53 protein-coding genes and 1 pseudogene (1 of these 54 only partly in view) are annotated in these 55935 nt (G+C 66.3%); 27 read left to right on the top strand and 27 right to left on the bottom strand.

Annotated features, from left to right (window positions below):
- Positions 1-245 precede the first annotated feature (245 nt).
- From efeU to WFH44_RS15650, 6 genes are all read left to right on the top strand, one after another.
- Positions 246-1094 (top strand): iron uptake transporter permease EfeU, encoded by an 849-nt coding sequence (gene efeU, locus WFH44_RS15670; RefSeq protein ID WP_336714847.1) that lies wholly within the window; start codon positions 246-248, stop codon positions 1092-1094.
- Positions 1091-2275 carry an iron uptake system protein EfeO gene (efeO, locus tag WFH44_RS15665; RefSeq protein WP_336714846.1) on the top strand — a complete coding sequence of 395 codons (1185 nt, stop codon included), beginning with the start codon at positions 1091-1093 and terminating at the stop codon, positions 2273-2275. The genes efeU and efeO overlap by 4 nt, the downstream gene beginning before the upstream one ends.
- 26 nt (positions 2276-2301) lie before the next feature.
- Entirely contained in the window at positions 2302-3597 is a 1296-nt protein-coding gene (gene efeB / locus WFH44_RS15660; protein WP_336714845.1) for an iron uptake transporter deferrochelatase/peroxidase subunit, read from the top strand.
- 264 nt (positions 3598-3861) lie between these two features.
- Positions 3862-4395 carry a hypothetical protein gene (locus WFH44_RS15655; RefSeq protein WP_336714844.1) on the top strand — a complete coding sequence of 178 codons (534 nt, stop codon included), beginning with the start codon at positions 3862-3864 and terminating at the stop codon, positions 4393-4395.
- Between the two features lie 99 nt (positions 4396-4494).
- Entirely contained in the window at positions 4495-4881 is a 387-nt protein-coding gene (locus WFH44_RS21445; protein WP_442892922.1) for an ATP-binding protein, read from the top strand.
- A gap of 573 nt (positions 4882-5454) precedes the next feature.
- Entirely contained in the window at positions 5455-6102 is a 648-nt protein-coding gene (locus WFH44_RS15650) for a TMEM175 family protein (protein WP_336714843.1), read from the top strand.
- Positions 6103-6501: 399 nt separating this feature from the next.
- Here the strand turns inward: WFH44_RS15650 and WFH44_RS15645 are convergent, their stop codons facing one another.
- The 3 genes from WFH44_RS15645 to WFH44_RS15635 form a co-directional block, all read right to left on the bottom strand.
- Positions 6502-6825, bottom strand: a complete 324-nt coding sequence (locus WFH44_RS15645) for a hypothetical protein (protein WP_336714842.1) — start codon at positions 6823-6825, stop codon at positions 6502-6504.
- Positions 6826-6841: 16 nt separating this feature from the next.
- On the bottom strand, positions 6842-7537 hold the full coding sequence (locus WFH44_RS15640; protein ID WP_336714841.1) for a GAF and ANTAR domain-containing protein: 696 nt from the start codon (positions 7535-7537) through the stop codon (positions 6842-6844).
- Positions 7538-7698: 161 nt separating this feature from the next.
- On the bottom strand, positions 7699-8979 hold the full coding sequence (locus WFH44_RS15635) for a glutamate--cysteine ligase (protein WP_336714840.1): 1281 nt from the start codon (positions 8977-8979) through the stop codon (positions 7699-7701).
- A gap of 335 nt (positions 8980-9314) precedes the next feature.
- Between WFH44_RS15635 and WFH44_RS15630 the strand changes: the two genes are divergently transcribed.
- Together WFH44_RS15630 and WFH44_RS15625 are read left to right on the top strand one after the other, a co-directional pair.
- Positions 9315-9551: a DUF2188 domain-containing protein gene (locus tag WFH44_RS15630; protein ID WP_336714839.1), complete on the top strand. Its 237-nt coding sequence runs from the start codon at positions 9315-9317 to the stop codon at positions 9549-9551.
- 11 nt (positions 9552-9562) lie between these two features.
- A pseudogene (locus tag WFH44_RS15625) lies at positions 9563-10009 on the top strand (ABC transporter ATP-binding protein); the annotation flags it as partial.
- Between the two features lie 103 nt (positions 10010-10112).
- Here WFH44_RS15625 and WFH44_RS15620 read toward each other — a convergent pair.
- Positions 10113-11675, bottom strand: coding sequence for an amino acid permease (locus WFH44_RS15620; RefSeq protein ID WP_336714838.1), 1563 nt, complete (start codon positions 11673-11675; stop codon positions 10113-10115).
- Between the two features lie 603 nt (positions 11676-12278).
- Here WFH44_RS15620 and WFH44_RS15615 point away from each other — a divergent pair.
- The 3 genes from WFH44_RS15615 to WFH44_RS15605 are packed head-to-tail and all read left to right on the top strand — an operon-like array spanning position 12279 to position 15533.
- On the top strand, positions 12279-13655 hold the full coding sequence (locus tag WFH44_RS15615) for a DUF6421 family protein (RefSeq protein WP_336714860.1): 1377 nt from the start codon (positions 12279-12281) through the stop codon (positions 13653-13655).
- Entirely contained in the window at positions 13652-14389 is a 738-nt protein-coding gene (locus WFH44_RS15610) for an SDR family oxidoreductase (RefSeq protein ID WP_336714837.1), read from the top strand. Before WFH44_RS15615 ends, WFH44_RS15610 begins: the two co-directional genes overlap by 4 nt.
- Before the next feature lie 43 nt (positions 14390-14432).
- Positions 14433-15533 carry a threonine aldolase family protein gene (locus WFH44_RS15605; RefSeq protein ID WP_336714836.1) on the top strand — a complete coding sequence of 367 codons (1101 nt, stop codon included), beginning with the start codon at positions 14433-14435 and terminating at the stop codon, positions 15531-15533.
- 1126 nt (positions 15534-16659) lie between these two features.
- Here WFH44_RS15605 and WFH44_RS15600 read toward each other — a convergent pair.
- Complete coding sequence (locus tag WFH44_RS15600; protein ID WP_336714835.1) at positions 16660-16980, bottom strand: GYD domain-containing protein; 321 nt, start codon at positions 16978-16980, stop codon at positions 16660-16662.
- 343 nt (positions 16981-17323) lie between these two features.
- Between WFH44_RS15600 and WFH44_RS15595 the strand changes: the two genes are divergently transcribed.
- Complete coding sequence (locus WFH44_RS15595) at positions 17324-18565, top strand: NAD(P)/FAD-dependent oxidoreductase (RefSeq protein WP_336714834.1); 1242 nt, start codon at positions 17324-17326, stop codon at positions 18563-18565.
- Between the two features lie 77 nt (positions 18566-18642).
- On the opposite strand, the gene WFH44_RS15590 is transcribed toward WFH44_RS15595, so the two are convergent.
- The 5 genes from WFH44_RS15590 to uraD all read right to left on the bottom strand — a co-directional run bounded on the left by WFH44_RS15590 (position 18643) and on the right by uraD (position 23596).
- Positions 18643-19998: an 8-oxoguanine deaminase gene (locus WFH44_RS15590; RefSeq protein WP_336714833.1), complete on the bottom strand. Its 1356-nt coding sequence runs from the start codon at positions 19996-19998 to the stop codon at positions 18643-18645.
- Positions 19999-20181: 183 nt separating this feature from the next.
- On the bottom strand, positions 20182-21786 hold the full coding sequence (locus tag WFH44_RS15585; RefSeq protein ID WP_336714832.1) for a nucleobase:cation symporter-2 family protein: 1605 nt from the start codon (positions 21784-21786) through the stop codon (positions 20182-20184).
- Positions 21787-21852: 66 nt separating this feature from the next.
- Positions 21853-22761 (bottom strand): factor-independent urate hydroxylase, encoded by a 909-nt coding sequence (gene pucL, locus WFH44_RS15580; RefSeq protein WP_336714831.1) that lies wholly within the window; start codon positions 22759-22761, stop codon positions 21853-21855.
- 2 nt (positions 22762-22763) lie between these two features.
- On the bottom strand, positions 22764-23105 hold the full coding sequence (uraH, locus tag WFH44_RS15575) for a hydroxyisourate hydrolase (protein ID WP_336714830.1): 342 nt from the start codon (positions 23103-23105) through the stop codon (positions 22764-22766).
- Positions 23102-23596 carry a 2-oxo-4-hydroxy-4-carboxy-5-ureidoimidazoline decarboxylase gene (gene uraD / locus WFH44_RS15570; protein ID WP_336714829.1) on the bottom strand — a complete coding sequence of 165 codons (495 nt, stop codon included), beginning with the start codon at positions 23594-23596 and terminating at the stop codon, positions 23102-23104. The genes uraH and uraD overlap by 4 nt, the downstream gene beginning before the upstream one ends.
- Before the next feature lie 270 nt (positions 23597-23866).
- On the opposite strand from uraD, the gene WFH44_RS15565 reads away from it, so the two are divergent.
- Positions 23867-24037, top strand: a complete 171-nt coding sequence (locus WFH44_RS15565; RefSeq protein WP_336714828.1) for a hypothetical protein — start codon at positions 23867-23869, stop codon at positions 24035-24037.
- A 101-nt stretch (positions 24038-24138) separates the two neighbouring features.
- On the opposite strand, the gene aceE is transcribed toward WFH44_RS15565, so the two are convergent.
- Complete coding sequence (gene aceE / locus WFH44_RS15560) at positions 24139-26877, bottom strand: pyruvate dehydrogenase (acetyl-transferring), homodimeric type (RefSeq protein WP_336714827.1); 2739 nt, start codon at positions 26875-26877, stop codon at positions 24139-24141.
- Between the two features lie 167 nt (positions 26878-27044).
- Here aceE and WFH44_RS15555 point away from each other — a divergent pair, with 167 nt between their 5' ends.
- Both WFH44_RS15555 and pyk read left to right on the top strand, forming a co-directional pair.
- Entirely contained in the window at positions 27045-27812 is a 768-nt protein-coding gene (locus WFH44_RS15555; RefSeq protein ID WP_336714826.1) for an SDR family oxidoreductase, read from the top strand.
- Between the two features lie 9 nt (positions 27813-27821).
- Entirely contained in the window at positions 27822-29240 is a 1419-nt protein-coding gene (pyk, locus tag WFH44_RS15550; RefSeq protein WP_336714825.1) for a pyruvate kinase, read from the top strand.
- An 18-nt stretch (positions 29241-29258) separates the two neighbouring features.
- Here pyk and WFH44_RS15545 read toward each other — a convergent pair whose 3' ends face one another.
- The 3 genes from WFH44_RS15545 to WFH44_RS15535 form a co-directional block, all read right to left on the bottom strand.
- Positions 29259-29531 carry a hypothetical protein gene (locus WFH44_RS15545; RefSeq protein ID WP_336714824.1) on the bottom strand — a complete coding sequence of 91 codons (273 nt, stop codon included), beginning with the start codon at positions 29529-29531 and terminating at the stop codon, positions 29259-29261.
- Between the two features lie 98 nt (positions 29532-29629).
- Complete coding sequence (locus WFH44_RS15540; protein WP_264794649.1) at positions 29630-29773, bottom strand: hypothetical protein; 144 nt, start codon at positions 29771-29773, stop codon at positions 29630-29632.
- Between the two features lie 90 nt (positions 29774-29863).
- Positions 29864-30988: a YkvI family membrane protein gene (locus tag WFH44_RS15535; RefSeq protein WP_336714823.1), complete on the bottom strand. Its 1125-nt coding sequence runs from the start codon at positions 30986-30988 to the stop codon at positions 29864-29866.
- Positions 30989-31242: 254 nt separating this feature from the next.
- Here WFH44_RS15535 and WFH44_RS15530 point away from each other — a divergent pair, with 254 nt between their 5' ends.
- Positions 31243-32037: a FadR/GntR family transcriptional regulator gene (locus tag WFH44_RS15530; RefSeq protein WP_336714822.1), complete on the top strand. Its 795-nt coding sequence runs from the start codon at positions 31243-31245 to the stop codon at positions 32035-32037.
- On the top strand, positions 32034-32738 hold the full coding sequence (locus WFH44_RS15525; protein WP_336714821.1) for a cache domain-containing protein: 705 nt from the start codon (positions 32034-32036) through the stop codon (positions 32736-32738). Before WFH44_RS15530 ends, WFH44_RS15525 begins: the two co-directional genes overlap by 4 nt.
- Before the next feature lie 111 nt (positions 32739-32849).
- Here the strand turns inward: WFH44_RS15525 and WFH44_RS15520 are convergent, their stop codons facing one another.
- Together WFH44_RS15520 and WFH44_RS15515 are read right to left on the bottom strand one after the other, a co-directional pair.
- The gene (locus WFH44_RS15520; RefSeq protein ID WP_336714820.1) at positions 32850-34511 is read right to left on the bottom strand and encodes an amino acid permease; all 1662 of its coding nucleotides are present in this window, start codon (positions 34509-34511) and stop codon (positions 32850-32852) included.
- A gap of 58 nt (positions 34512-34569) precedes the next feature.
- Positions 34570-35337, bottom strand: coding sequence for an SDR family NAD(P)-dependent oxidoreductase (locus WFH44_RS15515; protein WP_336714819.1), 768 nt, complete (start codon positions 35335-35337; stop codon positions 34570-34572).
- Positions 35338-35591: 254 nt separating this feature from the next.
- Between WFH44_RS15515 and WFH44_RS15510 the strand changes: the two genes are divergently transcribed.
- Together WFH44_RS15510 and WFH44_RS15505 are read left to right on the top strand one after the other, a co-directional pair.
- Complete coding sequence (locus tag WFH44_RS15510; protein WP_264794651.1) at positions 35592-35852, top strand: GlsB/YeaQ/YmgE family stress response membrane protein; 261 nt, start codon at positions 35592-35594, stop codon at positions 35850-35852.
- Positions 35853-36090: 238 nt separating this feature from the next.
- Positions 36091-37701 (top strand): AMP-binding protein, encoded by a 1611-nt coding sequence (locus WFH44_RS15505; protein ID WP_336714818.1) that lies wholly within the window; start codon positions 36091-36093, stop codon positions 37699-37701.
- Between the two features lie 13 nt (positions 37702-37714).
- Here WFH44_RS15505 and WFH44_RS15500 read toward each other — a convergent pair whose 3' ends face one another.
- Positions 37715-38314 (bottom strand): NADPH-dependent FMN reductase, encoded by a 600-nt coding sequence (locus WFH44_RS15500; protein WP_336714817.1) that lies wholly within the window; start codon positions 38312-38314, stop codon positions 37715-37717.
- Positions 38315-38422: 108 nt separating this feature from the next.
- Positions 38423-39646, bottom strand: coding sequence for an ROK family protein (locus WFH44_RS15495; protein WP_336714816.1), 1224 nt, complete (start codon positions 39644-39646; stop codon positions 38423-38425).
- 83 nt (positions 39647-39729) lie between these two features.
- On the opposite strand from WFH44_RS15495, the gene gap reads away from it, so the two are divergent.
- Positions 39730-40740 (top strand): type I glyceraldehyde-3-phosphate dehydrogenase, encoded by a 1011-nt coding sequence (gene gap, locus WFH44_RS15490; RefSeq protein WP_336714815.1) that lies wholly within the window; start codon positions 39730-39732, stop codon positions 40738-40740.
- 69 nt (positions 40741-40809) lie between these two features.
- Here the strand turns inward: gap and WFH44_RS15485 are convergent, their stop codons facing one another.
- The gene (locus WFH44_RS15485; RefSeq protein WP_336714814.1) at positions 40810-42066 is read right to left on the bottom strand and encodes an MFS transporter; all 1257 of its coding nucleotides are present in this window, start codon (positions 42064-42066) and stop codon (positions 40810-40812) included.
- Positions 42067-42180: 114 nt separating this feature from the next.
- Here WFH44_RS15485 and WFH44_RS15480 point away from each other — a divergent pair, with 114 nt between their 5' ends.
- The 3 genes from WFH44_RS15480 to WFH44_RS15470 all read left to right on the top strand — a co-directional run bounded on the left by WFH44_RS15480 (position 42181) and on the right by WFH44_RS15470 (position 43894).
- Complete coding sequence (locus tag WFH44_RS15480; protein WP_336714813.1) at positions 42181-43275, top strand: WD40/YVTN/BNR-like repeat-containing protein; 1095 nt, start codon at positions 42181-42183, stop codon at positions 43273-43275.
- 7 nt (positions 43276-43282) lie between these two features.
- Positions 43283-43585 carry a MoaD/ThiS family protein gene (locus WFH44_RS15475; RefSeq protein WP_336714812.1) on the top strand — a complete coding sequence of 101 codons (303 nt, stop codon included), beginning with the start codon at positions 43283-43285 and terminating at the stop codon, positions 43583-43585.
- A 72-nt stretch (positions 43586-43657) separates the two neighbouring features.
- Complete coding sequence (locus tag WFH44_RS15470; protein WP_336714811.1) at positions 43658-43894, top strand: hypothetical protein; 237 nt, start codon at positions 43658-43660, stop codon at positions 43892-43894.
- 94 nt (positions 43895-43988) lie between these two features.
- Here the strand turns inward: WFH44_RS15470 and WFH44_RS15465 are convergent, their stop codons facing one another.
- Positions 43989-44972: an ABC transporter substrate-binding protein gene (locus tag WFH44_RS15465; RefSeq protein ID WP_336714810.1), complete on the bottom strand. Its 984-nt coding sequence runs from the start codon at positions 44970-44972 to the stop codon at positions 43989-43991.
- 205 nt (positions 44973-45177) lie between these two features.
- On the opposite strand from WFH44_RS15465, the gene WFH44_RS15460 reads away from it, so the two are divergent.
- Entirely contained in the window at positions 45178-46008 is an 831-nt protein-coding gene (locus WFH44_RS15460) for an IclR family transcriptional regulator (protein ID WP_336714809.1), read from the top strand.
- 6 nt (positions 46009-46014) lie between these two features.
- On the opposite strand, the gene WFH44_RS15455 is transcribed toward WFH44_RS15460, so the two are convergent.
- The 4 genes from WFH44_RS15455 to WFH44_RS15440 form a co-directional block, all read right to left on the bottom strand.
- Positions 46015-46605: a DUF308 domain-containing protein gene (locus WFH44_RS15455; RefSeq protein ID WP_336714808.1), complete on the bottom strand. Its 591-nt coding sequence runs from the start codon at positions 46603-46605 to the stop codon at positions 46015-46017.
- Between the two features lie 105 nt (positions 46606-46710).
- Entirely contained in the window at positions 46711-48429 is a 1719-nt protein-coding gene (locus tag WFH44_RS15450; protein WP_336714807.1) for a long-chain-fatty-acid--CoA ligase, read from the bottom strand.
- Positions 48430-48511: 82 nt separating this feature from the next.
- Positions 48512-48916 carry a hypothetical protein gene (locus WFH44_RS15445; protein ID WP_336714806.1) on the bottom strand — a complete coding sequence of 135 codons (405 nt, stop codon included), beginning with the start codon at positions 48914-48916 and terminating at the stop codon, positions 48512-48514.
- Between the two features lie 184 nt (positions 48917-49100).
- Positions 49101-49781: a transglycosylase family protein gene (locus WFH44_RS15440; RefSeq protein ID WP_442892921.1), complete on the bottom strand. Its 681-nt coding sequence runs from the start codon at positions 49779-49781 to the stop codon at positions 49101-49103.
- 857 nt (positions 49782-50638) lie between these two features.
- Here WFH44_RS15440 and nboR point away from each other — a divergent pair.
- Positions 50639-51310, top strand: coding sequence for a nicotine blue oxidoreductase (gene nboR, locus WFH44_RS15435; RefSeq protein WP_336714805.1), 672 nt, complete (start codon positions 50639-50641; stop codon positions 51308-51310).
- Positions 51311-51329: 19 nt separating this feature from the next.
- On the opposite strand, the gene zapE is transcribed toward nboR, so the two are convergent.
- Together zapE and WFH44_RS15425 are read right to left on the bottom strand one after the other, a co-directional pair.
- Positions 51330-52382, bottom strand: a complete 1053-nt coding sequence (gene zapE / locus WFH44_RS15430; RefSeq protein ID WP_336714804.1) for a cell division protein ZapE — start codon at positions 52380-52382, stop codon at positions 51330-51332.
- 113 nt (positions 52383-52495) lie between these two features.
- Complete coding sequence (locus WFH44_RS15425; RefSeq protein WP_336714803.1) at positions 52496-54124, bottom strand: MFS transporter; 1629 nt, start codon at positions 54122-54124, stop codon at positions 52496-52498.
- 257 nt (positions 54125-54381) lie between these two features.
- Between WFH44_RS15425 and WFH44_RS15420 the strand changes: the two genes are divergently transcribed.
- Positions 54382-54990 (top strand): TetR/AcrR family transcriptional regulator, encoded by a 609-nt coding sequence (locus WFH44_RS15420; protein WP_336714802.1) that lies wholly within the window; start codon positions 54382-54384, stop codon positions 54988-54990.
- A gap of 97 nt (positions 54991-55087) precedes the next feature.
- Positions 55088-55840, top strand: coding sequence for an ABC transporter permease (locus WFH44_RS15415; RefSeq protein ID WP_336714801.1), 753 nt, complete (start codon positions 55088-55090; stop codon positions 55838-55840).
- A gap of 79 nt (positions 55841-55919) precedes the next feature.
- On the opposite strand, the gene WFH44_RS15410 is transcribed toward WFH44_RS15415, so the two are convergent.
- Positions 55920-55935, bottom strand: partial view of a protein adenylyltransferase SelO gene (locus tag WFH44_RS15410; RefSeq protein WP_336714800.1) — the 3' end only. Its footprint extends 1448 nt past the window's final position; 16 of the gene's 1464 nt are visible here — the last part of the coding sequence; its start codon lies off the right edge, out of view — the gene reads right to left on this strand; it ends in the stop codon at positions 55920-55922.

The following is a 55935-nucleotide window of genomic DNA, read 5'->3' as shown; positions in this document are numbered from 1 at the left end:
TCACTTACCTCTAGATGCCGCGATCACACCACCTGCTGCCCGCGATTAAATCAAATTCCTATAGTGCGCGACCCGGGCGGAGTGTAAAGTCGTCACGGGGAGTTAGGTAAGGAATACCTAACAGTGGGATCCAATCTTGAAGGAATGTACCGTGGCAGCAAAAACCCGCCAGGCACGATGGACCGGTGCGCCGACATCCCTAGACGGCAGAAACCAGCCTGCCCGCAAACGCTGAGCCTGAGCGCATGCTTGCCAATTACCTCATCGGACTGCGTGAAGGGCTCGAGGCCGCGCTGATCGTGGTCATCCTGATCACCTGTCTGGTCAAGGCCGGCCGGAGGGACCTGCTGAGCCGCATCTGGGCCGGGGTCGGTGCGGCCGTGCTGCTGTCGCTCGGCCTGGGAGCCGTCCTCACTTTCGGCGCCTATGGCCTCACCTTCGAGGCGCAGGAAGCGATCGGCGGTGCACTGTCCATTGTCGCGGTCGGCCTGGTGACGTGGATGGTTTTCTGGATGGCGCGCGCCGCGCGGGGACTGAAGGCGCACCTGCAGAACCAGGTCGAGGTGAACATCGCCGGGCACCGGGGCTGGGGCGTGGCCGTCGTTGCCTTCCTGGCCACCGGGCGGGAAGGGCTGGAAACCGCATTGTTCATCTGGTCGGCAGTGCGGGCCACCGGGCAGACGACACTGCCCGTACTGGGGGCTGCGCTGGGGCTGGGCACCGCGGTCGTCCTTGGCTGGCTGATCTATCGCGGCCTGCTGCATATCAATCTGCACCTTTTCTTCACCTGGACCGGTGCTCTGCTGATCATCATCGCCGCCGGCGTCCTGGCCTACGGGGTGCATGATCTGCAGGAGGCCGGCATTCTGCCCGGGCTGCACAACCTGCTGTTCGACGTCACCCCGGTCGTTCCCCCGGACAGCTGGCACGGGGTCCTGTTGAAGGGCGTCTTCAACTTCTCCCCGGCCACCACGTGGCTGGAAGCGGCCGTCTGGTTCCTGTACGTCACAGTGACCATGACCCTCTTCCTCCGACGCACCCTTCGCCCCTCTCCCCGCGCCGCAGCGCCGGCACCGACCCAAGGACAGGCATGACACCGACCCACTCCCCCGGGCTCGCGGCCGGCGCCGCCGTGATGCTCCTGGCAGCGACCGCATGCACGCCCAACAACCCCTCGGGAACGGCCGCGGGGCCACTCACGGTCAGCAGCACCGACGCCGAGTGCGCGGTCTCCGCGGCTACCGCGCCGAGCGGGCCGCTGACCTTCCGCGTCACCAACGCCGGCAGCAGGGTCACCGAGTTCTACCTGCTGGCCGACGACGGGCTGCGCATAGTTTCCGAAGTCGAGAACATCGGTCCCGGCATCACCAGAGATTTGGTGCTCAACGCCCGGCCCGGCTCCTACTTCACCGTGTGCAAGCCCGGAATGGTGGGCGACGGGGTCGGCCGCGCCCCGTTCGCCGTAACCGAGTCCGGAGCCTCCGTCGCGGCGCCCGGCGACGAACAGGAGCAGATCGACCAGGCCATCGTGAACTACAAGGCCTACGTCAAGGACCAGGTCGACCAGCTCCTGACCGGGACACAGGAATTCGCCGACGCCTACGCGGCCGGCCGGAACGATGAGGCCCGCCGGCTCTACCCCGTGGTGCGCATGCACTTCGAACGGGTGGAACCGGTCGCGGAATCCTTCGGAGACCTCGACCCGAAACTGGACGCCCGGGAAGCCGACCTCGCCGAAGGGGACACCTGGACCGGCTGGCACAAAGCCGAAAAGGACCTCTGGCCGCCGGCGGACTACGACGCCCTGACCCCGGACGAACAGCAGGAACTCGCCGACCAACTGGTCGCCGACACGACCACACTGCACGAAAGCATCCCGCCCCTGGATCTGACGCTGGACCAGCTCACCAACGGTGCCATCACGCTGATGGACGAAGTGGCCAGCGGCAAGGTCACCGGAGAAGAGGAATTCTGGTCCCACACCGATCTGTGGGACTTCCGCGCCAACGTCGACGGTGCCAAGGTGCTGTACGACGGTGTCCGCGACCTGCTCGAGTCCCGGGACCCGGACCTCGTGGCCACCCTCGACGCAAAGTTCCAGGACCTGCTGGCCGAACTCGACCTGCACCGCATCAGCCGCGACAACGCCCCGCAGCGCGAGATCAGGTACAGGTTCTATGACGAGCTCGGCGCGCAGGAGATCCGGACGCTCTCCGACAAGGTGAACGCCCTCGGCGAACCGCTCTCCCGGATCACCTCAACCCTGCTGTCATAACCGTCCGGAATGTTCTTGGGATTGCCATGGAAAGCCCCGACGCCCCGACCGCCAGGCACACCGTGTCGCGCCGCGGCCTGCTGTCCCTTGCCGCGGGCGCCGCTGCCGCAGGCGGGGCTATCGCCATTGGCGTCGAGCGCACCATAACCGGCTCAGACGCGCGGCCGGGCGGTGAAAACCAGCCGGAAATCCATCCGTTCCATGGAGAGCATCAGGCGGGAATTACGACGCCGGTCCAGGACCGGCTGCATTTCGCGGCCTTCGACGTCGCCGACATATCGCGGGCGGAACTGGCGTCCCTGCTGCAGGACTGGACGACGGCAGCGGCGCAAATGTCGCAGGGCCGCAGCGCCGGTGAATACCCGCCTGACGCCGGTCCGTATGAGGCCCCTCCCGAGGACACCGGGGAGGCCATGGACCTGCCTCCGGGCGCCTTGACGATCACCTTCGGCTTCGGCCCGACGCTCTTCGACAAGGACGGGACCGACCGGTTCGCACTGGCCGCGCGCAGGCCGCGGGCACTGGAGGAACTGCCGGCCTTTCCCGGGGACATGCTCCATAGTGCCATCAGCGGCGGCGACCTCTGCATCCAGGCCTGCGCCGATGACCCTCAGGTTGCCGTCCACGCCGTGCGGAACCTGTCCCGGATCGCGTTCGGCCGGGCAGCGCTGCGCTGGTCTCAGCTGGGCTTCGGCCGGACATCATCGACCAGCACCGCACAAGTGACCGCACGGAACCTGCTTGGCTTCAAGGACGGAACAGCCAATATCAAGGCCGAAGACGCGGCAGGAGTGCGGGACCATGTCTGGGTCCCGCCCGGCGGCGACCAGGAATGGATGACCGGCGGAACCTACCTCGTCACCCGCAAAATCAGGATGACGATCGAAACCTGGGACCGGACCCGCCTCTCCGAACAGGAACGCGTCATCGGACGCACCAAGGGCACCGGCGCCCCGCTCTCCGGCGGCACCGAATTCAGCACCCCGGACTTCGAAGCGACCGGCCATCCCAATCAGCCGCTCATCCCGGCCGCCGCGCACATCAAGCTGGCCCACCCAGCCAACAACAGCGGCCACAAAATGCTCCGCCGCGGCTACAACTTTGTCGACGGCAACGACGACATCGGCCGACTGAACGCCGGACTGTTCTTCATCTGCTTCCAGCAGCACCCGGGCACCTTCATCCAGGTCCAGTCATCCCTGGCGAAGGAGGATCTCCTCAACGAATACATCCGACACATCGGCTCCGCGCTGTTCGCCGTCCCGCCCGGCACCCGGGAAGGGCAGTTCATCGGCGAAGCGCTCTTCACCCAAGACGGCTAACGGGATCAATGTCTCGCTCCGCGCGCTGCCGGCCCGCGGGACCGGGCCTCCGGTCGGTCCTCCTGCCATCGCCCGGCAACATCCCGGCAACGCTCCACCCGTAGAACGGATTTAGACATGCCTGGTTCATCTGGAGGCAACCACCCATCGCTAGTGTCCTGCCAGGATGTCAAGATCCTGCCTGCGGCCCGGCCATGCCCGCGGGCGTGCCGGGCCGCACGCATCCGTATGCAGCACGGTCGCAACGAGCGCAGAAAGGGCGTCATGAACGGTCCCGCAGACGAATGTCAGGAGCTGAGGAGGCGCCTGGCGCTACTCGATCCGTTGTTCCGCGACCTCGGCGCCTGGATCATCGCAGCGTACGCGAAAGCAGGGATCCTTGACGCGATGCCGAACGAATCCTTCCCGGTAGCCGACGCGGTCTTCTCCCGAAAAACGCGCGGCATCCTCCGCCGACGTACCTGGACCTATTCACCCCGCGGTCCCGTATACGTCAGCACTACCCGCACCGGAAGACTCATCCTTTACGGCCAGAACCCGGCTTCCTCCATCACCGAAGCCGTGCACGAACAGGCCGTCTTGGCCCGCCCCGGGGAATTTCCGAGGGCCCAGGGCCGCCAAAGACCGCGCGACCGTCCCGATGAACCCGTGTTTCTGATGGACCCGGCGACCTCCGACCTCTACATCCGGGTCACGGACCCGGCGGCACACCCGTTTCCTCAACAGGTCCGTCCATTCGGAAGCTACGCGCGCGAACGCGCCGGCCTCTTCATCAAAGCCTTCAATGAGGCCCGCTAACCGCTCCTTCCGGCCGAGCGCGGAAACAGGAAACACTCCGGCCCGGACGATTGACGGTCCAGAGGTAACTGCCATGACCGTCACTTCGCGTGTGCACGACTGCACCATCACAAACTGCTCTTTAAAGACCACGCCATCCGTGCCGAAGCCAGCGGCCTGGAAATCATCCGTGAGATTCCCGAGACAGTTGAAGCCGTCATCGATCCCGGACGCATCAGCCAGGTCATCGACAACCTGATTTCGAACGCCATCAAGTACACGCCGCACGGAGGAAGCATCACCGTACGGGCGTGGACCAGGCCAGGCTTCGCAGCCTTTGAGGTCGCTGATACCGGCATCGGTTCAGCGAAACCGAACAAGCCGGCGTGTTCACCAGGTTTTTCCGTGCCGGCTCTGCCCTGCGCTCGGGCATCCCCGGCATCGGTCTCGGGCTCGCCATCACCAAAACATTGTGGACGCCCACGGGGGCACCATCGGACTCCGTAGCCAGCCCGGAATCGGAACCGCCTTCACCGTGACACTTCCCTCCCCCGAATCCGCCGGCACGACGACCTGATAACAGGCGCAGGCAGCCCGAACGCCGATAACGGCGCCTATGTTCGACGTTACGGAGGACGAGTGGCGTAGGAATTTGCCTCCTAGAAGGCGACCTTGGGCCCGGGTTTTGCCGTGCCAGCGCCACCTCGGCAAAGCAGGACTGATAGGGCTGGCTAAAGTTTCACCCCCCGCTTTCACCAGTTTTCACCTGGAGGTCGACGTGCAGAATCCGTTCAAGTCCTGTCGATAGATCAGTTTGGTTATGACAGGTTTGGATGGCCCCGGCAGGACGGGGCCAAGAAGGGTTGACATAGTCATCAGTTTGCTGATCGTCGCCGCCCCACGACCTGAAAGTAAGTCTCAGGCCCTGGGCGTGACACTTCGACGGCAGTGAGCCATTCTGAGTCAGTTCGATGAGAATCTTCGGCACCCCGAGCACACAGGGGGTCTTGGAATGAAGTGTGGTACGCAAACGTTGGGAGGCGCTGTCCGGTGAGCCGTCTGTCTTTCGATCGCAATACTATGGAATTCGGGCGCGGCATATCGTTCTTCGACGCCATTTACGGCTTCGCCATCACCCTGCTCGTTACCAACATTGACGTCCCGCCCGCGAGCTCCTGGGTAAGCATCCCAGCCCTCCTGGACTCACGCCTCCAGAGCCAACTCCTGGGGTTCCTTCTCAGCTTCGTAGTCATCGCGATCTTCTGGCGGGTGAACTTCCGGCTCATGGGCTCAGTCGCACTGATGAGCCCTCGGCTTATCAGCTGGAACATTGTCGCCGCTTTCTTCGTCATCCTGATCCCGTTCACCACCCAGGGAACCAGCGACCCAAGCACAGCCGACTTGCCGCTCCCGACCGCGCTCTACGCACTGAACATCGCGCTGGCTTCATTGTCACAGACCGCGATCTACCAAAGCGCCGGTAAACAGGGCCTCACCGAAGCGGCCACCGCTGGAGGAAACTCCGGCCTCCGCCAGCTCCTGCTCCACATACCGGTCCCCCTGGTCTTTCTGGCATCCATCCCCGTTACCCTGCTCGCCGGCCCGCTCCCCGGCCGCCTCCTCTGGGCAACCCTGTTTATCATCAGTCCCCTCACTGACAGGCTCCTCAAGCGCGCCCCGACACCGCCGTCGCCGCCGGACGGACATGTTCCAGACAGCGACCCCTAAGAAGGCCCGTAAGGGAGGCGCCAGCATGTCACCACACGGTTTGGGGGTTCGAGCCTGACCCGGGACCGTTCGGCTTTTGGACGATGCATAAGTCATAACGGCGTACAGGCGCCGCTATGAACGTGCTCAGGGTACGGTGCGGCGGGCAGCGCGACGGCGTGGGATCCGGCCCGTACCGGCCGTCTTCGCCAAAGCACATCCCTGCCCGATGGCGGCGGTCTGATCCTCCAGGCTCAACCCAGGCGGACCACCACCTCGATTTGTTCCAGGAGTGGATGAGCTGTTGGAACCGGTCCAGACCGAAGCCGGTCTCTGTATCCGCTGCTTGCAAGTTTTTGAGGCGGATACGGGCAGCGGAAGCATGGCTACCGGAAGCGGTCTGGAACTTCCCGGCCTGGGTTAGTTGGGTTCGGCTTCCTCGTCCCACTGGCCGGTGTCCGTATCGCTGCCGGCTGTGCTGGTTCCGGTGGGGTGCTGGTCGCTGTACGGGGCGCGCGGGCGTGGTGGAAGTTGATCGATGAGTTCGTTGGCGGCGTGCGCGAGCAGGTCCCGCTGCAAGGCCGGCAGGGAGTGGAGTTCGTGCAGGTAGGCTTCCACTTCGTATTCGCCTGCGCTTCCGCCCAGCCCGAAGTACCGCAGCCAGAGCTGTCCGGCAGAAATACCGGCCTGTTCGATGGCCAGGACCAGTAGGCGTGCCTGTTCGTTTTCCTCCATCCCTGTCATGGGCCCGGCGTCCAGGTCATGCCTGCCTCCGCGGCGCTGAAATCACGGACTCCGCGGCGTGCTGCAGCGGCTGCCCGGACCGGGCCGAGAGCTGGAGCAGACGCCGGTGGGCCTGTTCCTCGTCGAGGCCGTGACGTTCCATGAGTATCCCTTTGGCCATGCTGATCATGTCGCGTCCCCGCAGGGCCTGGTGCAGCTCATCGCCCATCCGGCGGGGTGTGTACGACGTCTGGATATGCATGAGCAGGGCGGTGATCGCCGAGGACAACCGGACAAGCAGCTCTTCGGTGGCGGACGAGAAGGCGCCCGGGCGTTCGGAATAGACCTTCAGTGCACCGATATGTTCGCGTCCGTGCACCAGGGGCACGCTGACACAGGACAGCAGCGGCAGCTCGGCCGCGAGCTGTGACCAGCGCGGCCAGCGCGGTTCGGTCCGGGTGTCATCGACCCTGATTATCGCCCCTGACGCCCACGCCGTCAGGCAGGGTCCCTGCTGCAGGTCGTACTGCAGCGCGTCGGCGCGTCGGACGATGTCGCCGGTGTAGCCGGTGCTGGTCGGCTGCCCGTTGCGAATCAGTGTTACTCCCGCGCCGGAGGCTGCCGGTACGGTCCCCTTCGCTGCCTCTGCCAGCAGCGTGACAGCATGGCCGGCGGTTTCCTCGGTGAGCAGCAGGCCCCGGACCCGCCCGACGGCTACCGCAAACTCATTCATGATCGGATCAAACGACACGGCAGCCTCACCAACTTCCGGAAAACCCAGGCTTCGGCTGCTCCTGCAACGGAGGGAGGAGACCCAAACCCCTACATACCTTCAGTATAGTAAGTGCGGCATCCCCCTTGCCCGGAGTTTCCGCAGTTTAGGCGTTGATTCCCCTACCGGAAGCGGTCTTGCCGGATCACAGCAGCGGGTGGGCGGCGGCGGGGTCCCCGATCCGGCGCTGCGGGCCCTGGGCCGGGGACGACGGCTGGGGTTGCTCCGGCTCCGGCCGATAGCTCTCCAGCCCGTACGGGTTCGTAATCCCGGTGGGTGCAGGCGAGAGCGTCTGCGAGCACGGCCATGCGGCTGCCTGTCTGCGTGAAGATGTGCCGTTGCCGGCGGGAGCCGGTGCCTTCACGCAGGATGGACGCCAGTTCCTGCCGGACCGGTGCCTCGTCCCCAAACCCCGCCAGGGCCGCCCTTACGTGGTCAAACAGGTCCTGCGTGACCTCGCTGGCAGGGCACGGCACGCGATGCACCGGGTGGAGCAGCTCCTTCTCGATCCCGGACCGGCTGGCCTGCCAGCCGGCCAACCGCAGCTCTGCCGCAGGAATGGCGGGTGCCGGCCGGCCGGTTTGCCACTCGCGGGCAGCCGTTTCAACCAGCGCCCTCACCAGCGCCGCGAGAGCGGCTGTATGCGCGGCCTGCAGGCACACGTCGGCGATATGGACTTCCACGGCCGGATATTGCCGGGAAAGCCTCGCGTCAAAATGGACCAACCCCTCATCCGGCAACACTCCGGAACCAAGCAGCTGCTCCACGTACCGGCGGTAGGCCGCGGGCGACCCGAAAACCTCGCACGGACCGGCACTCGGCCAGCGGCTCCACACCTGATACCTAAAGCTCTCGAAGCCGCTGTCGCGGCCCTGCCGGAAGGGTGAGTTCGCGCTTAACGCAAGTAGCACCGGGAGCCAGATCCGTATCCGGTCCAACACGCCCACGCCCTCGTCCGTGGAAGACACCGCAACATGGATATGCAGGCCGCAGGTCGGCTGCTCGCTCGCTGTGAGCCCGAACCGGTCCTCCGTCAGCAGATGACGGGTCAAGGGGGCGGTAGGGGTGCTCTGTGCGGACACGCTCGTACCCAGCGCGACGGCCCGTGCCCCGATTTGTCGCGCAGCCTCATCAGCCCCCTCCCTGCCGGCATGGACCGCCGCACAAAGGCCGCCCAGGCCGGAGCATACCGGTGTGATCGCTTCAATCTGCCACTGCTTCAGCTTCAGCACAGGACCGGCACCCGTCCTTCCCTCCCTGCCACCGGTGGGCGCCGGAGAAGGTTCAGCCGCGGCTGCCAGTTCACCCGTCGCGTCATCCACAATCAAAAATTGCTCTGCAACACCAAAGGCACGGTCCGTGACGTGATGGGAAACGGAGGACCCGGCCCGGATATCATCCATGACAAACCCCGCTAAACAAGGCCATGGGCATTTCCTGAACCCACTGCCGAGACTACGCCCGCGTGGCGGCACTGCCAAGCCTTCTCCTCCCAGGCGCGCTAACACCGCTGGTCAACGGGCCGATGCCGGCCTGCTGTTGCAGGCAACGGTACAAAACGCGGCTCGAACCGGCCTCTCCTCCTCGACTGGTGCGGGCGTAGGTCATCCCCGCTGCCTGCACCGAGCCTGAAAAGCGGCGGGATCGCCGCCACGGACTTCCCTCCGCCCCGTGCTGGTCCCCGGCTGGAGCCGGTACGCTGAACCGTATACAGGGCAGACCACGAAAGGCCGAACCCATGGCTAAAGGCGACGTTGAGACCTACTGCGAGAACGGGCGCTGGAGCAATCGCCGTCTCGGCATCGACAACCCCTTCGCCGCTCCGACCTTCGGCAGCCGTGACGAGATGATCGAGCAAGGCCGCCATAACGCCTCACTCTTCGGCGTCAACCACATCATCCGCCACGAGGACGGCACCGTAACCGTCGGCGCTCAAAGGCAGGGGACCGGCCACCCTATTCCCCTCTCCGTGTAAGCCCCTGCGCTTCACTTAGGCGCGAAAGCATCGGCATCATCTTCCAGCAGCCCAACCTTCTCCCCTCGCTAACAGCTTTGGAGCAACTGCAGATCACGGAGCATCTGCGCGGCCGGTCACCGAAGAAATCCCGTGCCCGCGCCCTGGAACTGCTGGAAGTAGTGGGTCTGGCCGGCATCGCAGGACGGCGACCTCATCAACTCTCCGGCGGGCAGCGCCAGCGCGTCAATATTGCCCGCGCGCTCATGGGTCAGCCAAAGCTGCTGCTGGTGGATGAGCCAACAGCCGCCCTCGACCACGAACGATCCGAGGCAATCATCCGGCTCCTGGTCCGCGTAACGCGGGAGTTTAACGTCGCCACAGTAATGGTCACCCACGACACCCAGTACCTCCCGCTCACAAACACGGTAGCTACGATGAGAGACGGCCGGCTGACAGAACCCGCGCAAGTCCAATAACCCCCTCGCTGCCCCCGCACTGAAGGCCGATAACCGACTCGTCGGGGGTAGCGGCTGCCGCCGGATGGCCCTGCTATGCGTGGCACATCCGGCGGCAGGATCGTCACCGCATGGCGGAAGCAGAGGCCTTCTCGAGGTCCTTTGGTGCCGCCAGATCCATCTTGAGCAGCGGCACCGTCTTGGACTTGGTGATGAAACGGTGGCCCAGCCACAGCGCGATGAAGATCGGAAGCCCGATGTAGGAGGAGAGCACCTCCATGCCATGTCCGGCAAGGACCGCCTCGTGATTCTGTCCCGCGATCACAAGGACGAGCAGCGCGAAGGCCAGGAACGGGCCGATGGGGAACAGTGACGCCTTATACGGCAAGTCGCTGACCTTGTTGCCTTGGGCCAGGTAGCCGCGTCTGAAGCGGTAGTGGGAGATGGCGATCCCCGCCCAGACAATGAAGCCGCAGAGGCCGGACATGTTCAGCAGCCAGGCGTAGGCCGCGCCCTGGCCGATGACCGCGGAGAGGAACCCGAAGAGTCCGACGGCCGCGGTTGCCAGCAGTGCCGGGATCGGCACGCCGCGGGCATTGGTGCGGCCGAAGATCCTCGGAGCCTTGCCGTCTTGGGCCATGGCGTAAAGCATGCGGGTGGATGCGTACAGTCCTGAGTTACCTGCCGACAGGATTGCGGTCAGGATCACGGCGTTCATCATTGCGGCTGCGAATGCGATCCCCGCACGCGAGAAGACGAGGGTGAATGGGGATACTGCGACATCGGACTCGCCGGAGGCCAGCAGGCTGGGATCGGTGAACGGGATCAGGCAGCCGATGATGAAGATGGCTCCGATATAGAAGAGCATGATGCGCCAGAAGACTGTGCGGATGGCCTTGGGCACTTCGCGGCGCGGGTTTTTGGCTTCGCCTGCGGCCACACCGACCAGTTCAGTGCCTTGGAAGGAGAAGCCGGCAATCATGAAGACCGAGATGATCGAAACCCAACCGCCGTGGAACACTTGCTCGGGATTGTCCCAGTTGCTTAGTCCCGGGGAGTTGCCCCCGAGGATGCCGAAGATCATCAGCACACCCGCAATCAGGAAGAGCACCACTGCGGCAACCTTGATGAGGGAGAGCCAAAACTCGGATTCACCGAATGACTTGGCCGATAGGGCGTTGAGACCGGTCAGTACCAGCAGGAAAATTCCTGCCCAGACCCAGCCGGGGACGCCCGGGAACCAGAAATCCATGATGATTCCGGCCGCGACCAGCTCGGCGGCCACCGTGATGGCCCAGTTGAACCAGTAGTTCCATCCAATCGCGAACCCGAAGGAGGGGGAAACAAAACGGGTGGCAAAGGTCTGGAAGGAGCCGGCTACCGGGATCTTGGCCGCCATCTCACCCAGCGACTGCATCAGCAGGAACACCATTAGCCCGACCAGCGTGTAGGCGACCAGGGCACCGCCGGGTCCCGCCTGGGAAATCGTGCCGCCCGAGGCCACGAACAGCCCCGTGCCGATGGCGCCACCGATGGCGATCATCTGCAGGTGGCGGCTGCTTAGCCCCCGCTTGAGTTCGTTGCGGGTCTTCTCGGGGCCACGTCCCGTCCCTGTCGCTGAGGAGGACCCGTCTTCTGCCACCGCATCGGCATTGATTTCTGCGACAGTTCTGCTGATCGATGTCATACCGCACCGCCGAAAGGGTTCGAAGGGGTCCGATGCAATGCTGGCATCGGTCCGCGCAGACGCGCTTGGGGGCGGGCGGACGCGGCAGCCCGATCGTCAGTACGTGTAGGGGAGCTTTGTCCCATTGTTCCTCCGGGAGATAGCAGCTGTAGTTGAGCTTTCCGGCGGGCCCGGCCGGGAAGGACGGTGATCAAGCTAACACGCAGAGCAAAAGCAGCCGGAAAGGGCCGGGAAGTCTTACGGATGCTTTCGCTATCGCGGGAGCAAGGATTAGACCTGCTAATCCGCCTGTGGTAACAAGCCAATATTGCTTGTTCTACTGCTATGGCCGGTCGCAGGTCATGCTGCCCTTCCTTTCGAGATGCGACGGCCGATTCAAGCCCGATCGCCGGCCCCATAGGCTTCGGCCAGGACCGAGGCCTCGAACATCGCATGCATTTCGGGCTTCTGCTGACTCCGAGCAATCGGTTTGCTTATGAGTCGTTGCTTTTGACGTAAGTCTTACTTGGCGTGACCTAGGCTTCATGCCGTTGTGCTTCCGCATCTCACCACGACTGTTCGAAAGGACTACCAATGCGCACGGCTATCCAAGACTCCGCCGCCATGCTCTCGGACCATCAGCTGCAATCCAGGCCTGCATGGATGGCCCTGAAAAACGCCGCCGCTGAGCTGCAGCTCATCCAGGCGCAGGACGGCTCCGTGCCGGAACCCGGCGACCTGCCTGCCGCCTCGAAGCTGGTGGCAGTCATCCGGGAATCCGTAGCCGATCTGGCGCCGCTTTTCCCTCATGATGCCGAGTATCTGGGCCGGGTTCAGCAAGCCTTCACGGCGTGGGAAGCATCAGGGTTCGCAGTGCCGGACTTCCTGGAAGCTTTGGAGGCCTTCCAACCCCAGCTCCACCGCAACGACGGGCTCCGCCACCTCGTTGTCTTTCCGATGTATACCCAGAACGGCAGCAGCAACCGGTTCGTGGAAGCCGTGCTGATCGAGGTCATCTGGCCCGACTTCATTGCCGAACTTGAGGCCGGCGAATACTCCAACCCGCTCTTCCTGCCCATCCGATTCATCGATTTCACACCCGGCTACGACACGAATTCAGCCGTGCTGTTCCCGGAATCGGTGGCCGTGCGTGAAACACCCCAGTTTACCTGGGGTGCAATCTTCGCTGACCGGGAAGCTGCACGGTTCAGGCGCGTACTGCATGCCGCGGCCCAGACCACGCGGCTTGATCTGCCCGCCGATGCTGCTGCCCTCCTGGATGACCAGCAGCTCACCCAGTCGACCTTTGTCATGTGGGACCTGATTCACGACCGGACGCACATGCGCGGAGACCTTCCGTTCGATCCCTTCATGATCAAGCAGCGGATGCCCTTCTTCCTCTACACCCTCGAAGAGCTGCGTTGCGATCTCACCGCATTCCGGGAGTCGGTCAAGATCGAAAGGAACAAGGAGTCATCCCCCGAAGCGCGCAAGCACGCCAAGCTGGTCCAGTACGCCGTCATCTTCGACCGAATCTTCCGCTTCGCTATGACCGGGCCCCGCATCCGGAACTACGACGGCCTTGGAGGCCAGCTGTTGTTCGCGTGGATGCACCAGCACCGAGTGCTGCACTGGACCGACACAAAGCTGACCATCGACTGGGACAACGTGGCTGACGTTGTGGTTGCGCTCGGCCAGGAAATCGAAGAGCTGTACTGGCGCTCAATTGACCGTCCTAAGATCGCCCACTGGCTCGCCGCCTATGAACTCATTGCTGCAACGGTCACGCCCCACCCGGCCTCCACATGGGCAAAGGGCCCCGACGCGCTCCCGCTTGCCGGGCCTCCACGTGGACTCACCGACCTGGTGCTGGACGATGAGTTCCCCTACTCGATGTTCTATGAAGCACTGGAGAAGAAAATCCGGCCGGTCATCGAGTCGACTTCGGGCATCACCGGAACCTCGGACCTCGACTGTGAAGGCAGCGGGGCCGCCGCATGAACGCCCGCACAACGACCCGCCCGCTGAATGTCGTCGTCGCAGGTTCCACTAGTGCGGCCGGCAAGGCAGTAGTTAAAGCCCTCGCACAAATCGGCGCGCACGTGGCGGCGGTTGATATCAATCAGGCCGGCGTGGAATCCCTCGCCCAACGCCATGAGGGAGTGGTGCCCTACGTCTGCAACCTGTCCGACCTGTCCGCCGTCGCCAGTCTCGCCGACTCGGTCCGCACCGATCTCGGGAGCGTGGACGGCCTGATTCACCTGGTTGGCGGCTGGCGCGGCGGAAACGGCATCACGGGACAAAAGGATGAGGACTGGGACGTACTGCACACCAGCATTCTGACCACGCTCCGGAATACGTCACGGACGTTCTATCCGGACCTGGAAGCCTCACCGTCCGGCCGAATGGCCATCGTCTCCGCCACCGCTGCCTCACGGCCGACTGCATCCGGGGCCGCGTACGCAGCCATCAAAGCCGCCTCCGAAGCGTGGGTTCTAGGCATCGCGGACGGCTTCCGCAGAGCCCAGTCTGGCCACAAAACCGAGCCGAAGGAGCAGACGTCCGCAGCGGCCGTCTTTGTGGTCAAAGCACTGGTCGATGAAACCATGCGGTCCGAAGCGCCCGACCGGGCCTTCCCCGGATACACGGACATTACCGAACTCGCGGACCATGTGTCCGCGCTCTTTTCGGTCCCTGCAGCCAAACTGAACGGAACACGGCAGCACCTCATCTGATGGGCGGCGCACTCAAAGAAAGACTAGGAAGAGTCGGACAAAAATGACTATTACAGACGGCGTCTCCGCTCCGGGATCCGGTCCACGTCTTCACGACGACGGCCTGCGCAGCTTCGCCTCCGATAACTACGCAGGGGTTCACCCCGAGATCATCGCCTCGTTGCATCAGGCCAACCATGGGCACCAACCGGCATACGGCGGGGATGCATACACAGAACGTCTGCAAGAAATCATGGCAAGCCACTTCGGCGCGCAGGCACAAGCATTCCCCGTCTTCAACGGCACGGGCGCCAACGTTCTCGCCCTGCAGGCAGTGCTGCCGCCGTGGGGAGCCGTGGTCTGCGCATCTACCGCTCATATAAATACCGATGAAAACGGTGCCCCGGAGCGGGTGGGGAGAATGAAACTCCTTCCCGTGGAAACCCCGGACGGCAAGCTCACCCCCGAACTGATCGACAGGGAAGCCTGGGGTTGGGGGGACGAACACCGCGCCCAGCCCCTCGCTGTGTCCATCACCCAGACCACCGAGCTGGGCACTGCCTACCGCGTGGACGAAATCAAGGAGATCGCCGACTACGTCCATGAGCGCGGTATGAAACTACACATGGACGGCGCGCGGCTGCCCAATGCTGCAGTCCATTTGGAACGCTCCCTTCGGGATATCACCACAAATGCCGGTGTCGATGTGCTGTCTTTAGGCGGAACGAAAAACGGAATGATTTTCGGAGAGGCGGTGCTAGTGCTGAACCCCGATGCCGCGTCCGGGCTCACATACCTGCGAAAGATGAACATGCAGCTGGCCTCGAAAATGAGGTTCCTATCCGCTCAGCTCGTTACCTTGTACGAAGGCGATCTGTGGCTTCGTTCTGCAGCACAGGCAAACGCCATGGCCGCCCGCCTTCGCGCAAGGCTCGAATCCCATCCGCTGCTGACGTTCACCCAGCCAACAGAGTCCAATGCGGTCCTTGCCATTCTGCCCCCCGCAGCAGCACAAAGGCTGCGCCACAACTACCGCTTCTACGACTGGGACCCCAACCGGGGAGAAGTTCGATGGATGTGCGCTTTCGACACGGAAGCACCAGATGTCGACGCATTCTGTGAAGCCGTGAACGACGCGCTGGAAGCATCGACCAGCGATCAATGAGGCGTGGCGTCAGTGGAATTTCGGCATCTTCCCAGTCATAAAGACGGATATGTCAAGAATATGTAAAGGACATAAGTAAGGACGCATGCTCCTCCAATCACGGACAGAACGAAGTAGAACTTCCGCCGGGATGAATAAGGCTCGTCCTTGGCTCGTGGATGCCGGACCGTGTAGGTGGCCGAAACCACGATGAGCACCAATCCGAGCAGCATGACGAGCAGCATTGCCTCATCCTAAAGGCTGTCAGAACGGTGTGAGGCGCCCCTCGGCGGGCCTTAGGAAAACCCGGCAGCCACGCCGGAGGGAGGGCTCCTTTTTCCATGTGCCCACGCGGCCTCTCAGGCGAGGCGCCCTGGCAGAGCCGATAACGGCTCTTACGGAAGTGAGTCAAGCAGCCTTTCTAGTTTGTCCGCGACGACCTTCCGGACGGGGGTGCAGTTTGGGCCGTGCTGAGCTTCGGAGCCGCCGCAGCCGTGCCGGCGCCCTGGTCACTCCACCAGCATCCATTGGAGACGGAATGGGCACGGCACCGTCGTGGGTTCGCACCGCCTGCTCCCGCGTTCGACGGTGCGCCATCCGGGATGCGCTACTGCGCGCCGCGGCGGACTTTTTCGTGTGCTTTTCCATGCGCGCGTCAGGGGATTTGGCGACCAACAGCACCACGAACGGGGTGAAGGCTAGTGCGAGGAGGACGAGCGTAAAGGTAAATTCCATGACCGGCTCCTGTCTGGATGACATCAGGGTAGGAGCCGCATGACCGACCTGCAAGGGTTTTTTCACCTACAACACAACGACCCGGGCGGGCTGTTGTGGAACCGCGTCAGCAGCAGAGGCCGACAACGGCGCAGCTGTCGCGGGCGAAGCGGAGGGTTCCCATGACGAGGCGGCTGCTGAGGGGCAGGACGGCTTGGGGCAGGGCACGCTGCAGGAATGTCATGGCTTTGTAGCCGCCGGCGGCGGTGAAGTCCGTGTGAAGACCCGGGCGCGCTTTGGTGCTCGGCTTCCCTGTCGTCCGTTTGCCTCAGGCCGAGGCCGACATGAGTTCCCGAGGCCTGGCACATTGCCCCGGAGCCCAACGGCCCGGGGCAATGCCATCGGCATGCGGGCCCGGGCGCCTGGGTCTCCGCTACTGGCCCGGTGCCCGGTAGGAAGGCGTCTTGCTTACCGCAGCGTCGAGATCTTCCGGGGTCATGAGCGGGGTCAGATGTAGATCCACAGCACCGCTGGAATTGATCATTAGGGACAGGGCCACCGCGCCGGACTGGTCAGGTATGTCGAAGACTCCCAGGACATCAGTCTCACCGAAGGCATAATAGATGCACTCCAGGGAGCCACCCACCGACTCCAGGGCCTGGACGACTGCTTCTCGTCGTTTGGATCCCCCCTCCTGCATGAGTCCTTTGATTCCCTGGCCTACGTAGTTTCCTTGGAAGAGGTACTTCGTCATGACTTTTCCTGTTCTGCTTACGTCCAGAACGCGAAACCCATCCAGGCGCACATTCGATGAGAACGGTTCTGCAGGTTTCCCCGCAAGTGCTGCGGGCCGCGTGTAGGCCTCCCCCGCCGGCACTGGCAACAACTCCCCGGAGACCTGCTCAGCGGAGTCGAGTCGTTCAGGTTCGGCGTACGGGTCGGCAGACAGCGGCCCTGGCATTACGGCTTGATAACTCCCGTTTTCCTCCTGCGCCAAACCGCCTGTCAATCCCCAATCAGAGGCCACTAAACGGCGAGCAAGAATCCGGGACGTATCTGCCCTGTCGCCCAGCGGGTCTGCGCGGTATGTTGCTCGGATGGACGACACTTACCAGGTCATTGTGGTCGGCGGTGGCTTTGCAGGCATGGCGGCGGCCGGGAAGCTTGGCCACAGGGGCATTAGGGTTCTGCTGATCGACGCGAACAACTACCACCAGTTCCAGCCGCTTCTGTACCAGGTGGCAGCCTCGCAGACCGGTGTGTCGGCTGTGGCAAGGCCGCTGCGCTCCGAATTTCGGGGCAACAAAGGGGTTCGCATCCTGACAGCGGAGGTCACGTCGGTTGATTCCGCTACCCGCACCGTCACCACCGCCGACGGCTCGCGATACCAGGGGCGCATTCTTGTCCTGTCGGTTGGCGCCGTCCCGAACTTCTTCAACACTCCGGGCGCCGCGGAACACGCCTACCCGCTGTATTCACTGGCGGACGCCACGAAGCTGAGTTCCGCCCTCATCCGCGCCCTGGACGAGGCGGACCGCGACCAGGCAGAAAGCCTGGATGTCGTCGTCGTCGGCGGCGGTCCCACCGGTGTGGAAACTGCCGGCGCCCTGGCCGAGAACGTCAAATACATTGTGCCCAAGTACTTTCCCCCGGCGCTGGCGGGTCGGTGCCGCATCCACCTCGTAGATCTAGTGCCGAACGTGCTGATGGCGTTCTCGCCCAAATCACAGGCCTACGCCCGGGACCGACTGCTGAAGCTCGGGGTTGAACTGCACATGGGCCAGGGTGTGACCGAGGTCCGTCCCGAGGGCGTCACCCTGGCGGACGGAACCGTTATCCCGGCGAGGATCACGGTGTGGGCCGGCGGCCTGCAGGCCGGAAAGATCATTGCCGAATCCGGCCTCCCCCAAGGCAAGGGCGGACGCATCGACGTGCAGCCGGACCTGACCGCGCCTGGGGTCGAGGGAGTCTATGTGCTCGGGGATGCAGCCAACATCACTGATGCCAGAGGCGAGAGGCTCCCCCAGCTCGGATCGGTTGCAGAGCAGTCCGGGAAATGGGCCGCCCGCAATATCCACGCGGACCTCACCGGCGGAACACGCCAGCCGTTCGCCTACTGGGACAAGGGCTACATGGCGATGGTCGGCCGGGGAGCAGCAGTAGCAGAGCTGGGCCGGAAGCGAGTCCACCTACAGGGCCCGCTGGCCTTTCTCGCCTGGCTGGGGGTCCACCTCGCCCTGCTGCCGGGTTTCCAGCAGAAAGCACGTGCTCTCTCCTCGTGGGCGGCCGGCTATGTCACGCACAGCCCGTCACAGGTTGTGGTCGGCCAACCTGACTAAACGTCCGCAGTTGGCCGGTGGATCGCCCATCGCCAGGGCCTGCTAGCGACCCTGGCGATGGTACTCAACCGGCTGGCCTACACGTTGGCGAGGAGCTGGCGGGCCGCCGCCGAGTGGTCGGCGATGAGTCCGTCGAGGTCCAGCCCTTCGACCTGTCCGTCCACCACGCGCCAGCGGCCGCCGACCATCACACGGTCGGCCCGGTCGGCGCCGCAGAGCAGCAGCGCGGAGAGCGGGTCGTGGCTGCCGGAGAAGCGCAGTCCGTCCAGCTTGAAGAACGCGAGGTCGGCCTGCTTCCCCACCGCGATCTCGCCGATATCGGTGCGGCCCAAGGCCAGCGCCGAGCCCTTGGTGGCCCAGCCGAGAGCCCGCTCCGGCGTCGCCAGCTCCGCCCCGTAGCGCAGCCGCTGCAGGTACAGCGCCTGCTTGGCCTCGAGGATCATGTTCGAGCCGTCGTTCGAGGCGGATCCGTCCACGCCGATCCCGACGTGCACGCCGGCGTCCTCCAGCTCCACGGCCCGGCAGATCCCGGAAGCCAGCCGCATGTTGGAGCTGGGGCAGTGCGCCACGCCGACGCCGGCGGCACCGAGCCGCGCCACCTCGTCGTCGTTGAAATGGATGCCGTGTCCCAGCCAGGTCCGCCGCCCCAGCCATCCGACGTGCTCGAGGTAGTCGACGGTCCGCAGGCCGAACCGCTCCAGGCAGAACTGCTCCTCGTCGACGGTCTCGGCCAGGTGCGTGTGCAGCCGGACATCATGCAGGTCGGCCAGGGCGGCGCTGTCCTTCATGATCTCCGGGGTCACCGAGAACGGCGAGCACGGCGCCAGCGCGATCTGGATCTGCGCGCCCGGGCCGCGCTCGTGGTAGCGGCCGATCAGCCGTTCGCTGTCCTCGAGGATCACTTCCGGTGACTGGACCACGCGCTGGGGCGGGAGACCGCCGTCGTCCTCGCCCAAGGTCATGCTGCCTCGGGTGAGCATGGCCCGCATGCCCAGCTCCCGGACCACCTCCACCTGCACGTCCACCGAATCGTCCATCCCGTCGGGGAAGAGGTAGTGGTGGTCGGCGGCCGTGGTGCAACCGGAGAGCAGCAGCTCGGCCAGCGCGGCCTTGGTGGCGAGCCGGAGGGCCTCCGGGGTCAGCCCGGCCCAGACCGGGTAGAGGTTGACCAGCCACGGGAACAGCGGCACGTTGACCACCGGGCGCCAGGCCCGGGTGAGGGTTTGGTAGAAGTGGTGGTGCGTGTTGACCAGTCCCGGCAGCACCACGTGGGCGCCGGCGTCGAACACCGAGCCCCAGCCGGTCCGCGGCTCCCCGCCTGCGGGCACCAGCTCCGCGATGGTGCCGTCTTCCACGACGAATCCGCCGGCAGCGTCCTCCGTATTTGCGGTGAAGACGGCCAGCGGGTTGCGGATCCAGGTTCGTTCGGCCATGGGTTTCTCCTAATCGGTTGCAGTGTCGAAGCCGAGCATCCAAGGGACGACGGCGGTGCCGCCAGCTCAGTTACGTCCTGTCTGCTGATCCAGGAGACCATCAAGAATGGCCGGGTTCGGGCGATGGAAGCCCGGGGGCCGGGCCGGCTCCGCGGTGGAGCCGGCCCGGCCGCAGGTGCGTTGTCAGTTGTCCTTTCCGGCCGGGCGGATGTCCGCGTCGGGCCCGTCCGAAACCTCTTCCTCGCAGATCCGGCGAATGTCCTCGGGGCAGGTCACCTCGCCCCGGTCCAGCTTCTCCTTGACCACCTGGTACTGCTGGGCGGTCACGACCGGGATCTCGGTTCCATCCGCGGCGATCAGCTTGCCGCCCTCGTAGTAGTCGCCCTCCTCGAGCGCGTGCAGCTCCTCGACGCGCACCATGCGCGGCGGGCTGGCCACCAGCGAGGACTGCTTCGCCGAGTTGCCGGCCTTCAACTGGTTGAAGAGCAGGTTCAGCAGCACGGCCATGATGGCCGCGGAGCTGATGCCGGAGTGGAAGATGATGCCAAACCAGGTGGGGAACTGGTCGTAGAACTCGGGCTTGACCACGGGGATCATGCCGAAGGCCAACGACACGGCCACGATGACCATGTTCATGTTGTCCTTGTAGTCCACCTTGGACAGCGTGCGGATGCCGCTGGCGGCCACCGTGCCGAAGAGCACGATGCCAGCGCCGCCCAGGACGGGAGTCGGCACGGCGGCGACGACGCGGCCGAGCACCGGCAGCAGCCCGAGCACCAACATGATGGCGCCGCCGGCGGTGACAACAAAACGGCTCCTCACTCCGGTAATCGCCACCAGGCCGACGTTCTGCGCGAAGGCGGTCTGGGTAAAGGAGTTGAACACCGGCGCGAGGGCGCTGGAGAGCATATCGGCGCGGAGCCCGTCGGCGATACGGCGGGAGTCCACCTTGGTCCTGGCGATCTCGCCCACGGCGAGGATGTCCGCCGTCGTTTCCGTCATGGTCACTAGGATGACGATGGTCATCGAGATGATGGCGGCCACGTCGAAGACCGGCCAGCCGAAGGCGAACGGCTGCGGGACGGCGAAGATGGCGCCGTTGGCCACGTTCGAGAAGTCCGCCATCCCCAGCAGTGCCGCGATCACGGTTCCCGCGACGATGGCCAGCAGGATGGACAGCCGGGAGATTGCCGCATTGCCGAGTTTGCTCAGCAGCAGGACCAGAGCCAGCGTCAGGGCTGCCAGACCGATGTTGGGCAGGCTGCCATAGTTCTCGGCCTGGGGGTTGCCGCCCATGGCCCAGTTGGCCGCGACCGGCATCAGGGTCAGGCCGATCGTGGTGATGATGACGCCCGTGACCACCGGCGGGAAGAACCGGATGACCTTGGCGAAGAACGGGGCGATCACGAGGCCGATAACGGAGGCCACGAGGACGGATCCGAAGACCGTCTGGATTCCGCCGCCGCCGCTGAGGATCGCGGTCATCGTGGCGACGCCGGCAAAGGAGACCCCTTGGACCAGCGGAAGCTGCGAGCCGAAGAATTTCACGCCGTAGCTCTGCAGGATGGTGGCCGCGCCGCCCACGAAGAGGCAGCTGGCGATCAGAAGTGCGATTTCGTCCTGGGACACTCCGGCTGCGTTCCCCACGATCAGCGGGACCGCGATGATGCCGCCGTACATGGTGAGGACGTGCTGGAGACCGTAGGTGAAGGACCTGCCCACCGGCAGGCGTTCGTCCTCAGGTCTTTGTGCGGTTAAAGTCTTGGTTGTGGCTTTTGCTGCATTCACAGCTGACCTCCTTGTCGGCTGGGGAAGTGGGGCCGCCCCCCCCGCCCCCCCACTTCCGGCATGTGGCTAGCAGAATCCGGCGATGTTCGACCAGATCGGGTGGTCGGCGCGCGAGCCCTCGCGCTGGATGGTGGCTTCGATCAGTCCGTAGGGACGGTCGGCGGCGTAGAACACCTCGTTCGGGTTGTCCTGTCCGAAGGGCTGCAGGTCCACCAGGAAGTGGTGCTTGTTCGGCAGGGACATCTTGATTTCGTCGATTTCCGGGTGCGTCTCGATGACGGCGCGGCCCATTTCGTACATGGTCTGCTGCAGGGCCAGCGAGTGGGTCTCGGCGAAGGCCTTCAGCAGCAGCCCGCGGACACTCGCGTAGACCGCGTCGAAGTCAACCTCGACGGTGTTGTAACGCCAGCGGGCGCTGACATCCGTGGCGAGGATACGGTCGCTGGTTTCCTGCAGAGTGGTGTACTTGTCCCGCGGGAAGCCGTGGAATTCCGAACCGGTGGACTTCAGGACCGTCAGGCCCTCAATGCCGGCGACGATGGCCTGCTCGCCGCCCGAGATCTCGAGTACGGCGGTGCGCACCTCGCTCTTGTTCCGGGAGAAGGCGTGGTCGTGGTCGTTGATGCGGTCCCAGAAGAACTGCTGCGCCGCCCAGCGCCCGCCCGTTACCCAGTCGAAGCCCTCGGTGAAGTGCTTGCCCAGCCGGAGCAGGAACTCCTCGGTGGTGGCGAAGCCGTCGCGGGCGAAGGCGTAAACGGTGTTCTTCTGCGTGTCTGTGGCGACCACGTGCGCGTTGTCGCCGGCGGTGTGTGCGGCCTCGAAGTCGCCGCGCAGCTGCGAGGTGACATTCAGGTCCTGGACCTCGTGCCGGGCGGTGTTGCGCGTGACCTTGACGAGGCGGACTTCGGCCTTGCCGTACTGGTTCTGTCCCAGCACGACCTTGGTGCCGGTTGAGGTTTCTGCGGTGGCAGTCATGGCTAACTCCCTCGGTAGGTTGAAAATGCAAACGGGCTGATGAGAAGTGGTACGTGGTAGTGCTCTGCCGGTTCCTTCACCTCGAAGGCCAGCTCCACGAACGGGAAGAAGGTTTCCGTTCCCTTCTGCCCGAAGTAGGGCCCGGTTTCGAACACGATCCGGTAGATCCCCGCTTCGACCGCCTCGGGTCCCAGGTTCTTGATACGGCCGTCATTGTCCGTACGTCCCGAGGCGATTTCCTGCCAGCCGGTTGCCGATTTGGCTTCCAGAGTGGCCTTGACACCGGAGGCAGGCCTCCCGGTCCCGGTGTCGAGAATGTGGGTGGTGACATGGCTGACGCTCATGCTTCGATGGCTCCTTCGAGTCGGAGGATGGCAATTTCGCGGAGCTGTTGGGCCACGACGGCGATTTCCTCGTCGGGCGAGTTGTGCAGGCGCTTCTGGAGCTGCTCGAGGATGTCTTCCGCGCTGCGGCCGGCCGCCCGGATCAGGAAGACACGGTCGAACTTCGCCTCGTAGGAGCGGTTTCCCGCGTCCAGCGCGGCCTGGATCTCGGCGGAACGTACGACGCCGGACTGCTCCTTGCGCGACATCCCCGCCTCCGCGCTGTTTCCGGCGGCGCGCTCCCCGATCCGGGGATGGTGCGCCAGCGCGGCGTCGATCTCCTCGGTGGTCCAGGGATCCGCCGCTGCGGCCGCAAAACTGATCAATTCCGGCCGGTCCGCGAAGGGCCGCGCGGCCACGACCTGCTGCACCCAGCGGTCGATGTCCACGCAGGGACGGAGAACGTCTGCCGCGTCAGCCGGAGAAAGATGGTTAAAGGAAGAAAAGTCCATGCGGGTGTCAGCTTTCGGTAGAGACCGCCCCAGCGCTGAACACCCTTGACCATCGATGGAGATCGACTTGATTCGATGTTTCTGTATGGCGGAATTTTTATTTCGAAATGAGTGTAACGGGTATCACAGGAGATCTGTCAAGGGTAGCGGGAAACTTCTTTTCTGAACAGATCCGGATCTGGCGAACCCTTGACCTAGGGGCGGGCGCACGCATAGCCTTTTTCACAGTCCAATAAGGAGTTTCCATAATACGAAATCGAGGAGCATCTCATGGAGCAGGCCCCCACGCACGCACCGTCGTCCCACTCACCGGTCTACGAGGCGGGAGGATCCGACCCCGACTTCTACCTGCCCTGCCCGAAAGACGGCGCGGCCAGCGGCATCAGCAGGGTCCTCCGCAACCTTTCCTCCTTGCCGGCGAGGCTGCGAGGCTCCCGCTAACCCTTTAGCCAGCGGCCGCGGCTGCTAGGCCCTCCGATAAGACATGCGTGTGTTGCCCTCCCGCCGGGAGGGCAACACACGCATTTCCGGTTCCGGAGTGGCTAGGCGTCGCCCCCGGCGTTCCCGGAAGTGCCGGCGTTGACATCGTCCAGGCGGTAACGGCGGAAGGCTTCGGCGGCGGCGTCGGCGGGGACCTTGCCTTCTTCGGCCAGCAGCTGCAGTGCGCGCACCACGATCGAGTGGCTGTCGATGTTGAAGAAGCGCCGCGCGGCTGCCCGCGTGTCCGAGAAGCCGAACCCGTCAGCGCCGAGCGTGGCGAACCGGTTCGGCACGAACTGCCGGACCTGGTCCGGCACCTGGGCCATGTAGTCCGAAACCGCGACAACCGGGCCTTCCGCGCCATCGAGCTGCTGCGCGACGAAGGGCCTGCGGGCCTCGGCGCCTGGGTCCAGGAAGGCTTCCCGTTCGGCTGCGAGGCCGTCGCGGCGCAGCTCGGTCCAGCTCGTAACTGACCAGACGTCGGCGGAGACGTTCCAGTCATCGGCGAGGATCTGCTGGGCCTCCAGCGCCCAAGGAACGGCGACGCCTGAGGCCAGGAGCTGCGCCTTGGCGCCGCCGGCCGCCCCTGCCCTGAGCTTGTAGATGCCGCGCAGGACGCCGTCGACATCGAGGCCGTCAGGCTCGGCGGGCTGCACGATCGGCTCGTTGTAGACGGTCAAGTAGTACATCACGTTGGGATCCGGATGCGTTCCGCCGTACATCCGCTCCAAGCCGGCACGGAGGATGTGCGCGGTTTCGTAGCCATAGGCGGGATCGTAGATAACGACGGCGGGGTTGGTCGCCGCGAGGAGCGGCGAGTGGCCGTCCGCGTGCTGCAGGCCCTCGCCGGTCAGCGTGGTGCGGCCGGCGGTTGCCCCGATGATGAAGCCCCGGGCCATCTGGTCCGCCGCCGCCCAGAAGGAGTCGCCGGTCCGCTGGAACCCGAACATGGAATAGAAGACGTAGACCGGAACCAGCGGTTCACCATGGGTGGCGTAGGAGGTGCCGGCGGCAGTGAAGGCCGCCACGGCGCCGGCCTCGTTGATGCCCGGATGGATCAGCTGCCCGGCCGGCGACTCCTTGTAGGCGAGCACCAGGTCCCGGTCCACGGAAAGGTAGTTCTGGCCGCCGGGGTTGTAGATCTTCGCCGTCGGGAAAAACGCATCCATGCCGAACGTCCGCGACTCGTCGGGCACGATCGGCACCACCCGCTGGCCGAATTCCTTATCGCGCATCAGGTCCTTCAGCAGCCGGACGAAGGCCATGGTGGTGGCGGCTTGCTGCCTGCCCGAGCCGCGGCGTGCCACGTCGTAGGCCCTCGGATCGGGAAGTTTGACCTCGGCATGCCCCCTGCGCCTGGCGGGGACCGAGCCGCCGAGTTCGCTCCGCCGTTTCGTCAGGTACCGGATTTCCGGTGCATCCATTCCCGGGTGGTAGTAGGGCGGGCGGTAGGGGTCCGCCTCCAGCTGCCCGTCGGTGATCGGGATGCGCAGGTGGTCGCGGAACGCCTTGAGGTCCTCGAGAGTGAGCTTCTTCATCTGATGGGTCGCGTTGCGGCCCTCGAACCGGGCGCCCAGACCATAGCCTTTCACAGTCTTCACCAGGACGACGGTGGGCTTGCCCTTGAAATCGGCCGCCGCCTTGTATGCGGCGTAGACCTTCCGATAGTCGTGTCCGCCGCGTTTGAGGTTCCAGATTTCGTCGTCGGAAAGGTCCGCGACGAGGTCCTTGGTCTGCGGGGTCCTGCCGAAGAAATGCTCGCGGACGAAGCCTCCGGACTCGGCCTTGTACGTCTGGTAGTCCCCGTCCGGCGTCGAGTTCATCAACTCGACGAGGTGGCCTTCATTGTCCTGCGCGAGGAGGGCGTCCCACTCGCGGCCCCACACGACCTTGATGACGTTCCAGCCTGCCCCGTGGAAGAACGCCTCGAGTTCCTGCATGATTTTGCCGTTGCCCCGCACCGGACCGTCCAGGCGCTGCAGGTTGCAGTTCACTACGAAGGTCAGGTTGTCCAGCTTCTCCTGCGCCGCGAGCTGCAGCAGGCCGCGGGATTCCGGCTCGTCCATCTCGCCGTCGCCGAGGAACGCCCACACGTGCTGGTCCGAGGTGTCCTTGATGCCTCGGTTGTGCAGATAGCGGTTGGACTGGGCCTGGTAGATCGCGTTCATGGGGCCGATGCCCATCGAGACCGTCGGGAACTCCCAGAACGCCGGCATCAGGCGCGGGTGCGGGTAGGAGGACAGCGCGTGTCCGGCCTTCGACTTTTCCTGCCGGAAGCCGTCGAGGTCCTCCTCGGTCAGCCGGCCCTCGAGGAACGCCCGGGCGTACATCCCGGGCGAGGCGTGCCCCTGGAAGAAGACCTGGTCTCCCCCGCCGGGATGATCCTTGCCGCGGAAGAAGTGATTGAAGCCGACCTCGTAGAGAGTGGCCGCGCCGGCGTAGGTGGAGATGTGCCCGCCGACCCCGATGTCCGGATGCTGGGCCCGATGGACCATCACGGCGGCGTTCCAGCGCATCCAGGCCCGGTACCTGCGCTCCGTCTCCTCGTCGCCTGGGTAAGCCGGCTCCCGTCCGGCCGGAATGGTATTGACGTAATCGGTGGTAGTGGCCAGCGGGAGGCCAATCCGGCGGGAACCCGCGCGCTCCAGCAGCGAGCGCATGATAAAGCCGGCGCGGGCCGTTCCGCGGGCATCGATCAGCTGGTCCAGCGATTCGGACCATTCGGCTGTCTCTTCCGGGTCATGGTCTCCGAAGCCGCCGGCCAGGAGGTCCGCAGCGGTGGAATCGTCGATGGCGGTCATGTGCAACCTCTTCCTTGAGGGGCAGAGTTCTCCTGCCGCTCTTGCAGCATAGTTTCATATTGCGGAAACTTTATTCCGAAAATATACGGTACAGTGAACACAGGCGACCGGCCGTCTGTCAAAGCCTGCCGGTCGCCGTCCACGCCGACCACTGGAATGAGGAGCACATGGACCCGGATCCCTCGGCACCCCATCTGCGCACCGCCGTCGTCACCGGAGCCGGTTCCGGCATCGGCCGGGCCGTGGCGCAGCAACTGCTGGACGCAGGATTTGCCGTGGCGCTGGCCGGCCGGCGCGTGGAGGCACTCCACGAAACCGCGGCGGGACACGGGAAGGCGCTCGTGGTTCCAGCGGACATCACCGATGCCGGGCAGGTTCAAGCGCTTTTCGGCCGCGTGCGCGATGCCTGGGGCAGGCTCGACGTGCTGTTCAACAACGCCGGATCCTTCGGCCCGTCCGCCGCTGTGGACGAGATCGGTCTGGCGGACTGGAACGCGACGATCTCGGTCAACCTCACCGGAGCGATGCTCTGCGCGGCCGAAGCGTTCCGGATCATGAAGGGCCAGCAGCCCCAGGGCGGGCGGATCATCAACAACGGCTCGATCTCCGCCCATGTACCGCGCCCCCGCTCGGTAGCCTACGCCGCCACTAAACATGCGCTCACCGGGCTGACCAAGTCGATCGAACTCGACGGCCGGCCCTACGGGATCAGCTGCGGCCAGATCGACATCGGCAATACCGCCACGGCCATCGTGGCGCACACCGGGGCCGATACCGGAGCGCTGCAGCCGGATGGCAGCCGCCGGCCCGAGCCAACCTTCGATGTGGAGGAGGCCGCCCGCGCCGTGGTCCTCATGGCCACGATGCCGGCTCAGGCCACCATCAACCAGCTCACGATCACCGCCGCCGGTATGCCCTACATCGGGCGCGGCTGAGGAGGAACCATGCGCCAAGCCAAGATCATCGCCACCTTCGGTCCGGCCCTGGCGGGCTACGAACGCACGCTTGCCGCGCTCGAGGCGGGCACCGACGTCGTACGCCTGAACATGAGCCACGGCGAACACTCGGTGCACGAGGAAACCTACCGCAACGTCCGCCGGGCTGCCGCCGCCTTGGACCGGCCCGTAGGCATCTTCGCGGACCTGCAGGGACCGAAGATCAGGCTGGGCCGCTTCGCGGCCGGGCCGCACGAGCTTGCCGCCGGGGACCGCTTCACCATCACCGCTGCCGATGTCCCGGGCAGCGCCGACCGGGTCTCCACCACCTACGCCGGCCTGCCCGGGGACGTGCGGCCCGGCGATACGCTGCTGATCGACGATGGCAAGGTGGCGCTCCGCGCGGTGGAGGTCGATGCGCAGAACGTGGTCACCGAAGTCGTGGTCGGCGGACATGTCTCCAACAACAAGGGGATCAACCTCCCCGGCGTCGCCGTGAACGTGCCGGCCCTGAGCGACAAGGACGAGGCGGACCTGCGCTGGGCCCTGAAGACCGGCGTGGACATGGTCGCACTGTCCTTCGTGCGCAGCGCCGCCGACATCCGCCGCGTCCACGAAATCATGGACGAGGAAGGACGGCGTGCTCCGGTCATCGCCAAGATCGAGAAGCCGCAGGCGGTCGACGCGCTCAAGGAAATCATCGACGCCTTCGACGCCATCATGGTGGCCCGCGGCGATCTGGGCGTGGAGCTGCCGCTGGAGGATGTGCCCGTGGTGCAGAAGGGGGCCATCGAGCTGGCCCGCCGCGCCGCGAAGCCCGTCATCGTCGCCACGCAGGTGCTGGAGTCCATGATCGAGAATCCGCGGCCCACCCGCGCGGAGGCCTCGGACTGCGCCAACGCCGTGCTTGACGGCGCCGACGCGGTCATGCTCTCGGGCGAAACCAGCGTGGGAAGCTACCCCATCGACGCCATCCGGACCATGGCCCGCATTATCGAATCCACCGAAGAGCATGGACTGGAACGTATCCAGCCCCTCGGCAGCACGCCGAAGACCCGCGGCGGCGTGATCACCCGCTCCGCCGTTGCCATGGCGGCCCAGCTGGATGCCCGGTGCATCTGCGTCTTCACCCAATCGGGAGATTCGGCGCGGCGCCTGTCGCGGCTGCGTCCGGCCAAGCCGCTCTACGCCCTCACTCCCCTGCCGGCCTCCGTCAACGAGCTCACCCTGGCCTGGGGAATCCGGCCGCAGCTGGTGGACTTCGTGTCCCACACCGACCAGCTGGCGGCGCAGGTGGACCGGATCCTGTGCGAGCAGGGAGTGGCGGGGACGGACGACCTGGCCGTCATCGCGGCCGGCTCTCCCCTGGGCAAGGCCGGAACCATCAATTCCCTTCGCCTGCACCGCATCGGAGACCTGGACGCCTAGGGCGCGGCGCCGTGGCGGTTATTCAGCCGCGTCTTCGGGAGGGGCCTCTTCCAGATAGCGCTCCCCATGGCCGGCGTCGCGCACCGTGAAGTTCTCTTCCAGGTACTCGATGGCCGCCGCATCGGTCTCGCCGGGAGGAGTGACCGGATCATCGAGCACGCTGCGGTCCGCGTCGCCGTACACCTGCGCCAGGCCCTTGGCATCCGGCGTGACTTCGCCCGGCTCCAGCACCTCCTGGTCCCGGGTGATCCGGCCTTGGCTCTCTGCGTCTTCTTTACGTTCCTGGCTCACGGCTGTTCCTTCGCTCGTGCGGCATCATCGGCAGTTCCAGCTAAGCACCTGATGGCCCCGCACGGCAGGGTTTCGCCCGATTCAACCTCGGTCCCGCATCAGGACAGGCGGCGGAAGACGCCCGGCCTGAGCTCGACATAGATGGGCAGGACCAGCTGAAGGTGGGCAACGCCGACCGGTTCGTCGAGCAGCTCGTTGATCGAGGTCTGCCCCTCTAGCTCGCAGGCCTGGTCCCTATCCATGAATCGACCTTATGTGCGCCGGGACCCGCCGCCCGCTAAGACACGAGCCTCAGTCCGGCTTAGCCCTGAGGGCGGCGCTGCCGGCCGCCCTCACGGGGTCTGGCGCCGCAGCAGTCGGGTACCGGTCTTGGCCAGCATCAGGACCAGCAGCAGGATGCCGACATAGCCGTTGACCACGTAGACGATGTTGACCATCTGGGAGAACGGGAGGACCAGGCCGATCACCGTCCCGACCGTGGCCAGGCCGATGGTCAGGTACTTGAAGCGGGGCGTCTTGTCGGCGAAGAAGCGGGACGAGACGGTCCACAGCAGCGGGACCGCCGTCGTGTAGATGCCGGCCAGGATCATTACCGAAATGCCGGAGGCGAGCATCACGTTCACGTCGGACGCGAGGACAAGCATCGGAATCTCGGTGTTGCCAACGCGTCTGATGTTGGCCAGCAGCCCCAGGCCGACGATGATGCAGGCCAGCGAGAAGGCAATCGCCCCGACCAGGGCGCCGGAGGTAGCTTCCTTCCGGCTGCGCGCCGTCTTGCCAAGCGCAGTGAGGAAGGCAGCCAGCCAGAGCATGCAGAAGCCCACATAGGAAAGGGCGGCCATGAACCAGTTAGTCGACGCCTGGGTCAGCGCCAGCTCGGGCAGCAGTGCGTTGCCCTCGGCGATGCCGCCCGGGTTGCGGACGATGCCCACGACGCCGAGCGCGATCGCGATCACGACGATCAAGGGGCCGATCTTGCCGATCACGTCGACGAGGCTCTTAAGCCCGAACCACACGCTGATGCCGACGGCGGTGGCCAATCCGATGCCGCCGACGAACTTCGACAGGCCGTAATGCTCTTCGAATACGGCACCGGCACCGGCGACCATCACCGTGAAGCTCAGGAAGACGAAGAGTACGGAGAAAAAGTCGAAAAAGGTGCCCAGGTGCTTGCCGCAGTAGTAGTGGAAGATCATCGACGGCCGCTCGAACTTCCTGGCCTGGCCGACGGAGAAGAACTCGACCGCGACGTAGGTCATCAGGACCAGGACCAGGGCTCCCGTGCCGAAAACGCCCCAGTATCCGTACGAAGTGAAGTACTGCAGGATCTCCTGGCCAGTTGCGAATCCTGAACCGATCAGGAACGCGACAATCGCGCCGGCATAGGTGAGAACGCGCAATACGCTTGTCTTCTCGACGGTGTGCAAATGCGCCCTGGTCGGCGACGTCTGTGTCATGTCTTCCTAACGTCAATTGATATATCAGTCGTATAGAAAAATATGGCAGGCGTGTGACCCAGTCAACACCGGTTGCGTAACGATTAACCAACGAGAGCAGTAGCCGGACATGCCAGTTGCGTCCGAGCCGGGCCTCCCGGGAGCGGCGCCGCGGCTTTCGCCCTCCATCCGCCGCTTGGAGATAAAAGAGTTTATGATTTAAATTCAAACTTTCGGTGCGGGTGCACTGCCCCCGGCAGGAGCGGAAGGTCCCGGTGGAGACAGCGGTAACGGACAGCGGCGGAACCGTATCCCTTCGTGCCCTTGAGATGGCGGCGCAGATCCGTTCGCAGCGCTCGGAAGCATCCGGCCGAGCCGACCGGGTGACCCAACAGCTTGAGACCGGCATCGGGCTGGGGCTGCTGAATCCCGGAGAGCGCCTCCCCCCGGAACAGCTGATGGCCGAGCATTTTGGCGTCTCCCCTCTGACGCTTCGCCAGTCCCTCGCCGTCCTGCGAAGCAAGGGCCTCCTGGAGACGCGCCGCGGGCGCGGAGGAGGAAGCTATGTAACAGGATCGCTGCCGGTTCGCGAAGCCGATATCGCGCGGGAATTGCGCAGCTACAGAAGCGACGACCTGCGCGACCTGATCGACCTGGCCGCATCGACGGCGGGCTCCGCGGCACGATTGGCGTCAAAGCGCTCCGACGAGCAGGACATCCGGCGCCTCCGGAGCCTCGCGCATCGCTTCGAATCCAGCTCCGAGCCGCACATGCTGCGGCAGACGGATGCGCGCCTTCATATCGGACTAGGCGTGGCGGCACAGTCGCGCCGCCTGACCACCCTCCTCATCCAGATCCAGGCCGAGCTATCCCCGTTGACGTGGGGCGAGGCCTGGCAGCACGAGCACGCCGATGCCGTCCGGGGACATGGCAGCCTCCTCGATGCCATCGAGAAGGGAAACGCACCCGCGGCTGAGGATATGGCGATTACGCATTTCGAACAGGAAGGTGCCCTCATCATCGATCAGCATCTGGCGCTGTTGACCTCGGACCTGGCGGATGCGCAATGAAGTCCCTCGACAAGGTCCTTCACTCGACATCAGCAACCCTTGCCCGGCGCCTGGACAAGGTTTTCGCCGACCTTGAAGTCCTGGCCGAGGCAACAGTGAAGATCATTTCCCCTGCCGGCACGTCGCGGGCCATGCTCGAGGCGCTCAAGCCTGTCGTCGAGAGAATCGTCGTGGAGGAAGGGGGCCTCGTGGACAGCGCCGGGGTGTCGGTAGCACCGGGGCTGCTGACCGACGCTACCACCTGGCATCAATGGTGGAGCTTCATCGGGGGACAGCTCGTTTTCATCCCCCACAATCTCAATCCTGCCTCCATCAACTACTACGACTACACGGAAATGACGTGGTTTGCACGGCCGCTGGCGTCGGGCCGGCCCGAGCTTACTGGTCCGTATCTGGACTTCGGCGGTGCCAACATGAAGGTGGTCACGGCGTCCAAGCCTGTGCTCCATGAATCGCTCACGGCAGGCGTGGCGGGGGCCGACCTTTCGATGGACTTCATCGAGCGCACCTTCCTGGGCGGCCTCGGGCGCAGGACTGAACATATCGCGCTCATAACGGAGACGGGCAAGGTGGTCGCTTCGAACAGCGCGCGTTTCGCTCCGGGAACCCGCTTCGAGGGGCCTCGCGCCGAGCTGGACTCGGTGCCCGTCGAGGTCGCGGGCCTCGCCGCTCCCCCGTGGCACCTCATCGTCGCCGCCTGACCCGTAAACGAGTCCCGGGCACCCGGATGCGACCCGCGCGGCGGTCCGGACCCCAAACACGAGCATTGGCCGCCCCGGCGGGGCGGCCAATGCTCGCTGCACTGTTGTAGGTCAGGCGCGCGGGCCGGAATCGTGCGGCGCAGAATCGTGGGATGCGGGATGGTGATGCGCGTGGCCGGGGTGGTGCTCCTCGTACTCGATCTCCAGCTCGTCCGCCGAGGTGAGCCCCGCGGGCAAGTCGACCGTGTGGCGGGGGCCGGTGTAGGTGCCCTTGACCCGGAGCTGCCAGGCCAGCCAGAGGGCCAGCAGGGTGCCGCCGACCACGAGCGGCGTGTAGTTCACGTACTTCCACTCGAACGACGGATCCCACGGGATACCGCCCGGTGAGGTCGGCAGGATCGCGATCACGGTGATCACGGCAATCACGACGACGGCGAGCAGGCACAGCCACTTGTAGTGGCGGCCCAGGGTCCAGGAGCCCTTCTGGAAGGCCTCGCCCTTGCGCAGCCGCTGGTAGATCGGGATGGCGAAGGCTAGGTAGAGACCGACGACGCCGATGGAGACGACGGCGTTGAATGCCACCGGCACGGGGGCTCCGTTGACGTCCACCGGCACCAGGGCCGGCAGGGTCAGGACGATTGCCAGCACGGCGACCAGGGCCACGCTGTACAGCGGGACGCCGCTCTTGTTCAGGCGGGTCCAGAGACGGGCTCCGGGGACCGCGCCGTCCCGGCTGAAGGCGAAGAGCATCCGGGTGGTGGAGGTCATGCAGGCCAGGGCGCAGAAGCACTGTCCCACGGTGGAGATCACCAGCACTGCGCTGACCCAGGGACCGCTCAGCGCCTGGTACAGGATGGTGACCGGGCTGCCGCCGCCGGCGGACACGGCGTCGGCGTCCTGCACCGCGAACAGGATGCCCAGCAGCAGGACCCAGCCGCCAATCGCCGAGTAGAGGATGGCCTGCCAGATGCCGTTGGCGGCCGAGTTGGAGGCGCCCTTCGTCTCCTCGGACATATGGCAGGAGGCGTCGTACCCCGTGACGGTGTACGCGGGGAAGATGGCTGCCAGCGGCAGCACGAGGAAAAGGAACCCGAGTCCGGAGGTCGCGCCGTCGAACAGGCCGGTGTTGTTGATCCGCTGGGCGAATACGTCCGCGACGCTGGCGTGGCGCTCAGGCACGAAGATGATGATCGCGATGATGGCCGCGGTTCCGAGGGCGTGCCACCATACCGAGATGTTGTTGAAGATGGCCAGCAGGTGGCTGGAGAAGATCGAGAGCAGGGTGACCACGGCCAGCACCGCGATGAAGATCAGGAATACCCGGGTCAGCGAGTAGCCGTCGGCCCAGGCCTGGCTGAACGAGGACAGCGTGACGTCGATGAAGGTCGCACAGCCGTAGGAGACCGCAGCGACGATGGCCAGCAGGCCGAGGAAGTCCAACCAGCCGGTGAAGTAGCTGGACCGGAGGCTGCCGAGCTTGGCCGCCCAGTAGTACATGCCGCCGGAGGTGGGCATCGCCGAGACAAGTTCACCCATGCACAGGCCGATAATGAGGATCAGCGCGCACACAACCGGCCAGCCCCAGCTGATCGCCATGGGACCGCCGTTGTTCCAGCCGATAAAGAAGCTGATGAACGGGCCGCTGAGGATTGAGATCACCGAGAAGGAGATGGCGAAATTGGAAAAGCCGGACCAGGATCGTTTCAGCTCGGGCTTGTAGCCAAGCTCGGCGAGGATCTCTTCGTCCGAGCGACGTGATTCGGAGACAGACATGGAAGGAAGTCCTTGGAGTTTGTGATCTGACATGAGGAGTCGGTGGAGACCGCAGTGGCTACATTGAAGTGAGGCCGCCGTCGATCGGCAGCAGTTGGCCGGTGATGTACCTGGCCCAGTCCGAGGCGAGGAATACGACCGAAGGAGCAATGTCCTCCGGCGTCCCCTGCCGTCCCAGAGGTACCTGCCGGCCTACGAGCTGGCCCAGCTCCTCCGGGTCCAGATGGCCCAGTACGGGATCATTGAACCCGGTTTCAATCCAGCCCGGGCAGATGCCGTTGACGCGGATTCCGTGTTCGGCATATTCGACGGCGACCTGCCGGGTGAAGTTCACTAGGGCGCCCTTCGAGGCGTTGTAGGCGGCGAGGTCCGGCTCGCCGATGAGCCCGGAAACCGAGGCCGTAATGATGATGGCGCCCGACTTTTGCTTGATCATCTGCGGCAGCACCGAGCGCACCGTGATGAACGTGCCGCGGACGTTCACCGCGAAGGTTTTGTCCCACTCGTCCAGGGTCTGGGTCAGGGCCGTGCCGGCCATCAGCACGCCCGCGTTTGCGTGCACGATATCGAGCCGGCCATGCGTGCGGACGACGTCATCGACAACTTTCCGCATCGCCTCTTCGTCCGTGATGTCCGCGACTGCAGCTACGCCCGCATTCCCTGCGCTCTTGATCAGCTGCTCGGTTTCGGCGGCCCGGGCGAAATCGACGTCGGAGGCGATGACCAGCGCCCCCGCGTCAGCCAGTGCCAGAGCGCTCGCGCGGCCGATGCCGTGGCCGGCGCCCGTAACCAGGGCCACCTGGCCAGCTAGGGACAAGGGATTCATCGTCAACCTCCATGATTCATATGCCATCGGGACGGAATGTGATGTCAATTACTCAGATGGCGACGCCTCTACTTTAGACGCGTAACCGCCTCTAGGCAATAGACTTTAACTTTAAATGTTTACAACTCTATGGCGACGATGTTGCGAGCCTGTTTCAGGATCGGCATGCCCGGCAGATGGAGATCCAGATGCCATGCATTTGCCAAGAGATTGCTAAGTCTGCTTATGGTTGGGGAAAGCCATAAGGAGGCAACATGATCGGATTCATCATTGCTGGACTCGTCATCGGGGCGCTGGCGCGCCTGGTCAAGCCCGGAAGGCAGAACCTCGGACTTTTGGCCACCCTGCTGCTGGGCCTGGCCGGCTCGGTCATCGGCGGCGTCGTGGCCAACCTGCTCGGAACGGGCGACATCTTCGAATTGAACATCCTCGGCTTTGTCGTCGCCGTCATCGCGGCCGTGCTCCTGATCGGCGTGGCCGAGGGAATGTCGGGGCGGCGCAGCGTCCGCCGCTAGGCGGCGCCCCAGCCTAGGCCGGCCCTGTCCCGGAGCGCCGTAAGGCCTCCGGGCCAGGACCGGCCTCACGTGCAGGAATTCCCCGTCCGTGAGCAGTGGCCCCGGGTTGCCGAGCTCAGGGGGCAGGTGCCCGCGGCCGCCTGCCCCTCCACCTTGCATCGGAGTCTGTAGGATGCAGAAGCAAGCGGCCGCAGCCGCCCCTTTTGCCCGACCGGACAACCAAATGGGGGAGATCGAAATGCCTGCACCAGCCCTCGACGTCGAGGCCCTCCTGAGGCGCTACGACACCCCCGGCGCCTGCGCCGCCGAGCTGCTCTGCGACGCACACGAGCCGGATGCCATCGCGTTCACCATCATCGGAGCCGACCTCTCCAGCGAAGACATCACGTATGGCCAGCTGCGCGCACGTTCCGAAAAGGGGGCCGCCGCCCTCGCCGGGCTGGGTGTCGGCCGCGGCGACAGCGTGGCGACGCTCATGGGCAAGTCCGCCGACCTCGTCGTAATGCTCCTGGCCATTTGGCGCCGCGGCGCCATCCACGTGCCCTTGTTCACCGCCTTCGCCTGGCCTGCCATCGAGCTCCGCCTCGCGTCCTCGGGCGCCAAGGTCGTGATTTGCGATGCGGACCAGCGCCAGAAGATCGAAGAGACAACCGCTGCCGTCCTGGTCACCGGAGAGCAGGCAACGGCGCCGGATCTGGCCCTGACGCCGCTGCTGGCTGCCCAGCAGGCCGCGGTTCCAGCCGAGGCTGTGGGCGGGAACGGGACGCTGGTCCTCATCTTCACCTCCGGGACCACGGGAACCCCCAAGGGTGTCCCCGTTCCGCTTCGCGCCCTCGCCGCGTTCCGGCAATATGTCGAACTCGGCCTCGACGTACGTGAAGACGACGTGTTCTGGAACGCCGCGGACCCGGGCTGGGCCTACGGGCTCTACTACGGGATCCTCGGCCCCCTGGCCGCGGGACGGCGCAGCCTGCTGCTGCAGGCTGGTTACTCTCCCGCGCTGAGTTTCGATGTCCTCGAACGGTTCAACGTCACCAACTTCGCGGCCGCCCCGACCGTCTACCGCACCATGCGGTCCAAGGCCGACGCTGCTCCCGAACACCTCCGCCTGCGACGGGCCTCCTCGGCGGGGGAGCCCCTGACTCCGGAGGTGATCACCTGGGCGGAGCAGACATTCGGAGTTCCCGTCAGGGACCACTACGGGCAAACGGAACACGGCATGATGATCATCAACGCCTGGCACGACGATATTCGGAGGGACCTGCGGGCCGGTTCCATGGGACACCCGCTCCCCGGCTGGACCTGCGCCATCCTGAAGGACTCTTCGGATGAGCCGGCGGCTCCGGAGGAGCTGGGCAGGGTCGCGGTCGATGCCACGGCGAGCCCGCTCATGTGGTTTACGGGCTATAAGGACGCCCCGGAGAAGACGGCCGAGCGCTTCTCCGCGGATGGCCGCTGGTACATCACGGGGGACGCGGGCAAGGTCGACGGCGACGGGTACTTCTTCTTCTCGTCCCGGGACGACGACGTCATCATCATGGCCGGGTACCGCATCGGCCCGTTCGACGTCGAAAGCGTCCTGTCCATGCATCCGTCGGTCCAGGAAAGCGCCGTCATCGGCGCCCCCGACGAACTCCGCGGCGAAGTCCTGGAGGCGTACGTCGTCCTGGCCGACGGGGCCAGCGGGGACGACGCCCTAGTCGCCGAGCTCCAGAAACTGGTCAAGACCCAGTTGGCCGCCCATGCCTTCCCCCGGAGGATCCACTTCGTGGAGGTCCTGCCCAAGACACCGTCCGGAAAGCTCCAGCGGTACGTCCTGCGGCAACGCCGCGCAGCCCAGCTGGAATAGCTGCGGCTGCGCCCTACTTCGAGGAGTCGGGGTGCTTGTCGCCGATGTGGCCGGGGGCCGTGGCGGCCAGGACCCTCTGCACGAAAGCGCAGTACTCGTCCATGTAGTGGCGCAGGAACTCGCGCGTGCCCTCATTGTGCACCTCGCCGTCCTCATCGAACACTTCCGGGTCGAACCTGACATAGGCCTCGGGAGCGTTGAGCTGCGGGGCGTCGAGGAAGCTGAGCACGCTGCGCATGGATGACTGCATGACGGCCGTGCCGATGCCGCCCGGCGAAGCACCGATGATCCCGGTGGGCTTGCGCGCGAAGGAGTTGGTGCCCCACGGCCGGGAGCCCCAGTCGATGGCGTTTTTCAGGGCGCCCGGGACGGAGCGGTTGTATTCGGGCGAGATGAACAGGATGCCGTCGGACGCCTCGATGGCTTCCTTGAGGGCGCGGGCCGGCGCCGGGAAGTCGGCGTCGTAGTCCGGGCTGTAGAGCGGCAGGTCCTTGATCGGGATCTCGGTGAACTCGAGTTCGTCCGACGCGAGCTTGATCAGCGCTTTGGAGAGCGTGCGATTGATGGAGTTTGAGGCGAGGCTGCCGACGAAGTAACCGATCTGGTGGGCCATACGAAGTGCTCCTTTCGGACGGCCGGGGCGGAACCGGCCCTTACCCGGACGCCTTCCGGTCTAGCACGGCCCCAATCCTGCGGCTAGCAAATAACCCTGATCCGGGCACTAGCCGACCGCAGCCGGCTGCGCTCCCGGAGTGAGGGACGGCATGTTCTCTTCGACGTAGTCGAGCGCCAGCCGGAGGGCGCCGGTGGCGACGATGCCGTCGCCGAGCCGGGAGACCTCCACTCGCGGAGGCCGCTCGGTGAGGGACGGGAGCTCCCGGTTGATCGTGGGTAGCAGCGCCGCCGCCGAGTCTGCCACGGCTCCGGCAAGGACCACGAGTTCGGGATCGAGGAAGGTGCCGAGCACGGCGATGACCCGGGCGATCCGGCGCGCGATCTTGTCCAGGATCTCCAGCGCCACCGGATCCTGCCGGGCCGCGGCCTCGAAGACGAAACGGGCGGAGACGCGCGTGGTACCGGGCCCGACCAGTTCGCGGATCAGCGTCGGCCTGCCCTCCGCCAGCGCCTGCGTGCCCCAATGCCGGGCGAGCCGGGCGATGCCGTCCTGGCTGCCCACACCCTCGACCAGCTGCAGCGATCCCACGTCCCCGGCGCCGCCGTTGCTGCCGTGCAGCAGCCGCCCGGACTCGATCAGCCCGGTGCCCAGCCGCTCGCCGGCCAGCATGACGGCCAGGTCCTGGGTGCCCTGCCCGATGCCCCGCCATCGCTCGGCCAGTGCCGCCAGGTTGGCGTCGTTCTCCAGCAGCACCGGCCAGGCGCGGTCGCGCCACACCTCGGTCTGCAGGCCCAGGTCGAACATCGACGACAGCTGATGCCCGCCCGCGATGTTGCCATGCCGGTCCACGACGGTCGCGACACCGATCCCGACGGCGAGCACCGCCGTCGTTGGCAATCCGGCGTCCTGGAGCACCCGGTCGACGGTCCCGGTGATGGTCTCCAGTCGTTCGTCCGGCGTGGCCTCCATGGCCCGGCCGGGGATCCGCTGCGCGGCGCGGCCGAGCATCGTGCCCTTCAGGTCCGCCACGTGGGCGGTGACCGTGGCGACGCCGAGGTCGAGGCCGAGCACGCAGCCGGCCTCGCCGTTGAATTCGAAGCGGCGCGCCGGCCGGCCCTTCTGGACTCCCTCGTTCCGCTCGGCCCCGAGCTCGCGGACCCAGCCCCGGCGGACCAGGTCGTCGCACACGGCGATCACGGTGGCGCGGGTGAGCCCGGTGCGGTCGATCAGGTCGGTTCCCGTGCAGGTTCCGCCGTTCCTCATCACGTCGAGGACGGCTTTGAGGTTGGTCCTGCGCAGGACCTGGGGCGTGCTGGCGCTGCTGCTCACAAAGTACCTCTTGACGTTAGCGGGTCCGACTCCGAATAATAATAAAGGAACATAAATTTAGACACTAAATAAAAGGAGTTCCCATGGCTACCCGAGTTGGCATCAACGGATTCGGCCGCATCGGCCGCAACTACTTCCGCGCCCTGCTCCAGCAGGAGGCGGAGCTCGAGGTCGTCGCCGTCAACGACCTGACGAATCCGGAGACGCTGGCCCACCTGCTTAAGTACGACTCGGTCACCGGCCGCCTCGGCGTCGACGTCGAGGTCCGCGGCTCGGATCTTGTGGTCGGCGGCAAGACCATCAAGGTCCTGGCCGAACGGGACCCGGGAAACCTGCCATGGAAGGAACTCGGCGTGGACATCGTCATCGAGTCCACCGGCTTCTTCACCGACGCCGCGGCGGCTGAGAAGCACCTGGTCGCCGGCGCGAAGAAGGTGCTGATCTCCGCCCCGGCCAAGGGCGAGGACCTCACCGTAGTCATGGGCGTCAATGACGCGGAGTACGACGACGCCAAGCACAACATCGTTTCCAACGCCTCCTGCACCACCAACTGCCTGGCCCCGCTGGCCAAGGTGCTGAACGACAGCTTCGGCATCGAGCGCGGCCTGATGACCACCATCCACGCCTACACCGCGGACCAGAACCTGCAGGACGGCCCGCACAAGGATCTGCGCCGCGCCCGCGCCGCCGCCGTGAACGTGGTGCCGACCTCGACCGGCGCGGCCAAGGCCATCGGCCTGGTCCTCCCCGAGCTCAAGGGCAAGCTGGACGGCTTCGCCATGCGCGTCCCCGTGCCCACCGGCTCCGCCACGGACCTCACCGTGACCGTGGGCCGCGACGTCACGGCGGAGGAGGTCAACGCCGCCTACCGCGAGGCCGCCGCCGATCCCAAGTGGGCGGGCGTCCTCACCTACTCCGACGAACCGCTGGTTTCCTCCGACATCGTCACCGACCCGGCCTCGTGCATCTTCGACTCCGGCCTGACCAAGGTCATCGGCAACCAGGTCAAGATCGTCGGCTGGTACGACAACGAGTGGGGCTACTCGAACCGCCTGGTGGACCTGACCGAACTGGTCGCCGCCAAACTCGCCTGACCGCCGCAGCGCCGCCGGATCGGACCGCTGCGACGCCTGGATCTCCGGGTGTAGCTGCCGGACCGGCGGTTACTCCTTGATGACGCCGGGTATGTACCGGGCCCCTCCGGCGGCGGTGAGGACCGCGCAGGAGAACCAAATCGCACCGGCCGGCCCCAGCGGGGCGGCCACCAGGCCGGCGGCGAGCGGCAGCACCACCTGGCCGATGCGGTTGCCGAGGAGGCGCAGCGCGAGGGCGGCACCTCGGGATTCGGGCCGGACGGCCTTGCTGATCAGCGTCATGGTCAACGGCTGGCCCAGCCCGAGCAGGAAGCCGCCGGCGAAGAGGCAGGCCCCGGCAACCCACAGGTCATCAAGGAGGAACGGGGTGGCTGCGATGATGATCCCGGCCCCGGCCAGGCTCGCCACCAGCAACTGGTACCGCGTCCAGCGGCCCAGCAGCTGGGACAGGATTACGCGCGAAATGATCGATGCGAGGGCGCGGACGGCCAGCAGGATCCCGACGAAGACCGGCGCGACGCCCTGCTCCTCCGCCAGGAGCGGCAGGAACGCGACGAGGATGTCGATCATCGACAGCAGCGCCAGCGACGCGGCCATGTTCCAGGTGACGCCGGGCTGGCGCAGGATGGACAGTGCCGAATCGGGCTTGGCTGCCCGCGTGCCCACGCCGTCGTTATTGTCCGCAGTAGCGGGAGGCGGTTCCGCCGTCTTGCCCAGCCGCCGGGCCCGCCCCGGGGCGTACCCGAGCATCAGCGGCATGGCGGCGGCGGCGATGCCGGCCGCGAGGTAGAGCGACATATTGATGGCGGACATCCGGTCCCCGCCGGCCCCATCCTGGCCGCCGCCCAGCATCAGGCCGGCGATCAGCGGGCCCAGCAGCTGGCCGCCGGAGAAGGCGGCAGTGAACCAGCCGAAGCCGCTGTCCATCCGGTCCAGCGGCGCGTAGCGGGCAATCGCTGACTGGCCGGCAATGGTGAAAACCAGATGCCCCATGCCAAGCACCGCGCTGGCCGCGCCGATCCAGGCGATTCCCGGCGCGAGGCCAAGCAGCAGCCCCGCGGCCGCCAGCAGCGCCGCACCGGTCACCACCAGCCCGCGCAGCGACTGCAGCCGGTCCGTCACGCGCCCCAGCCAGAGCGCGGCAATCACCGGCAGGGTGGCGTAGACGGCAGTGACGACGCCGATCGCCGCCGCATCCCCGCCAAGGGCCAGGATCTTGTACGAAATCACCGGGCGGGCCAGGTTCAGCGCGGTCTGCGTCAGGACGGCCGCTCCGATCAGCACCCAGAGCCATGATGCGGGCTTGTGTGCTGTGGCGGCCGGCATCTGGCGTGTGGCTCCTCTGTGCAGTTCGGGTCGGGCTCCCCTATTCTGCCGCACGCCCGACCGTTCACCGCATAACCGTTGCGGGACGTGTCCCCCGATGGTCGAATAGTGACCATGGCCAACGGTGCAACCACACTGCTCGCGATCGGCACGAAGAAGGGTCTTTGGCTGGCCACCAGCCAGGACCGGGCGAACTGGACCTTGTCCGAACCGCACTTCTTGATGAACGAGGTGCCCAGCATCGGGATCGACCGCCGCGGGGACCGGATCCGGCTGCTCGTGGGTGCCCGCTCCGAGCACTGGGGCCCCACGGTCTTCCACTCGGACGATCTCGGCGCCACCTGGACCGAGCCGGAACACGGCGCGATCCGCTTCGAGGAGGAGGACGGCGCCGCGCTCGAGCGGATCTGGCAGCTCTATCCGGACACCGAAGACCGGCCGGGCGTGGTGTGGGCGGGCTGCGAGCCGATCTCGGTCTGGAAATCCACGGACGGCGGCGAACACTTCGAGCTGAACCGCAGCCTGTGGAACCACCCGGACAAGCAGCAGTGGGGTGCCGGCTTCGGCGGCGCCGCCGCCCACTCGGTCCTGCCCAGCCCCGCGGATCCGCAGACCGTGCACATCGCCATGAGCACCGGCGGGGTCTACCGGAGCACCGACGGCGGGCAGAGCTGGACCGCGCGCAACCACGGCATCTCCGCCTACTTCATGCCGGACCCCAACCCCGAAGTAGGCCAGTGCGTCCACAAGATCGCCCGGGATGCGGCCAGGCCGGACACGCTGTTCGCGCAGAACCACCACGGTGTCTACCGCTCCGACGACAACGCCGACTCCTGGGTTTCGATCGCCGACGGGCTGCCGACGGATTTCGGCTTCGTCATGCTCACGCATCCGCGCACGTCGGGCACGGCGTGGGTGGTTCCGATCAAGGCGGACGGCGAGCGGATTCCGCCGGAGGGGCACCTTGCGGTGCACCGGACCAACGACGGCGGTGCCTCCTGGACGCGGTTGTCCACCGGTTTGCCGGACAGCGACTTCAACGCCGTGCTGCGCGATGCCGCCGGCGTGGACCAGGCGGAGCCGGCCGGGGTGTACTTCGGCACCCGCGGCGGCAGCGTCTATGCCAGCGCGGACGAGGGCGATGTCTTTGTGGAAGTCGCCTCGCACCTGCCGGACGTGCTGTGCGTCCGTGCGGCCACCCTCAGTTAGGAGCGCCATGGCGGAGGAAGAAGCACGGGCGGTCACCGTCGTCGTACCCAGCCTGCTGGCGAAGGTGATGGACGACCAGCGGGAACTGCAGGTGGGCCTGGAGGATCCGGCCACGGTTGCCGGCGTGCTGGACAGGCTCGCGGCGGACTACCCCGTGTTCGGGCGCCGGGTGCGCAACGAGCTCGGCGACCTCCGCCGCTATGTGAACCTGTACGTGGACGGCGAGGACATCCGTGTGCTGGACGGCACGGGCACCCACCTTCGTCCCGGCCAGGAACTGCTGATCATCCAGTCGGTGGCGGGCGGGTAGCGTTATCCGGCCCCAGGGTCTAGAACTGGAAGGGCCAGAGGAACCAGCACTGCACGGAAAGGGAGGGGCGCCATGACCAGCAGCAACGAGCCTTATTCGCCCGAGGCTGAGGAAGCCGACCGCCAGTGGCAGCAGATGCCCGCGGGGCCGGAGGACGACGGCGACGATGACGTCCTTGCCCCTCCCGCGGCCGCGCCCGAGGCCAACGAGGCCGACCTGCTTGAACAGTCCCTTTCGGTGGATCCGGACGAGGACGACGAATATCCTCACGGTGCCGCGGAATACGCCATCGAGGAGTACGAGGAGTAGCGTCCTCCCCAGCGCATCCGCCCAGCAGCTTCAGGCCCTTTTCCTGCGGGAAGAGGGCCTGAAGCTGTCTAGTCTTTTGCGGGACCGCGGGACATCACGGGTAGATCGCGCCCAGGTCCGGTTCCTTGCTCAGGGTGCCGTACTTGACGGCGGCGTCCGCCAGCTTCTGCGCGGCCTCCATGTTGAAGTCCTTGCGGAAGGTCGGCAGCGCCATCTCGGCCCGGTCCGCCTCTTCGATCTTGGTGTACGTGCCGACGATGTCCCGGACCTCCTGCGGATTCTCCTGCGCGTACTCCAGCGACTTGTTCATCGCCGACTGGAACTTCGCGACGAGTTCCGGATCGTTGCTGACCTTTTCCCCGGTGGTGAAGTAGCCGGAGATGTCCAGGTTCGGATCGAAGTCGGCGAAGTTGTAGGAAAGCACGCGGCCGCCGTCCGCCACCGCCTTGGACAGGAACGGATCGAGGATCCACGCGGCGTCGACCTGGCCGTTGGCCAGCGCGGCGGGCGCGTCGGGGAAGCCGACCTCGACAAACTTGATGCTGTCCGGATCGCCGCCGTCGGCTTCGACCACGCTGCGGATGGTGGTGTCGCCGATGTTGGCGAGCGTGTTGACCGAGACGGTCTTGCCGGCGAGGTCCTTGGGCGACTTGATGTCCGAATCGTCCTTGACCACGACGCCGCTGAAGTCCTTCTGGGCATCGCCGGAGGTCGAGTTGCCGTTGGCGACCATCTTGATGTCCAGGCCCTTGTCGTTGGCCACCATCACCGAGACGACGTTGCCGAAGGAGAAGTCGAAGCCGCCGCTGACCACGGCAGGGATGGCCGCGGCGCCGCCGGCGACCGTCTGGATGTCCAGGTCGAGCCCTTCCTCCTTGAAGAAGCCCTTCTCCTCGGCCAGGTAGAGCGGGGCGGTGTCAACGATCGGGATGACTCCCACCGTGACCTTGGTCAGGTCGCCGGCAGGTGCGGAGGCGCTGCCCTGCGGCGCGTCCCCGCCGCTGGGCGAGCCCGACCCGCAGGCCGCCAGGCCGAGCGCGGAAACGCCGGCCAAGAGAGTCAAGAACGTTCGTTTCATGTCACTTCCTCGTGTCTTAAGGTGCGGCAGCGCGGGCGCACTCCCCCAATCGGAGCACGCGAAAAGCGTGCAGCGCTGCTGTCACAACTGTGCGGGCAATGTGTCGATCACCACATCCTAATTCTGACAGCCAGAATTATGCCCCAAGTGCGGCGGGGGTAAAAACTCCGTGTCGGGACCGGCCGGGCGGCCCTAAGCTTCTGATATGCAGAACACGAAGGTCCAGCGCACCAGGCCGACCTACGCCATCGAGGCCGTGGACAACGCGCTGCAGCTGCTCCAGCTGCTGCGGGACCTCGGCAGGGTGCGGCTCAAGGACGCCGCCGCGGAGCTCGGCGTCGCTCCGTCGACGGCCCACCGGCTGTTCGCCATGCTGGTCTACCGCGGCTTCGCCGTCCAGGACGAGACCAAACAGTACCTGCCCGGCCCCTCGCTCGACGCGGCCCCGGCGGGGGTCAGCTGGACCACGCAGCTCCGCCGGGTCTGCCAGCCGCACCTGGAACTGCTCGCCGCGCGCGTGGACGAGACCGTCAACCTCATGATCCGGGTGGGCAGCCAGGCCCGGTTCCTCAGCACCGTCGAGGGCACCAACATCCTCCGCATCGGCGACCGCCAGGGGGCCGTCCTGCCGGCCCGGAGCGCCTCCGGGGGCAAGGCCATGCTCGCGGAGCTGGAGCCGGCCCAGCTGCATCAGCTTTTCCGGCCCAACAGCTCCGGCACCGGCAGCACCGGGGCCACCGGCGGCGACATCATTCCCGACGTCGAGTACCCGGGCTTCCTCCGGGAGCTCGAGGCGATCCGGCAGAACGGCTTCGCAGCAAACTTCGAAGGCACCGAGGAGGGCGTGAGCGCGCTGGGCGTGGCCATCCACAACGGTGCGGGCGAGGCGCTCGGGGCGGTCAGCGTTGCCGTCCCGGCCACCCGCTTCCGGCAGGTCTTCGACAATGGGCTGGCCCAGGAGGTGCTGCGCTGGCGGCAGGAACTCGAGCTGGACCTGAAGTCCTTCCTGGTCCACGATGACGGGCCTGCGGCATAGCGCCGCTCAGGTCCCGGGCACGGCCTCCGGTCCGCGGTGCGACCGCAGCGACACAATGACGGCGTAGGTCAGCCGTACGCCGGAAAACAGCGTGCGGACGCCGAACAGCATGGTGATGCCCAGCAGCGTCAGCAGCGGCAGGAGCAGCGCCAGCACTGCCAGCGCCGCGTCCAGGAGGCCCAGCAGCAGCACCGTCCGCCGTTCGGCCCCCGCCACCCGGCGCAGCATGGACAGGTGGCTGACGGCGCCGGCGGCGAGCGCGCACACCCCGATCGCCACCAGCACGGCCACCTGCACATCGCGCCAGGTCGCTATCGCCAGACCGGCGAGGATCCACGCGATGGCCACCAGCGGCAGCATGAACCGCCGCGGCGAGCGCGGAACGGCCGCAAGGTCCGCCAGGCCCGAGAGCACAAGCCCCAGGCCGATCGACAGCGCGTAGCGGCTCAACGAGGCCACCGGGTCGAGGATCAGGAACACGCCCAGTCCGCTGGCGAACAATCCCAGCGCCAGCAGCACCCACCACGGTGCACCCTGCAGAAGCCGCGCCATGAGCTGCGGCCAAGCCCGTAAACGTTCCCCGATCGTCCTGCGCACGCCCGCCTCCTCGCTGCTCCCGGCCGAAGCCGGAACTACTGCATGGTGCCGCTACCCTTCAGGGTACGCGCGCGGACCCGGCCCGTCGCGGGTAGGCGCCGGCGGTTAGCGGGAGAGCTGCTCCCGGACCTTCTTGCGCAGCACCTTGCCCAGCATCGACTTCGGCAGCTCGTCCACGGGTACGATCCGGCGCGGCACTTTGTACGCCGAGAGCCGCCCGCGGCAGTACTCGCGCAAGGCGGCCTCATCGATGGTCGCCTGCGGGCGGAGCACGACGGCGGCCGTCACGTCCTCGCCGCCGGCCGCCCTGGGTAGTCCCACCGCCGCGGCTTCGACCACGTCCGGATGCGAGCGCAGCGCATCCTCCACCTCGGTGGGCGAGACGTTGAAGCCGCCCGTGATGATCAGTTCCTTCTTGCGGTCCACAATCGTCGCATTGTGGTCCGGGCCCACGGTGACGATGTCGCCGGTCCGCAGCCATCCGCCGTCGAGCAGGGTTGCCGCCGTCTCCTCCGGCTTGCCCCAGTAGCCGCGGAATACCTGTGGACCGCGGATCAGCAGTTCCCCCCGCTGGCCCGGCTCGACGTCGTTGGCGGGACGTTCCGGATCCACCACGCGCATTTCGGTGCTCGGGAACGGGACGCCGATGCTGCCGTTCCGCCGGGTGTCCGCGAACGGATTGCCCAGCGCCACGGGCGAGGCCTCGGTCATGCCGTACCCCTCGACCAGCAGGCCTCCGGCGGTGCTCTCCCAGAGGTCCACAGTTTCCTGCGTCAGGTTCATGGCCCCCGAAATGGCGAAGCGCACGGAGCTGATGTCCACGCCGCGCTTCCGCGCCTCCCGTGCGGTGCGTTCGTAGATCGGCGGGACGGCGCAGAAGATGGTCGGCGGATGCTTCTTCGCCGCCGCCAGCACCAGGTCCACGTCGAACTTCGGGAACAGCACGATGCGCGACCCGGTGAGGATCCCGAAGGTCAGGTGCAGGGTCATGCCGAAGGCGTGGAACATCGGCAGCACGGCGTACATCACCTCACTGCCCTCCCGGGCCCCGTGCATCCAGGCGCTGCCCTGCTCGGCGTTGGCCCGCAGGTTCAGGTGGGTGAGCATCGCGCCCTTGGGATGGCCGGTGGTCCCCGAGGTGTACTGGATCGCCGCGAGGTCCTCCACACCGGGCTGCGGGTAGTCACGCCGGAGCGGCTTGTTCCGGAGCAGCTTCTGCCAGGGCATCGCGTCCCGGACGACGGCGGTCAGCGCCTTGCGCGCACTGCGCGCCTTGGGCACGGGCAGCCTGAGCGCCAGCCGCTTGGAGCGCGGCATCGCGCGGACAATGTCGACGGAGACGATGGTGTCCACCGCGATGTCCTGCGGGAAGCCCTGGATCTTCTCCACCACGTTGTTCCACACAATGGCCACGGTGGCGCCGTGGTCCTCGAACTGGTGGCGCAGCTCGCGCTCCGTATACAGGGGGTTGTGTTCAACTACGACGGCGCCGAGCCGGAGTACCGCGTAGAAGGCCACCACGTGCTGGGGGCAGTTGGGCAGGATCAGGGCGACCCGGTGGCCCGGCCCCACGCCCCGCCGGCGCAGCCCTTCGGCCGCCCGCTCCACCTGGTCGCCGAGCTCGCGGTAGCTGGTGGCCGCGCCGAAGAAGTCCAGCGCGGTGCGGTGGCCGAACCGGCGGGCCGACGCGGCCAGCATCTCCGGCAGGGAATCGGCGGGAATATCGATGTCCGCGGGAACGCCCGGCTGGTAGTTCTTCAGCCACGGCCGGCTGGCTGTGCTCGCGTTGCTTGCTGTGCCTGCGTTGCTTTCGACGGCGGCCATGGCTCAGTACGGTCCTCTCGCTCGGATGTGGCCAGTCTACGAGGGCGGGCCGGGCGGCGAGGCGCAGTTCCCGGTTTTGGAGTCAGGCGCCCGCCGGAGCCGGGGTGGCCGTCAGCCCCGCCAGCGCGAGCATGCCGAAGGCGAGGGCGATCGCGGCCGGAGTCACGAGGCTGGACAACCGTACGGCGTGTTCCTTTCGCCAGTGCCACAGTGCCAGGACGCCCAGCGCCACTCCGTAGGCCAAGGCGACCAGCACCGAGGCGGGGGCGCCGGCCTGCCAGAAATACGGCAGGCTGATAACCGCTGCGAGCCCCAGCTCGCCCGCGCCCGTCCAGCGCTGGGCCGCGGCCGAGGGCTCCTCGCCGTAGACAAACCACGGAAGCCGGAACAGGTTGCTGAGCGCGCTGCCCAGGAGGAAGGCGATGAAGGCGATGTGCACCATCACCACCATGATCTCGAAGACTCCCTGTCCGTCGTTTGCCACCATCGTGCTGCCCTCTTCATTTGCCGGCTCTTCCTTTTGGACAACCTGCGGGGCCCGCCGCCGGTTCCGCGGCAGTCGCCAATGAGAGCAACGACACCCTTCGGACAGCAGGAAGCCCCGCACCGATCGTGTCGGTGCGGGGCTTCCCCGTGCTTCGAGCGCAGCCGCTGGCTGCGGTCAGCCGGCCTTAGTTGGCCGGGAGCTGCAGAACCTGGTCCACGAAGATCAGGTTCGGGTTGCTGACGGTGTCAGCGTTGGCAGCGTGCAGTGCCTGCCAGCCACCCTCGACGCCGAGCTTGGAGGCGATGGTGTTCAGGGTGTCGCCGGCCTGGACGGTGTAGGTCTCGCCGCTGACGGGAGCCACGGCCGGGGCCGGGGCCGGAGCTTCAGCCTGGACCGGAGCCGGGGCTTCGGCCTGGACCGGTGCCGGGGCGGGAGCCGGGGCCTCGGTCGGGACCTGTGCCACGTTCACCTCGACGGGTGCTTCAGCCGGAGCGGGAGCCGGGGCTCCGCCGCCGCCCTGCAGGCCCAGCTTGGCCGAGCATGCGGGCCAAGCGCCCCAGCCCTGGGTGGCCTGGACCTTCTCGGCTACGGCAATCTGCTCAGCCTTGCTGGCGTTCTCCGGGCTGCCGGAGCCACCGAAGGCGGCCCAGGTGCTCGGGGTGAACTGCAGTCCGCCCGAGAAGCCGTTGCCGGTGTTGGTGCTCCAGTTGCCGCTGCTCTCGCACTGTGCGAGCGCGTCCCAAGTGGCGGTGTCGGCAGCGTTGGCCGGTGCGCCAACCATGGCTACGCCTGCGCCCGTCAGGGCTACTGCTGCGAGTCCGCCACGGAGGGCACGGCTGAGGGTCTTGTTGTTCTTAGAGTTCACGATGCTCCGCAGGGCCACCTTCGCTCCATCCGTCCCCGGACTTCATCGCGCCACCGTCAACCACTCGTAATCGAGGTCAATTCCGACGTCTGCCATGTTGACGGCGTATGGTGTGGGCAGCGTCGAGCATATTCGGTTTTTCAAAGCTTGGCTCGGCTGTTATTGCCGAATCCCCTCGTGCGAGTTACACGGTCCCCCGCACGCGATGCAACGTTACCGCACCGTTATGGTGAGACCAAATCGTGATCTTCACCTTGGCGTGTCGCGCCTGCTATCGGGAGCCAGCCTATGCAATGACTGGACCGTAACCAAATCGAGATAAAGCAGGATCCGCTCATGCCGCCGACCGTCAGAGACCTTTCGCCCGCGGGGTTTGCGGGTGCCGACAAGGCCTTCTGTCCGAGCGCCGCCAAAATGCGCCGGCCCGGGTGTGTGAGCGACCTCACGTTCTCACTCGTCGCCAATCCGCTTCTGGAAGGGAAGGCTTCGGCCATGCGGATAACGCTCGAGAACGACCGGTTCGGCGTCCCGCAACAGGGGGCAAAAGTCCCGTGGTTGCGGCGCAAACGCGGCCTCCCCGGGCGCGAAGGAGCATCAGCCCTTGTGGGCGCCTCGCTACCCCACCCCGGCCCGCACTGCGCCATTGAGGCCCGACCGGCCATTCAGGACGTAACATTTCTTAACACGACCTCCCGGCGCGCCCCAAAGGGACCAGTTGCCACCCCTGCAGCCCCTTCGACCGGGCCATCGAACCGGCCTGCCCGCGGCGAAAGCTCCTGCCTGCGCTTGGACGATGGGGGCTTCAGTCGGCGCTTCGGCTGCCTCGCTCGGTCCTTGCACGTCTGCGGTGGGCGGCCGTGAGGGCCGTGGCGGTCCTGCTGGCTGCTGGCGGCGGCAGCAGGCTCGGTCGCGGACCGAAGGCATTGCTGCCCTTCCGCGGACGGCCGCTGGTGGAACACTTGGCCGGCGAGCTGCGCGCGGGAGGCTGCTCCGACGTCGTTATTGTGCTGGGGGCCGGGGCGGACGAGGTGATCCGGCAATGCCGGCTGGAGGGCTACCGCGTGGTTCGCAACGCCGACTGGGCCAGCGGCATGGGCTCATCCTTCCGCCTCGGCGTGGCGGCGGCCGAGGGAGCGGACGCAGTCGTAGTGGCGCTCGTGGACCAGCCCGGCGTGAGTGCCACCCTGATCCGGCGGTTGCTGGAACGGCACCGGCCCGGCCGCGTCACCGCCGCCGCGTACCGTGCCGAAACCACGGTCGGCGAAAACCCCGACGGCGGTGCGGCCGAACACCGACGCCCGGCACCCGCATCGGGGACGGTCCAGCCGGCGGAGCCGAGGCTGCAGCGCGGGCACCCGCTGGTCTTCGACGCCTCGCTGGCCGTCGAGGCTGCGGCCGAGGCGGCCGGAGACGCGGGGGCCCGGAATTATCTACGCAGGCGTCCCGAACTCGTCGATCTCGTGGACTGCTCCGACCTCGGCTCGGCGGCGGATGTGGACACCCCGGCGGACCTGCCCCTGCTCGACTAAGCGCTATCTGGTGGCCGGGTCACGCGTCGGCACCCTGGAGCAGCTGCAGTCGGCTAAGCATCCTGAAGGCGTCGGGCCGGTCCCCCGCGCCCGCGCGGAACTCCCGGTAGTCCAGCTCCGAAGTGAGATAGGCCGGCGTGTCGGAGTCGGAGAGGATATCCACCAGGTTGATGAACCGCTGCTGGCCGGCCGGGTCCACGTCCCGGAAGGACGGGACATCCGTGAGGATGAACCGGTCGAACCGCCGCGTCCAGTCGAGGAACTCGATCGACGACGTCTCCGCCTCGCAGGCCTGGGTGAACGTGCACCAGAGTTCGTCGGGCCGCAGGGCGGTCACCTCGAAGTCGCGGCTCCCGACCCGGATGGAGGCTGGTTCCGGCCCCCGCGGGGCTGCGAGCCCCAGCCGCTGCAACTGCGTCCCGGTACCCGGAGCGATCCACGCACCGCTGCTGAATCCCGCGTCCGCGGGCGGCTGCTGGCTCCGGTAGTCCGCCGGCCCGGCAAGCCGTACCGTATCCATGTTCTTGAGGATCAGCTCGATCCCGGGTTCGAATATGTGGTGCCAGAGCGGGTTGGGCAGGAGGGATGCCGGGGCATAGTTGGAGCTGACCAGCAGCACTACCTTCGACCTGAACAGCCGGCGCAGGAGGCGGATCAGCAATGTGCCATCGCCGGCGTCGTGGACGTGGAACTCGTCAAAATAGAGGAGGCGGACACCGTCTGTCAGCGACGCCACCGCGCGCTCGACGGCATCCGCCTCGCCCTGATGATCATGGATCCGGCGGTGCAGCTGGTCGAAGAAGCCGTGGAAATGGACGCGCCGCTTGGCCTCTGTCGGCAGCGCCTGGAAGTAGGCATCGAGCAGCCACGACTTTCCGCGCCCCGAATCTCCCCAGACATAGAGCCCCCTCGGCCGGCGCCGGCGCAACCCGGGTGCCAGCAGGTCCTCGGCCAGCACCAGCAACCGGTCGCGGACGGCCCGCTGGGCAGGATCCAGCGCGAAGCCCGCCTCCGCCGCGGACCGGTCCATCGCCGTCGTTATGTCCTGGCTGATGCGCCGCCGCAAACTCATGCAACCCATTCTGGCCGACCGGGGCGGCGCCTGGCTCAACAGGCGCCGCCCCGGGAGGACGAAGGGGCCGGAACCGGCCGGCCGGAGCGGCCGCGCTGTGCCCTTCTTTGTTGTTAAGGTGCGGGCTCGAGCTGCTCTGCTGCTCCGGCTGCCGGGTCCGCGGCGGCGCCACGCCGGCCGCCGAGCCCGAACCAGCTCAGCAGTGCGGCGGCCAGGGCGGCGGCGGCCACCACAAGGAAGGCCTGGGTGAACCCGCTGCCAAGCGCCTCCATGGCGAGCTGGCCGGCCGCGGCGCCCGGGACGCCTTCGGGGAGGCTGTTGAGGGCGATCGGGCCACCGGCTTGAGCGATGCCCATGGCTGGGCCCAGCTGGTCCGCGGGCAGGCCCGAGGTCTGGAGCGAGGCCATCAGCTGCCCGCCGGCTGAGCTCAGGGCGATGGCACCCACGAGCACCGGCCCCAACGCGAAGCCGAGGTCGCGCAGCAGGTTGGTGGTGGCGCTGGCCATGCCGGTCATTTCCCGCGGCACCGAGTTCACGGCGATCGCCGTCATCGGGCTGAGGGTGAAGGCGAAGCCAAGTCCCACCAGCAGGGACGGCAGAACGAACACGCTGACATCCCGGTTGGCGACGTCGGCGGTGGAGTTCATGAACGCGCCGGCACCCATGGCCAGGAAGCCGAAGGTCATCAGCCAGCGCGCCGGGACGCGGTGCTGCAGCCGGGAAAGCACGGGGATCAGGACGAACGCCGGCCCCTGCAGCAGCAGGAAGAGCAGTCCGAGGAACAGCGGATTCTGGTGCTGCACCGGGCCGAGCCACATGCTCGTGGAGAAGCACGCGCCGAGGAAGGCGAACATGCCGACCACGGCGACGATCGACGACACTGTGAACTGGCGGTTCAGGAAAAGCCGCAGTTCGAGCAGCGGGGATTCCACCCTCAGTTCAATGGCCACGAAGACGGCCAGCAGGACGGCGCCGGCCATGAGCGCGCCGATGATGTGCGTAGCGGTCCACCCGTCTTCCGGCCCCTGGACCAGCCCGAAGAGCACCAGGATCAGGCCGAGCGCGAAGGTGATCTGCCCCCAAAGGTCCAGCCGGCGTCCCTCTGCGACCTTGGCCTCCGCGGAGCGGAAGATGGTCAGGAGCATTGCCGCTACGCTGACCAGCGCCACCACGAGATAGGCGCCGCGCCACCAGCCGAAGCCGGCAAAGACGCCGCCGAGCAGCGGGGAGACCGCGGAGCCCGCGGAGAGGAAGCCGGCCCAGATGGCGATGCCGCGCACGCGTTCCTGCATGGTTCGTGCCACCGAAGCGACGAGCGCCAGCGACGCCGGGAAGATCGCGCCCGCACCGAGGCCATTGAGCGCCGACCCCACCCACATCGCCTGGATGCTCGGCGAGAACGCGCACACCAGCGAACCGAGGACAACCAGCACGGCGCCGCCGAGGACCAGCCTGCGGTGGCCGAACTTGTCGCCAAGCACGCCAAAGGTCAGCTCGAACACCACCACTGGAATCATGAACGCGGCAGTGATCCACGTCAGCTGCGAGCCGAACGAGTTGAAGGTCAGCTGGAATTCGCCGTTGAGCGCGCCGGGAAGGGCGTTGGCGACCTGCGCCACCATGACGGCCAGGGAAGCAGCCGCCAGGGTGCCCTTGGCGCGGGCGTTCACCGGCCGGGCCGGCTCCGCGGACGGCGGATAGGACTGGTCTGAGGACGTAGGTGTCCCGCGATCATGGCTCATGAAGGTCTCCTTGTGGATGAACTAGATCGAACCGATGGCTGGGCTGGCGGTCGCCGCGGGGTCTGGCCCTTGGGCCGGGACAACGTCGATCCCAGCGATCCGGGCCCTCAGGCATTAAGGGTCTGGTGCGTAGTCGCAGTCACAGCCAGCTGTGATTCATGCAACAAGCATGCCGTTGACACAACACACTGTCAAGTAAAACTTCAGCGAGAAAAGTGAGTGGTCCCAATCACAGCTCCTCGGCTATCCTGAGGGGCATGGCAACCCTTCGTGAAGCGCAAAAGCAGCAGACGCGCCAGCTGCTCCTGGACAAGGGTCTGGAGCTCTTCGAATCGAAGGGCTACCCGGCGACGACCATCGACGACATCGCTTCGGCTGCGGGTACTACGAGGACGACGTTCTACCTCCACTTCTCTTCGAAAGCGGAGCTCATGTCCGAGCTGATCACCACCGTGGACCAGATCCTCACCACGGTGGACAACCCGCCCCTTTCCACCGTGGTTGAGCTGGGCCGGCGCGACCTGGTGCGCACGTGGCTCGACAGCAAGTTCGACCAGTGGCAGGTCATCCGCCCCTACATTCTGGTTGCGCACCAGGCAGCGGCGGGCGAACCGCAGGTCGCCGACAAGATCGAGTCGTGGTTCGAGGACGTCACGGCCTCGATGCGGGAAGGCCTGGACCGCGCCGGGCGGTTCAGCCCGGAGTCGCGCCGCGTCCGCTGTGTGCTTGCCTTCGGCCAGTTCGAATTCCTCTCGCGCCGCTGGTTCCTCTCCGGCTGGACCACGGACCGGGAAGTCTGCCTGGAGACGCTCACGGATTCCTGGTGCCACCTGCTGACCGACGAGGGCGAGCCCGCAGCGGGCTAGGGTCCCGCGGGCAGCGCCATAGGCGGCGAAGCGCGGCGACCGAGCCGGCCGCCGCGCACCAACCCGCAACTAGGCCTGCCGGATGCGAGGATGAAGCGTGCCGGACTCAACGTTGCTCAACCTCGGCCCGGCCAGCTGGGTCCTTCTCGCCGTGCTGCTGCTCGGCGCGGCAGCCGTCTGGCGCTTCGCGCTCTCCGGCAGCTTCCGCCACGTCGTCGTCGCCGGAGTGCGGGCGCTGCTTCAGCTGGCCTTAGTCGCCCTGGTCATCTCCCAGGTGGCGGGGGATCCGCTGCTCGCCATGCTTCTGGTCGCCGTGATGTTCGGTGTGGCGACGTGGACCTCGGGGCACCGCATCGAGTCGAGGGGACGCTGGTGGATGGCGGCTCTTCCGATTGCCGCGGGAGTCCTGCCGACGGGCGTACTCATGTTCGCCAGCGGGGTCCTGCCCGCGGACGCCCTGGCTCTCATCGCCGTCCTGGGCCAGCAGATCGGCGGAGCCATGGCGACCACCACCGTGGCCGGCCGCCGCATCGAGGCCGAGCTCGCTACCCGCCGCGGGGAAGTGGAGGCCGGCGCCGCCCTGGGCCTCACCTGGCCCCAGGCAAGGATGCTCGTCGCCGGTCCGGTGGCAGGCGAAGCCGTCCTGCCGAGCCTCGACCAGGCCCGGACCGCGGGGACGGTCACGCTGCCCGGCGCGTTTGTCGGGCTGATTTTGGGCGGAGCCGACCCGTTCAGCGCGGGACTTGTCCAGCTCCTGGTGCTGGTGTCCCTGCTGCTTGTCAATACCCTCGCCGCCTGGACCACGCTCCGGCTGAGCGCCCGCGGGGCCTGGCGGCCGGTGCGGGCGTGAGGATCCGCGGCGTCCAGGAGGCCCGGATCCCGAGCTGCCCGCGCTGCCCGGTTGTGGGTCTGCCCGGCCGATCAGCCCGTCAGGTTCCGCAGAAC

It is taken from the genome of Arthrobacter sp. USHLN218, from assembly GCF_037144715.1.
In the GTDB taxonomy this organism is placed as follows: Bacteria; Actinomycetota; Actinomycetes; order Actinomycetales; family Micrococcaceae; genus Crystallibacter.
The sequence above is the reverse complement of the archived record's forward strand: the minus strand, read 5'-3'. Positions and strand labels throughout refer to the sequence as shown.

Coding starts and splice junctions, on each gene's coding strand:
- efeU (WP_336714847.1), top strand. CDS start 246: ATGCTTGCCAATTACCTCATCGGACTGCGTGAAGGGCTCGAGGCCGCG.
- efeO (WP_336714846.1), top strand. CDS start 1,091: ATGACACCGACCCACTCCCCCGGGCTCGCGGCCGGCGCCGCCGTGATG.
- efeB (WP_336714845.1), top strand. CDS start 2,302: ATGGAAAGCCCCGACGCCCCGACCGCCAGGCACACCGTGTCGCGCCGC.
- WFH44_RS15655 (WP_336714844.1), top strand. CDS start 3,862: ATGAACGGTCCCGCAGACGAATGTCAGGAGCTGAGGAGGCGCCTGGCG.
- WFH44_RS15650 (WP_336714843.1), top strand. CDS start 5,455: ATGGAATTCGGGCGCGGCATATCGTTCTTCGACGCCATTTACGGCTTC.
- WFH44_RS15645 (WP_336714842.1), bottom strand. CDS start 6,825: ATGACAGGGATGGAGGAAAACGAACAGGCACGCCTACTGGTCCTGGCC.
- WFH44_RS15640 (WP_336714841.1), bottom strand. CDS start 7,537: ATGAATGAGTTTGCGGTAGCCGTCGGGCGGGTCCGGGGCCTGCTGCTC.
- WFH44_RS15635 (WP_336714840.1), bottom strand. CDS start 8,979: ATGGATGATATCCGGGCCGGGTCCTCCGTTTCCCATCACGTCACGGAC.
- WFH44_RS15630 (WP_336714839.1), top strand. CDS start 9,315: ATGGCTAAAGGCGACGTTGAGACCTACTGCGAGAACGGGCGCTGGAGC.
- WFH44_RS15620 (WP_336714838.1), bottom strand. CDS start 11,675: ATGACATCGATCAGCAGAACTGTCGCAGAAATCAATGCCGATGCGGTG.
- WFH44_RS15615 (WP_336714860.1), top strand. CDS start 12,279: ATGCTCTCGGACCATCAGCTGCAATCCAGGCCTGCATGGATGGCCCTG.
- WFH44_RS15610 (WP_336714837.1), top strand. CDS start 13,652: ATGAACGCCCGCACAACGACCCGCCCGCTGAATGTCGTCGTCGCAGGT.
- WFH44_RS15605 (WP_336714836.1), top strand. CDS start 14,433: ATGACTATTACAGACGGCGTCTCCGCTCCGGGATCCGGTCCACGTCTT.
- WFH44_RS15600 (WP_336714835.1), bottom strand. CDS start 16,980: ATGACGAAGTACCTCTTCCAAGGAAACTACGTAGGCCAGGGAATCAAA.
- WFH44_RS15595 (WP_336714834.1), top strand. CDS start 17,324: ATGGACGACACTTACCAGGTCATTGTGGTCGGCGGTGGCTTTGCAGGC.
- WFH44_RS15590 (WP_336714833.1), bottom strand. CDS start 19,998: ATGGCCGAACGAACCTGGATCCGCAACCCGCTGGCCGTCTTCACCGCA.
- pucL (WP_336714831.1), bottom strand. CDS start 22,761: ATGACTGCCACCGCAGAAACCTCAACCGGCACCAAGGTCGTGCTGGGA.
- uraH (WP_336714830.1), bottom strand. CDS start 23,105: ATGAGCGTCAGCCATGTCACCACCCACATTCTCGACACCGGGACCGGG.
- uraD (WP_336714829.1), bottom strand. CDS start 23,596: ATGGACTTTTCTTCCTTTAACCATCTTTCTCCGGCTGACGCGGCAGAC.
- WFH44_RS15565 (WP_336714828.1), top strand. CDS start 23,867: ATGGAGCAGGCCCCCACGCACGCACCGTCGTCCCACTCACCGGTCTAC.
- aceE (WP_336714827.1), bottom strand. CDS start 26,877: ATGACCGCCATCGACGATTCCACCGCTGCGGACCTCCTGGCCGGCGGC.
- WFH44_RS15555 (WP_336714826.1), top strand. CDS start 27,045: ATGGACCCGGATCCCTCGGCACCCCATCTGCGCACCGCCGTCGTCACC.
- pyk (WP_336714825.1), top strand. CDS start 27,822: ATGCGCCAAGCCAAGATCATCGCCACCTTCGGTCCGGCCCTGGCGGGC.
- WFH44_RS15540 (WP_264794649.1), bottom strand. CDS start 29,773: ATGGATAGGGACCAGGCCTGCGAGCTAGAGGGGCAGACCTCGATCAAC.
- WFH44_RS15535 (WP_336714823.1), bottom strand. CDS start 30,988: ATGACACAGACGTCGCCGACCAGGGCGCATTTGCACACCGTCGAGAAG.
- WFH44_RS15525 (WP_336714821.1), top strand. CDS start 32,034: ATGAAGTCCCTCGACAAGGTCCTTCACTCGACATCAGCAACCCTTGCC.
- WFH44_RS15520 (WP_336714820.1), bottom strand. CDS start 34,511: ATGTCTGTCTCCGAATCACGTCGCTCGGACGAAGAGATCCTCGCCGAG.
- WFH44_RS15515 (WP_336714819.1), bottom strand. CDS start 35,337: ATGAATCCCTTGTCCCTAGCTGGCCAGGTGGCCCTGGTTACGGGCGCC.
- WFH44_RS15510 (WP_264794651.1), top strand. CDS start 35,592: ATGATCGGATTCATCATTGCTGGACTCGTCATCGGGGCGCTGGCGCGC.
- WFH44_RS15505 (WP_336714818.1), top strand. CDS start 36,091: ATGCCTGCACCAGCCCTCGACGTCGAGGCCCTCCTGAGGCGCTACGAC.
- WFH44_RS15500 (WP_336714817.1), bottom strand. CDS start 38,314: ATGGCCCACCAGATCGGTTACTTCGTCGGCAGCCTCGCCTCAAACTCC.
- gap (WP_336714815.1), top strand. CDS start 39,730: ATGGCTACCCGAGTTGGCATCAACGGATTCGGCCGCATCGGCCGCAAC.
- WFH44_RS15485 (WP_336714814.1), bottom strand. CDS start 42,066: ATGCCGGCCGCCACAGCACACAAGCCCGCATCATGGCTCTGGGTGCTG.
- WFH44_RS15480 (WP_336714813.1), top strand. CDS start 42,181: ATGGCCAACGGTGCAACCACACTGCTCGCGATCGGCACGAAGAAGGGT.
- WFH44_RS15475 (WP_336714812.1), top strand. CDS start 43,283: ATGGCGGAGGAAGAAGCACGGGCGGTCACCGTCGTCGTACCCAGCCTG.
- WFH44_RS15470 (WP_336714811.1), top strand. CDS start 43,658: ATGACCAGCAGCAACGAGCCTTATTCGCCCGAGGCTGAGGAAGCCGAC.
- WFH44_RS15465 (WP_336714810.1), bottom strand. CDS start 44,972: ATGAAACGAACGTTCTTGACTCTCTTGGCCGGCGTTTCCGCGCTCGGC.
- WFH44_RS15460 (WP_336714809.1), top strand. CDS start 45,178: ATGCAGAACACGAAGGTCCAGCGCACCAGGCCGACCTACGCCATCGAG.
- WFH44_RS15450 (WP_336714807.1), bottom strand. CDS start 48,429: ATGGCCGCCGTCGAAAGCAACGCAGGCACAGCAAGCAACGCGAGCACA.
- WFH44_RS15445 (WP_336714806.1), bottom strand. CDS start 48,916: ATGGTGGCAAACGACGGACAGGGAGTCTTCGAGATCATGGTGGTGATG.
- zapE (WP_336714804.1), bottom strand. CDS start 52,382: ATGAGTTTGCGGCGGCGCATCAGCCAGGACATAACGACGGCGATGGAC.
- WFH44_RS15425 (WP_336714803.1), bottom strand. CDS start 54,124: ATGAGCCATGATCGCGGGACACCTACGTCCTCAGACCAGTCCTATCCG.
- WFH44_RS15420 (WP_336714802.1), top strand. CDS start 54,382: ATGGCAACCCTTCGTGAAGCGCAAAAGCAGCAGACGCGCCAGCTGCTC.